This is a genomic window from Kitasatospora sp. NPDC002040 (assembly GCF_040296785.1).
Classification (GTDB): domain Bacteria; phylum Actinomycetota; class Actinomycetes; order Streptomycetales; family Streptomycetaceae; genus Kitasatospora.
Genome location: NZ_JBEOXV010000017.1, coordinates 1 through 55,355 on the forward strand (window position 1 = coordinate 1; position 55,355 = coordinate 55,355).

At 72.8% G+C, this 55,355-nt stretch carries 52 protein-coding genes and 1 pseudogene (1 of these 53 running past the window's edge); 28 read left to right on the top strand and 25 right to left on the bottom strand.

The features are described from left to right. Positions 1-110: 110 nt before the first annotated feature. The 5 genes from ABT118_RS27225 to ABT118_RS27245 all read right to left on the bottom strand — a co-directional run bounded on the left by ABT118_RS27225 (position 111) and on the right by ABT118_RS27245 (position 5,652). On the bottom strand, positions 111-1,364 hold the full coding sequence (locus ABT118_RS27225; RefSeq protein WP_350674420.1) for a DUF3103 family protein: 1,254 nt from the start codon (positions 1,362-1,364) through the stop codon (positions 111-113). A gap of 201 nt (positions 1,365-1,565) precedes the next feature. Next, positions 1,566-2,219: a response regulator transcription factor gene (locus tag ABT118_RS27230; protein ID WP_350674425.1), complete on the bottom strand. Its 654-nt coding sequence runs from the start codon at positions 2,217-2,219 to the stop codon at positions 1,566-1,568. 45 nt (positions 2,220-2,264) lie between these two features. Next, complete coding sequence (locus tag ABT118_RS27235; RefSeq protein ID WP_350674428.1) at positions 2,265-3,545, bottom strand: sensor histidine kinase; 1,281 nt, start codon at positions 3,543-3,545, stop codon at positions 2,265-2,267. 11 nt (positions 3,546-3,556) lie between these two features. Beyond that, entirely contained in the window at positions 3,557-4,855 is a 1,299-nt protein-coding gene (locus ABT118_RS27240; protein ID WP_350674431.1) for an FtsX-like permease family protein, read from the bottom strand. Next, a complete protein-coding gene (locus ABT118_RS27245) occupies positions 4,852-5,652 on the bottom strand; it encodes an ABC transporter ATP-binding protein (RefSeq protein ID WP_350674435.1) in 801 nt (266 codons plus the stop codon). Before ABT118_RS27245 ends, ABT118_RS27240 begins: the two co-directional genes overlap by 4 nt. 272 nt (positions 5,653-5,924) lie before the next feature. Between ABT118_RS27245 and sph the strand changes: the two genes are divergently transcribed. The 5 genes from sph (at position 5,925) to ABT118_RS27270 (ending at position 11,793) form a co-directional block, all read left to right on the top strand. Further along, positions 5,925-6,902 (top strand): sphingomyelin phosphodiesterase, encoded by a 978-nt coding sequence (gene sph, locus ABT118_RS27250; RefSeq protein ID WP_350674439.1) that lies wholly within the window; start codon positions 5,925-5,927, stop codon positions 6,900-6,902. A 130-nt stretch (positions 6,903-7,032) separates the two neighbouring features. Then, a complete protein-coding gene (locus ABT118_RS27255) occupies positions 7,033-7,740 on the top strand; it encodes a DUF4230 domain-containing protein (RefSeq protein WP_350674443.1) in 708 nt (235 codons plus the stop codon). Positions 7,741-7,896: 156 nt separating this feature from the next. Continuing rightward, positions 7,897-9,255 carry a hypothetical protein gene (locus ABT118_RS27260; protein WP_350674446.1) on the top strand — a complete coding sequence of 453 codons (1,359 nt, stop codon included), beginning with the start codon at positions 7,897-7,899 and terminating at the stop codon, positions 9,253-9,255. Positions 9,256-9,301: 46 nt separating this feature from the next. Beyond that, positions 9,302-10,537, top strand: coding sequence for an AAA family ATPase (locus ABT118_RS27265; protein WP_350674449.1), 1,236 nt, complete (start codon positions 9,302-9,304; stop codon positions 10,535-10,537). Then, a complete protein-coding gene (locus tag ABT118_RS27270) occupies positions 10,534-11,793 on the top strand; it encodes a vWA domain-containing protein (protein ID WP_350674452.1) in 1,260 nt (419 codons plus the stop codon). The genes ABT118_RS27265 and ABT118_RS27270 overlap by 4 nt, the downstream gene beginning before the upstream one ends. A gap of 82 nt (positions 11,794-11,875) precedes the next feature. Here the strand turns inward: ABT118_RS27270 and ABT118_RS27275 are convergent, their stop codons facing one another. The 3 genes from ABT118_RS27275 to ABT118_RS27285 are packed head-to-tail and all read right to left on the bottom strand — an operon-like array spanning position 11,876 to position 14,596. Further along, positions 11,876-13,102 (bottom strand): RCC1 domain-containing protein, encoded by a 1,227-nt coding sequence (locus tag ABT118_RS27275; RefSeq protein WP_350674454.1) that lies wholly within the window; start codon positions 13,100-13,102, stop codon positions 11,876-11,878. Positions 13,103-13,161: 59 nt separating this feature from the next. Next, positions 13,162-14,406 (bottom strand): RCC1 domain-containing protein, encoded by a 1,245-nt coding sequence (locus ABT118_RS27280; RefSeq protein ID WP_350674457.1) that lies wholly within the window; start codon positions 14,404-14,406, stop codon positions 13,162-13,164. Positions 14,407-14,428: 22 nt separating this feature from the next. After that, positions 14,429-14,596: a hypothetical protein gene (locus tag ABT118_RS27285; protein WP_350674459.1), complete on the bottom strand. Its 168-nt coding sequence runs from the start codon at positions 14,594-14,596 to the stop codon at positions 14,429-14,431. A gap of 284 nt (positions 14,597-14,880) precedes the next feature. On the opposite strand from ABT118_RS27285, the gene ABT118_RS27290 reads away from it, so the two are divergent. After that, positions 14,881-15,768 carry a hypothetical protein gene (locus tag ABT118_RS27290; protein WP_350674464.1) on the top strand — a complete coding sequence of 296 codons (888 nt, stop codon included), beginning with the start codon at positions 14,881-14,883 and terminating at the stop codon, positions 15,766-15,768. Then, positions 15,768-17,111 carry a hypothetical protein gene (locus tag ABT118_RS27295; RefSeq protein WP_350674468.1) on the top strand — a complete coding sequence of 448 codons (1,344 nt, stop codon included), beginning with the start codon at positions 15,768-15,770 and terminating at the stop codon, positions 17,109-17,111. The genes ABT118_RS27290 and ABT118_RS27295 overlap by 1 nt, the downstream gene beginning before the upstream one ends. 55 nt (positions 17,112-17,166) lie before the next feature. On the opposite strand, the gene ABT118_RS27300 is transcribed toward ABT118_RS27295, so the two are convergent. The 3 genes from ABT118_RS27300 to ABT118_RS27310 all read right to left on the bottom strand — a co-directional run bounded on the left by ABT118_RS27300 (position 17,167) and on the right by ABT118_RS27310 (position 20,730). After that, positions 17,167-18,090: a hypothetical protein gene (locus tag ABT118_RS27300; RefSeq protein ID WP_350674470.1), complete on the bottom strand. Its 924-nt coding sequence runs from the start codon at positions 18,088-18,090 to the stop codon at positions 17,167-17,169. Next, positions 18,087-19,052 (bottom strand): hypothetical protein, encoded by a 966-nt coding sequence (locus ABT118_RS27305; RefSeq protein ID WP_350674473.1) that lies wholly within the window; start codon positions 19,050-19,052, stop codon positions 18,087-18,089. Before ABT118_RS27305 ends, ABT118_RS27300 begins: the two co-directional genes overlap by 4 nt. A gap of 166 nt (positions 19,053-19,218) precedes the next feature. Next, positions 19,219-20,730, bottom strand: a complete 1,512-nt coding sequence (locus ABT118_RS27310; RefSeq protein WP_350674475.1) for a hypothetical protein — start codon at positions 20,728-20,730, stop codon at positions 19,219-19,221. Positions 20,731-20,879: 149 nt separating this feature from the next. Here ABT118_RS27310 and ABT118_RS27315 point away from each other — a divergent pair, with 149 nt between their 5' ends. From ABT118_RS27315 to ABT118_RS27325, 3 genes are all read left to right on the top strand, one after another. Beyond that, entirely contained in the window at positions 20,880-21,275 is a 396-nt protein-coding gene (locus tag ABT118_RS27315) for a hypothetical protein (RefSeq protein WP_350674478.1), read from the top strand. Positions 21,276-21,331: 56 nt separating this feature from the next. Beyond that, a complete protein-coding gene (locus ABT118_RS27320; RefSeq protein ID WP_350674481.1) occupies positions 21,332-21,724 on the top strand; it encodes a hypothetical protein in 393 nt (130 codons plus the stop codon). Between the two features lie 104 nt (positions 21,725-21,828). After that, on the top strand, positions 21,829-22,158 hold the full coding sequence (locus ABT118_RS27325; RefSeq protein WP_350674483.1) for a hypothetical protein: 330 nt from the start codon (positions 21,829-21,831) through the stop codon (positions 22,156-22,158). A 26-nt stretch (positions 22,159-22,184) separates the two neighbouring features. On the opposite strand, the gene ABT118_RS27330 is transcribed toward ABT118_RS27325, so the two are convergent. The 3 genes from ABT118_RS27330 to ABT118_RS27340 all read right to left on the bottom strand — a co-directional run bounded on the left by ABT118_RS27330 (position 22,185) and on the right by ABT118_RS27340 (position 24,153). Beyond that, positions 22,185-22,664 carry a MarR family winged helix-turn-helix transcriptional regulator gene (locus ABT118_RS27330; RefSeq protein WP_350674485.1) on the bottom strand — a complete coding sequence of 160 codons (480 nt, stop codon included), beginning with the start codon at positions 22,662-22,664 and terminating at the stop codon, positions 22,185-22,187. Between the two features lie 173 nt (positions 22,665-22,837). Continuing rightward, complete coding sequence (locus ABT118_RS27335) at positions 22,838-23,776, bottom strand: M48 family metalloprotease (protein WP_350674489.1); 939 nt, start codon at positions 23,774-23,776, stop codon at positions 22,838-22,840. Next, positions 23,773-24,153: a BlaI/MecI/CopY family transcriptional regulator gene (locus ABT118_RS27340; RefSeq protein WP_350674491.1), complete on the bottom strand. Its 381-nt coding sequence runs from the start codon at positions 24,151-24,153 to the stop codon at positions 23,773-23,775. Before ABT118_RS27340 ends, ABT118_RS27335 begins: the two co-directional genes overlap by 4 nt. A 138-nt stretch (positions 24,154-24,291) precedes the next feature. Here ABT118_RS27340 and ABT118_RS27345 point away from each other — a divergent pair, with 138 nt between their 5' ends. Further along, positions 24,292-24,942, top strand: a complete 651-nt coding sequence (locus ABT118_RS27345; RefSeq protein WP_350674495.1) for a phosphatase PAP2 family protein — start codon at positions 24,292-24,294, stop codon at positions 24,940-24,942. A gap of 6 nt (positions 24,943-24,948) precedes the next feature. Here ABT118_RS27345 and ABT118_RS27350 read toward each other — a convergent pair whose 3' ends face one another. The 5 genes from ABT118_RS27350 to ABT118_RS27370 form a co-directional block, all read right to left on the bottom strand. Then, positions 24,949-26,379 carry a nitrosuccinate lyase gene (locus tag ABT118_RS27350; RefSeq protein WP_350674498.1) on the bottom strand — a complete coding sequence of 477 codons (1,431 nt, stop codon included), beginning with the start codon at positions 26,377-26,379 and terminating at the stop codon, positions 24,949-24,951. Continuing rightward, a complete protein-coding gene (locus tag ABT118_RS27355) occupies positions 26,376-28,280 on the bottom strand; it encodes an FAD/NAD(P)-binding protein (RefSeq protein WP_350674501.1) in 1,905 nt (634 codons plus the stop codon). Before ABT118_RS27355 ends, ABT118_RS27350 begins: the two co-directional genes overlap by 4 nt. A gap of 782 nt (positions 28,281-29,062) precedes the next feature. Next, positions 29,063-29,440, bottom strand: coding sequence for an excalibur calcium-binding domain-containing protein (locus tag ABT118_RS27360; RefSeq protein WP_350674506.1), 378 nt, complete (start codon positions 29,438-29,440; stop codon positions 29,063-29,065). Between the two features lie 4 nt (positions 29,441-29,444). Then, entirely contained in the window at positions 29,445-31,025 is a 1,581-nt protein-coding gene (locus ABT118_RS27365) for a prepilin-type N-terminal cleavage/methylation domain-containing protein (protein WP_350674509.1), read from the bottom strand. Between the two features lie 62 nt (positions 31,026-31,087). Next, complete coding sequence (locus ABT118_RS27370; protein WP_350674512.1) at positions 31,088-31,702, bottom strand: hypothetical protein; 615 nt, start codon at positions 31,700-31,702, stop codon at positions 31,088-31,090. 321 nt (positions 31,703-32,023) lie between these two features. On the opposite strand from ABT118_RS27370, the gene ABT118_RS27375 reads away from it, so the two are divergent. Both ABT118_RS27375 and ABT118_RS27380 read left to right on the top strand, forming a co-directional pair. After that, positions 32,024-33,253, top strand: a complete 1,230-nt coding sequence (locus tag ABT118_RS27375; protein ID WP_350674515.1) for a type 2 periplasmic-binding domain-containing protein — start codon at positions 32,024-32,026, stop codon at positions 33,251-33,253. A 122-nt stretch (positions 33,254-33,375) separates the two neighbouring features. Continuing rightward, positions 33,376-35,358 carry an FG-GAP-like repeat-containing protein gene (locus ABT118_RS27380; protein ID WP_350674517.1) on the top strand — a complete coding sequence of 661 codons (1,983 nt, stop codon included), beginning with the start codon at positions 33,376-33,378 and terminating at the stop codon, positions 35,356-35,358. Positions 35,359-35,614: 256 nt separating this feature from the next. Here ABT118_RS27380 and ABT118_RS27385 read toward each other — a convergent pair whose 3' ends face one another. The 3 genes from ABT118_RS27385 to ABT118_RS27395 all read right to left on the bottom strand — a co-directional run bounded on the left by ABT118_RS27385 (position 35,615) and on the right by ABT118_RS27395 (position 37,618). Beyond that, positions 35,615-36,166, bottom strand: a complete 552-nt coding sequence (locus ABT118_RS27385) for a PadR family transcriptional regulator (protein ID WP_350674520.1) — start codon at positions 36,164-36,166, stop codon at positions 35,615-35,617. An 87-nt stretch (positions 36,167-36,253) separates the two neighbouring features. Beyond that, complete coding sequence (locus ABT118_RS27390) at positions 36,254-37,078, bottom strand: prepilin peptidase (RefSeq protein ID WP_350674523.1); 825 nt, start codon at positions 37,076-37,078, stop codon at positions 36,254-36,256. Positions 37,079-37,231: 153 nt separating this feature from the next. Next, positions 37,232-37,618 carry a competence type IV pilus major pilin ComGC gene (locus ABT118_RS27395; protein WP_350674526.1) on the bottom strand — a complete coding sequence of 129 codons (387 nt, stop codon included), beginning with the start codon at positions 37,616-37,618 and terminating at the stop codon, positions 37,232-37,234. A gap of 207 nt (positions 37,619-37,825) precedes the next feature. Between ABT118_RS27395 and ABT118_RS27400 the strand changes: the two genes are divergently transcribed. From ABT118_RS27400 to ABT118_RS27455, 12 genes are all read left to right on the top strand, one after another. Then, entirely contained in the window at positions 37,826-39,643 is a 1,818-nt protein-coding gene (locus tag ABT118_RS27400; RefSeq protein WP_350674531.1) for a GspE/PulE family protein, read from the top strand. A gap of 61 nt (positions 39,644-39,704) precedes the next feature. Continuing rightward, positions 39,705-40,916, top strand: coding sequence for a type II secretion system F family protein (locus ABT118_RS27405; protein WP_350674534.1), 1,212 nt, complete (start codon positions 39,705-39,707; stop codon positions 40,914-40,916). Next, positions 40,913-41,350 (top strand): type IV pilus modification PilV family protein, encoded by a 438-nt coding sequence (locus tag ABT118_RS27410; RefSeq protein ID WP_350674537.1) that lies wholly within the window; start codon positions 40,913-40,915, stop codon positions 41,348-41,350. The genes ABT118_RS27405 and ABT118_RS27410 overlap by 4 nt, the downstream gene beginning before the upstream one ends. Next, positions 41,347-41,871 (top strand): type II secretion system protein, encoded by a 525-nt coding sequence (locus ABT118_RS27415; protein WP_350674541.1) that lies wholly within the window; start codon positions 41,347-41,349, stop codon positions 41,869-41,871. The genes ABT118_RS27410 and ABT118_RS27415 overlap by 4 nt, the downstream gene beginning before the upstream one ends. Beyond that, complete coding sequence (locus tag ABT118_RS27420; RefSeq protein ID WP_350674545.1) at positions 41,868-45,659, top strand: hypothetical protein; 3,792 nt, start codon at positions 41,868-41,870, stop codon at positions 45,657-45,659. The genes ABT118_RS27415 and ABT118_RS27420 overlap by 4 nt, the downstream gene beginning before the upstream one ends. After that, the gene (locus tag ABT118_RS27425) at positions 45,656-46,753 is read left to right on the top strand and encodes a type IV pilus twitching motility protein PilT (RefSeq protein ID WP_350674549.1); all 1,098 of its coding nucleotides are present in this window, start codon (positions 45,656-45,658) and stop codon (positions 46,751-46,753) included. The genes ABT118_RS27420 and ABT118_RS27425 overlap by 4 nt, the downstream gene beginning before the upstream one ends. Positions 46,754-47,241: 488 nt before the next feature. After that, positions 47,242-47,658 (top strand): TOBE domain-containing protein, encoded by a 417-nt coding sequence (locus ABT118_RS27430; RefSeq protein WP_350674551.1) that lies wholly within the window; start codon positions 47,242-47,244, stop codon positions 47,656-47,658. Positions 47,659-47,870: 212 nt separating this feature from the next. Next, positions 47,871-48,098, top strand: coding sequence for a hypothetical protein (locus ABT118_RS27435; RefSeq protein ID WP_350674553.1), 228 nt, complete (start codon positions 47,871-47,873; stop codon positions 48,096-48,098). A 43-nt stretch (positions 48,099-48,141) separates the two neighbouring features. Further along, complete coding sequence (locus ABT118_RS27440; RefSeq protein ID WP_350674556.1) at positions 48,142-48,591, top strand: DUF6879 family protein; 450 nt, start codon at positions 48,142-48,144, stop codon at positions 48,589-48,591. An 11-nt stretch (positions 48,592-48,602) separates the two neighbouring features. Continuing rightward, positions 48,603-49,451 carry a helix-turn-helix domain-containing protein gene (locus ABT118_RS27445; RefSeq protein ID WP_350674559.1) on the top strand — a complete coding sequence of 283 codons (849 nt, stop codon included), beginning with the start codon at positions 48,603-48,605 and terminating at the stop codon, positions 49,449-49,451. Between the two features lie 92 nt (positions 49,452-49,543). After that, positions 49,544-49,750 (top strand): hypothetical protein, encoded by a 207-nt coding sequence (locus ABT118_RS27450; protein WP_350674562.1) that lies wholly within the window; start codon positions 49,544-49,546, stop codon positions 49,748-49,750. Further along, positions 49,747-49,962: a hypothetical protein gene (locus ABT118_RS27455; RefSeq protein WP_350674566.1), complete on the top strand. Its 216-nt coding sequence runs from the start codon at positions 49,747-49,749 to the stop codon at positions 49,960-49,962. The genes ABT118_RS27450 and ABT118_RS27455 overlap by 4 nt, the downstream gene beginning before the upstream one ends. 408 nt (positions 49,963-50,370) lie before the next feature. Here ABT118_RS27455 and ABT118_RS27460 read toward each other — a convergent pair whose 3' ends face one another. Both ABT118_RS27460 and ABT118_RS27465 read right to left on the bottom strand, forming a co-directional pair. After that, positions 50,371-50,913 (bottom strand): MOSC domain-containing protein, encoded by a 543-nt coding sequence (locus ABT118_RS27460; RefSeq protein ID WP_350674568.1) that lies wholly within the window; start codon positions 50,911-50,913, stop codon positions 50,371-50,373. A 160-nt stretch (positions 50,914-51,073) separates the two neighbouring features. Further along, positions 51,074-51,455, bottom strand: a pseudogene (locus ABT118_RS27465) (helix-turn-helix domain-containing protein); the annotation flags it as partial. Positions 51,456-52,035: 580 nt separating this feature from the next. Here ABT118_RS27465 and ABT118_RS27470 point away from each other — a divergent pair. Then, positions 52,036-53,124 carry a PP2C family protein-serine/threonine phosphatase gene (locus tag ABT118_RS27470; RefSeq protein WP_350674571.1) on the top strand — a complete coding sequence of 363 codons (1,089 nt, stop codon included), beginning with the start codon at positions 52,036-52,038 and terminating at the stop codon, positions 53,122-53,124. A 97-nt stretch (positions 53,125-53,221) separates the two neighbouring features. Continuing rightward, complete coding sequence (locus tag ABT118_RS27475) at positions 53,222-53,413, top strand: YegP family protein (RefSeq protein ID WP_350674572.1); 192 nt, start codon at positions 53,222-53,224, stop codon at positions 53,411-53,413. A gap of 103 nt (positions 53,414-53,516) precedes the next feature. On the opposite strand, the gene ABT118_RS27480 is transcribed toward ABT118_RS27475, so the two are convergent. Beyond that, complete coding sequence (locus ABT118_RS27480) at positions 53,517-54,587, bottom strand: S1 family peptidase (protein ID WP_350674575.1); 1,071 nt, start codon at positions 54,585-54,587, stop codon at positions 53,517-53,519. A gap of 206 nt (positions 54,588-54,793) precedes the next feature. Here ABT118_RS27480 and ABT118_RS27485 point away from each other — a divergent pair, with 206 nt between their 5' ends. Further along, positions 54,794-55,355, top strand: the 5' portion of a protein-coding gene (locus ABT118_RS27485; RefSeq protein WP_350674578.1) for an SCO2400 family protein. It continues 17 nt past the right edge of the window; only the first 562 of its 579 coding nucleotides appear in the window; the start codon lies at positions 54,794-54,796; its stop codon lies beyond the right edge, outside the window.

Consider the following 55,355-nt stretch of genomic DNA (forward strand, 5'->3'; position numbering starts at 1 on the left):
TGGGCGGCGGGGCTACTCGGGGGCCCCCCCCCGGGGGGGTCCCACCCCCCGGGGGGGGGCGCGCGGCGCGGCGCCGCGGGGGGGGGCGGCCGGGGCCGGTGCCGTCGGGGTCAGAACTGCTGGACGAAGTACGGCTCGACGGTCATCCAGCCGTTGCCGCGGGCCCCGTTGAGGCGGCCCGAGTTGCTGCGGGCGAGGGTGTACCAGGACTCCACGTAGTCCGGGTCGTCGGTCCACCAGGACTCCGGCAGGGCGGCCAGGACGGCGTTCACCAGCGGGATGTAGGCGCCCTGGTCGGCGACGGTGAGCAGGACGGCGGCGATCGCCTGGGCCAGCGCCAGGTAGTTGGTGTCGCCGTCGTCCTCCATCAGGACGACGTCCGCCAGGTTGTACTTGTAGTTCGACCAGTTCACCAGGATCTGGTTCGGGTAGTAGGTGGTGCCGTCGTACTGGAGGTACGGCATGGCGACCGAGTCGACCCGGACCTTGCCGTCCTGGCCGAAGCCGGTCACCAGGGCGAACATCTCGGCGGCGCCCTTGAACCAGGGCTCCTCGTCGTCGTTCACCCGGACCGAGGTGATCTTGGTGGCCCACCAGCCGCCCGCCGCCTGCCGGACCTTGCCGTCCTGGCCGAAGCCGGTCACCAGGGCGAACATCTCGGCGGCGCCCTTGAACCAGGGCTCCTCGTCGTCGTTCACCCGGACCGAGGTGATCTTGGTGGCCCACCAGCCGCCCGCCGCCTGCGCGGCGTCGGCCTGCCCGCGGGCGCGCAACTCCCGCTGCAGCAGCTCGATTCCGGCCTTCATGGTGGTGGCGGTGTCGAGGTCGACCAGGTAGACCGGCCGGGTGGGCAGGGTGCCGGTGCCGAGGGTGTGCACCCGGCCCGCGCTGTCGTAGGCGCGGACGGTCCTGGCGTGCTCGTCGGTGGCGGCGGTGGCCACCAGCGGTGCGGCACCGGCGTCCAGGGCGGTGCGCATCGACGGGTCGGCCAGCTGGACCCGCAGCAGCGGGCCCAGGTCCGGGCCCAGGCCCTTGGCGGTGGCGACGGCCCGGTCGGCCCGGGCCGCGGCCTCGGCCAGCCCCCGGGCGCCCGGGACGGCGGCGGCCAACGGGGCGAGCGCGGTGGGAGCGCGGTCGGCGGCGGTCGCGGCGCGCAGCCGCTCGCGCAGGGCGGGGTCGGCGAGGGCGGTCGCCAGGGTGCGGGCGGTCTCGTCCTCGATCGCCGACACCCGGCCGGCGGACGGGGACTGACCGGCCGTCACAGGGTGCGGAGCGGGTGCGGCCGTGGCCGCGCCGGTGCCGAGCGCGAGCAGGGGCAGGGCCACCAGCGCGACGACGGTGCGCCTCAGGCGGAAACGGGGCATGCGGGATCTCCAGACTCGTCGGGTGAGGTGTCGGAGCATCGGAGCACGGTGCGGTGGAGCAGGCGGTGCGGTGGGCAGGCGGTGCGGACGGAACGGCGTCGCGGCACTCGGCCGTCGGCGCCATGACAAGTGAAGGGCCTGACCGATCCCGGATCAACCCCCTTACGGCGAACGGCCGGTCCGGCCCGCGTGAACGCCGCGCTACCTCGGCTCCGCGCCCAGGTAGCGCAGCACGGCCAGCACCCGCCGGTGCTCGGTGTCGGTCCGGGGCAGGTCCAGCTTCGCGAAGATGCCCGCCACGTGCTTCTCCACCGCCCGCTGAGTGACCGTCAGCGCGGTCGCGACGGCGGCGTTGGTCAGCCCCTGGGCCATCAGCACCAGCACCACGCGCTCACGCGGGCTCAGCGCGTCGATGCCGCTGTCGCGCCGACGGACCGCCATCAGCTGCGAGACCACCTCCGGGTCGAGCGCGGTGCCGCCCGCCGCCACCCGGTGGATCGCGTCCACGAAGTCGTCCACGTCGGCGACCCGGTCCTTGAGCAGGTACCCGATCCCGGACGCCCCGGTGGCCAGCAGCCGCGCGGTGTAGCGGGTCTCGATGTACTGGGAGAACAGCAGCACGCCCAGCTCCGGGTACTCCAGCCGGAGCGCGATCGCCGCCCGCAGCCCCTCGTCGGTGTGGCCGGGCGGCATCCGGACGTCCGCCACCACCAGGTCCGGCCGGTGCTCGGCGACGGCGGCGTGCAGCGCCTCGGCGTCACCGACCGCCGCCACCACGTCGAAGCCGCGCTCACCGAGCAGTTGGACCATGCCGTGCCGGAGCACGGCCGCGTCCTCGGCCATCACGATGCGCAAGATCCCGGTCCTCCGGTGTCGTCGTCGGTGCCGCTCGGCACCGGCTCAGCTGGGCACCTCCACCGTAACGGTGGTCGGCCCGCCCGCCGGACTGTCCACCAGCAGCCGCCCGTCCACCGCCCGGACCCGCTCGGCCAGCCCCGACAGCCCGCTGCCGCCCTTCGCCGTCCCCGGCACCAGGACCGCGCCGCCCCGCCCCTCGTCCCGCACCACCAGGCGCAGCAGGCCGTCCCGGTGCGCGGCCGTCAGCTCGACCAGCCCGGCGCCCGAGTGCCGGGCGGCGTTGTTGAGCAGCTCCGAGGCGCAGAAGTACGCGATCGTCTCGACCTCCTCGGGGAGCCGCTCCGGCAGCTCGGTGCGCAGCCGCACCGGGAGGCCGGTGCGGGCGGCCAGGGTCTCCAGCGCGGCGTCCAGGCCGGTGTCCAGTACCGGCGGGTGGATGCCGCGGACCAGGTCGCGCAGGTCGGAGACGGCGGCCCTGGCGTTGCCGAGCGCCTGCTCGACCAGCTCCTGACCGCGCGCCAGGTCGGCCGCCGGGAGGGTGCCGTCGGGGTCGCGGCGGCCGAGCCGGCCACGGGCCGAGGCCAGCGCCATGGTGACGGCGATCAGCTGGGCCTGGGCGCCGTCGTGCAGGTCCCGTTCGATCCGACGGAGCGTCATCGCCGAGTCGTGCACGACCAGCGCCCGGCTCTGCTCCAGGTCCCTGACCCGCTCGGAGAGCCGGTCCGGCCCGAGCAGCATCCGGCCCAGCCACCGGGTCAGCGCCAGCAGCCGCCGGCCCGCCCACCCCGCGAGCGCGCAGACGCCGAGGCCGGCCAGCGCGACCAGCAGCGCCCTCGGCCCGGTGTCCAGCGCCCCGGTGCCGAGGCTCAGGCCGCGGTGCCCGTCGGCGCTGACGTACCGCCACCAGAGCGGGTAGAGCACGGCGGCGAGGCCGTACAGCCGCAGGCCGACCGCCACCAGCAGGACCAGCACGCCCAGCGGCGCGGCCAGCAGCCCGAACGCCAGCGTCCGCCAGCCCGCGCCGTCGGTCAGCGCGGCGCGGACCCCCGGCCCGGGGCGGGGCGGCGCCGGTACGTCCTCGCCGAGCAGGCTCCGCAGCAGCCGGCGGTGCACGGTGCCGATCCCGCGCGCGCCGGCCAGCACGGCGGCCAGCAGCGGCAGCCCGAGGTGGGTGACCGCCAGCACCAGGCCGAACGCGAGCAGCGGGTAGAGCAGCACCGCCCCCAGCACACCGGCGACCGGAGCGGTCAGCGCGTACGCCAGCTCGCGCAGGTCGGTCCTGGAGACCGGTACGCCGAGGGCGCGCAGCGTCCGCCGCAGCATCACATCACTCCTCAGGTGGACCCGCCGGGTGCCGGACGGACCGTCAGCAGGCGGGCCAGTGGGCCGACCGAGGACACTACAACGAGCGAGGTCACGGCCAGTGCCAGCCCGCCCCAGACCTCGGCGGGCAGCCGGGCCGGGCCGGGTGCGCCCAGCCGGACCAGCGGCGCCGTGGCCGCGGCGGCGACCGCCGCGCCGAGCCCGAAGGCGGTACCGGCGACCAGCGCCGACTCGTACAGCGCCATCCGCACCAGCTGGCTTGGACCGGCGCCGATCAGCCGGAGCAGGGCCACCTCGCGGCGGCGCTCCAGCATCAGCATCACCAGGGTGTCCGCCGCGACCAGGGCGGCGAACCCGCCGTAGAGCGCGGTCGCGAACAGGTCGATCCAGGGCGGGTCCTGACGTCCCACCAGGCTGCCCAGCTTGGCCAGCGCGAACGCGACCACCAGCGCGACCGGGGTGATCGCCGCCGACAGGCGGCGCGACCGGGCCCGGCTGTTCGCGACCGCGAGCTCGCCGGGCGCACCGAACCGCCGCAGCAGCAGCCCGGCCGGTACGGCGGCCAGCCGTCCGAGCACCGGGCCGGCCAGGCCGACCGCCACCAGGTACGCGAGCAGCAGCAGTGGGACGCGCTCGGCGACCCGGTCGGGTCCGCCCGCCGTGACCACCCGTTGCAGCGCCACCGCCCCGGCCAGCGCGGCCGCCGCGAGCACCACCCGCACCACGGTCACACCGCTGCCCGGTGCGGCCGACTCCCCGAGCGCGGCGGCCGGGCGGGCCCTGGCCGCCCGCTGGGCGGCGAGCAGGCCGCCGAGCAGGGAGCTGACGGTCAGGACGGCCGCGGCCACCAGGGCCGGCAGCGGACCGACGGTCAGGGTCAGGCCCGGCGGTACCAGCCCCTGATCCCGCATCGCCCCGAACCACCAGCGGACCAGCAGCAATCCGAGGCCGTAGCCGGTCGGCAGCGCGGGCAGCGCGGTGAGCAGCGTCTCGGCCGCGACCGCCCGGCGGAGCTGCCAGGGCCCGGCGCCGATCGCCCGCAGCAGCGCGGTCTCCCGCTGCCGCTGGGCCACCGCCAGGGCGGCGACCTGGGCGGTACTGAAGATCGACAGGTAGACGGTGACCAGGGTGAAGCCCACCCCGATCGTGGTCAGGTCCTCCCGCTGCGGCGAGGGCGGCGCACCCGAGGCGGTGATCAGGACCGCCACCGAGGCGGTGATCACCGTCGCGGCGAGCACCAGGGCGCAGAACACCCCGGTCGCACTGGCGGGGCGGGCGCGCAGCGAGGCGCGGGCGAGTCCGGTGGTCATGCCGCCACCTGCTGACGGTGCGTCGTGAGGGCACGCATCCGGGCGGCGATCCGCCGGGCCGCCTGCTCGTGGCTCTCGCCCGGGTCGGGGGCGAGCTCGGCGGTGATCAGACCCTGGTCGAGGACCAGCACCCGGTCGGCCCGGGCCGCTGCGGCCGCGTCGTGGGTGACCATGACCACGGTGGCCCCGAGCCGGTCGACCGAGTGCCGGAGCAGGTCGAGGATCTCCGCCGCCGTGCCGGCGTCCAGCGCGCCGGTGGGCTCGTCCGCGAAGACCACCTCGGGCTCGGTGATCAGCGCGCGGGCGATCGCGACCCGCTGCTGCTGGCCGCCGGAGAGCTGCCCCGGGCGCTGCCGGGCCCGGCCCGCGAGGCCGACCTCGGCCAGGGCGCGGGCCGCCCGGCCGCGGTCGGCCCGGCGGCCGTCCAGGCGCAGCGGCAGCAGTACGTTCTGTTCCACCGTCAGGGCGGGCAGCAGGTTGAACTGTTGGAAGACGAAGCCGATCCGGGCCCGCCGCAGCCGGGTCAGCCGCCGCTCCCGCATCCGGCCGAGCTCCTGCCCGCCCAGCCGGACCGATCCCCCGGTCGGGCGGTCGAGTCCGGCGGCGCACTGGAGCAGGGTGCTCTTGCCCGATCCCGACGGGCCCATCACGGCGGTGAAGCTCCCCCGGGGCAGCCGCAGGTCGACTCCGCGCAGCGCGTGCACCGCCGCGCTGCCGCGGCCGTGGCGGCGGGTCACCCCGCGCAGTTCCAGTGCGAACGGGGGTGCTGCGGAGCGGTCGTGCTCGGTGCCGGGCATCGGGGCCTCCCTCGGTGGCCGGCGGTCGCCGACGCTGCTCCGAACCTACGGAACCGCAGGTCGGGGGCGCACTGGGGCGGCCACCCGGGTCCGGGGTTCGGAAATTCCGAACCCCGGCGCCCTTCGTCCAGGTACGTACCTGACAGTAGGTCTAGTTCCAGCCGAGTTCATCAGATGCTCGCCCGACGTCTTGAAGGTCGTGAACAAGCGCGAGTTGACTGCACAACACCTCGTTGCCCGACGAGCCCGTCATCCCTCTCCACGGAGCCTCGATGCCCCACACGTCCCTCCGCCGCACGGCCGCCCTCGCCGCCGCCGCGCTGCTCGGCTCGCTCGCCGCCGCCCCCGCCGCGCACGCCGAGCAGGCCCCGGCCACCGTCGCGCCGCTCAAGGTGCTGACGTACAACACCTTCCTGATGAGCACCAGCCTCTACCCCAACTGGGGCCAGGACCACCGGGCCACCCAGATCGCGGCGGCGCCGTTCTTCCAGGGCAACGACGTGGTGGTGCTCCAGGAGGCGTTCGACAACGCCGCCTCCGACAAGCTGGTCTCGCTCGCCTCGGCGGCGTACCCGTACCACACCCCGGTGGTCGGCCGTTCGACCAGCGGCTGGGACGCCACCGGCGGCAGCTACAGCTCCACCACCCCCGAGGACGGCGGGGTGACGCTGCTCAGCAAGTGGCCGATCCTGCGCAAGGAGCAGTACGTCTTCAAGGACGCCTGCGGCGCCGACTGGTGGTCGAACAAGGGCTTCGTCTACGCGGTGCTGAACGTCAACGGCCAGCGCACCCACGTGCTCGGCACCCACCTGCAGTCCACCGACTCCGGCTGCTCCAGCGGCCAGCCGGCCACCGTGCGGGCCGCCCAGCTCAACACCATCCGCACCTTCGTCGACGGCAAGGGCATCCCGGCGAACGAGCCGGTGCTGCTGGCCGGGGACCTCAACGTCGACTCGCACGGCTCCGAGTACCCGTCGATGCTGACCAACGGCAACCTCGCCCCGGCCACCACCCGCTCGGGCTGGGCGAACTCCTTCGACGTCAAGGACAACTCGATCGCCTCGTACCGCTACCCGGGCGAGCCGAACGAGGACCTGGACTACGTGCTCTACCGGGCCGACCACGCCCGCCCGCAGAGCTACGGCAACCAGGTGCTGCGCTTCCACAGCACGCCCTGGTCGGTCAGCAGCTGGGGCAAGACGTACACCTACAACGACCTCTCCGACCACTACCCGGTGATCGCGGGCTGACCCGGCGGCCGGGCCACCCTCGTGCGGGGCGGCCCGGCCATCGCTCAACTCCACTGCGCTCAGCAGTCGTTGAGCGAGCGGAACTCCACCCGGTGGGCATGCCCCGACAGATGCCGGGTAGAGGAGGCCCATGGCAACGTTCGGACGTCTCCGCAAGCAGACCGGCACGCCCCGCGAAGACCGGGCCCCCGCCGCCCGGCCGCGCCGTGGCTTCCCCTGGTACCTGAGCCTGCCCGTGACGCTGGCCGCCATCGTCGCGGTCTTCCTGGCCGGCGCCCAGGCCGGGCTGTTCCCCAGCCTGCCCAATCCGTTCGCCCAACGGACCGTGGACCGCAGCCAGCCCGTCCTGCTGCAGTCCATCCAGCAGATGAAGCGCTTCACCGGCGCCCAGGGCAACTTCCAGGTGATCGTCGACCTCGACCACGAGGCCGCGTTCCTGCCCTCCCAGCTGCTCGGCCACCGCACCCTCTACGTCGCCGCCGGAACGGTCGACGCCTACGTCGACCTCAGCGGCCTCGACCCCTCCGCGATCACCGTCTCCGCGGACCGGCGCACCGTCGCGGTCACCATTCCGCACGCCCAACTCGCCCCGCCTTCCATCGACTTGAACCGGTCCTACGTCTACCTGCAGCAGCGCGGCCTGTTCGACCGGATCGGCGACTTCTTCGGCAGCAACCCCGGCAACCAGCAGCAGGTCGAGCAGCTGGCCGTGCAGAAGATCGGGCAGGCCGCCCAGGACACCGCCCTGGTCGCCAAGGCCGAGGACAGCACCCGGGACATGCTCAGCGGGCTGCTCCGCTCGACCGGCTTCGAGAACGTGACCGTCACCCTGGCCTGAACGCACCGGTGTTGGCGTCCGCCCCCGGTCGCCCGCCGCCGTGGTCGTCCGCCGCGAAAAGTGATGGCGCGACCGGGCGGCGGGCGGTACGCTCGCCGCGATGATCACCTACTCCGACACCGGATCGGGGGTCTCTGCCGCGCGAAGTGAGTGCTGATGCTCACTGGAACCGCGACCGAGGACTCCCGTCTCTCCCGCTGGCAGCGCGTGCGCAGGTTCGCCGTGCCGCCCTCCATGATCGAGACCGCCACCGCCCGCCGCCGCAGCGGCGACTGGGCCGGGGCGGCCGCCGCCACCCGCGTCGACGTCGATCTGGACCTCCGCTCCCTCGCCCGTACCCACGGCCGCGAGCTCACGGCCCGGATCCGGGCGGACCTACGCCACCTGGCACCCGACCTGCTGCGCTGGCACCTCCCGAGAATCGCCCCTGACGGCCTGTTGCGGCCCGGGCTCACGGTCGCCCTGGCCCGGTACGGGCGGGACGGCGAGGACCCGGTGCACCTGGTGGTCCGGACACCGCCCGCCCGGACGGACGCCGGCCAGCGGATCAGCCTCGCCCTGTGGGACGGCTCCACCACCGGCGCCTGGCAGCATCCCCATCCCCACCGGCGGTTCCGGCTCGACCTGCACCGCCATCTCTGGGACGCGCGCCGGACCGAGGAGCTGGGCATCCGGTCCGGAAGTGCCGAACAGCTGCTGCCCCCAGCGGAGTTGACCGGAGCACCGGACCTTCCCTGGGCCACCCACCGCTGGGCGGCCGAGGCACGGCTGCTGCTCCGGGCCGAAGGGCGGTCGCACGGCACCGTCACCGTTCGGCTCGGGGGCCGCCACCGGCTGGCCCTCGACCTGGACCCGGACCCGGACCGGCCGCCCGGGCTCCGGATCACGACCGGCCGCGGCGGCCCGGTCCCACCCGGACCGGCCCGACCCGAAGCGGTCCTGCCCGACGCGGCGACCTGGCTGCTGCCCGACCTGGAACTGCTCCGGGCCGGCCTGATCCGGCCCGAGGAGCTGCATCCGCTGGTCGCCGCCGCACTGGTGCCGGACCACCCGTCCGCCGACGCCGCCCCGACCGCCGACCCGTCGCTGCACCTGGTCGACTGCCGGGGCTCCCGGCACCGGATCGGCGTGGTCGACGGAGTACTCGCGGCGCTGGACCACGACCCGGCCGAGCTCCGCCGGGAGGAGCTGCTGGCCGCCCTGACCGGAACTCCCCTGCCCTGCCTGCAGGAGATCGATCTGGCGCACCGCCGACCCGACTGCCTGTCCGACGTCCGCGAACGCCTCGACCACGGCGACACCGCCGGTGCCCTGGCCGTGGTCGAGCGCCTGCTCGGCCCCGACGCGATGCTGCGCGGCGGCTCGCTGCGGGACGAGTTGGAGACGGCCGCGCAACGGCGGATCGAGTACGGGCTGTTCAGATCGGGCCTGCTCGGACCCGAACCCCGCCGCACCCACCGGGACCCCCGGCGCCACCGGCGCACCCTCATGCACCCGCGCCACGCCTCACGCTGACGCCCGCTCCGCCTTCACCCACCACGAACCCCACAGGTGATCACCCATGTCTTCGCACACCTTCTCCCAACTCGACCAACTCGACCAACTCGCCGTCGCCGGAGAGCTGTTGACCCTGCTCCGCGCCACCGGCACCGAACCGCGCCCCGACGTCCAGCTGGAGGCGCTGACCCTGGCCGTCGCCGCCGACCTGCCCGTCCTGCTCTGGGGCGAGCCGGGCATCGGCAAGACCGCGGCCCTGAACCAGCTCGCCGCCGCGCTGGACCTCCCGCTCACCACCGTGATCGCCAGCGTCCACGAACCGTCCGACTTCGCCGGGCTGCCCATCCTCGGCCCCGACCCCGCCGAGCAGGGCGTTCCGATGGCCCCGCCGGACTGGGCCGTCCGGCTGGTCCGGGCCGGCCGGGGGCTGCTCTTCCTGGACGAGCTCTCCACCGCGCCGCCGGCCGTCCAGGCCGCCCTGCTCCGCCTGGTGCTCGAACGGCGCATCGGCTCGCTCCAACTCCCGCCCGGGGTAAGGATCGTGGCCGCCGCCAACCCGCGCGCCTCGGCCGCCGACGGCTGGGAGCTGAGCCCGCCGCTGGCCAACCGCTTCGTCCACCTCCAGTGGACCCACGACCACGAGGTCGTGGTGCGCGGGCTCGGCGGCACCTGGCCCCGGGCCGAACTGCCCCGGCTCGACCCCGAACGACTGCCCGCCGCCGTGGAGTTCGCCCGCCGCGCGGTCTGCACCCTGCTCGCCGCCCGCCCCGCGCTGGTGCACCGGCTGCCCAGCGGCGAGACCCGCCGGGGCGGCCCCTGGCCCTCACCCCGGAGCTGGGAGATGACGCTCGCGCTGGTCGCGTTCGCCACCGCCGCCGGCTCCTCCCGGGAGGTGCTCTCGCTCCTGGTCCGGGGCACGGTCGGGGACGGCCCCGGGCTCGAACTGCTAGCGGGCCTGGACCGGATGGACCTCCCCGACCCCGAGACCCTGCTCGCCGACCCGGCCGCCGCCGTCCTGCCCGAACGCGGCGACCTGCGGCAGGCCGTCCTGGACGGCGTGGTGGCGGCCGTCCGCAAGCGCCCCGAGAAGGCGCGCTGGGACGCGGCGTGGACGCTGCTGGTCCGGGCGCTGGAGACCGGCGCCCCGGACCTGGTCGTCGTCCCCGCGACCACCCTCGCCTCGCTCCGCCGGCCGGACTGGGACGTACCCGCCACGATCGAGCACCTCGCGGGCGTGGTCACCCTGTCCCGGCGGGCCGACCAGGTGGCGGCCCTGGTCGCCGCGAAGGCGGGCCGATGAGCACACCTGCCGCGACCACCGCCCCCGCACCCCGGCCGCTCGACCGCGAGAAGCTCTTCGCCGCCCGCCTGCACGCCGCCCGGGTCCGCCCCTACCTCGCCACGGCGCTGTTCGCCCTGCACGTGGTGGAGTCCCGCCGGGTCCCGACCATGGCCGTCGACCGGCACTGGCGCTGCTACGCCTCACCCGCGTTCGTCGACCGCACCCCGGTGGAGGACCTGGCCGGCGTCTGGGTGCACGAGGTCTCGCACCTGCTCCGGGACCACCACGGGCGCAGCGACCGGGTCGCCCGCGAACGCGAACTCACCGGCACCGGCGACCGGTTGCGGATGAACATCGCCGCCGACTTCGAGATCAACGACGACGCGTTCGGGGACGGACTGGTCCGGCCCGCAGGCGCGATCGTGCCGGGTCTGCTGCAGCTCCCCGAGGGCCAGCTGATGGAGGACTACCTCCGCCTGTTCACCCTCGGCCCGCTGACCCAGGACCTGAGCTGGCTCGACTGCGGCAGCGGTGCCGACGGGCTCGACCGGGACTGGGAGCTCGGCCCGGACGGCGCGCACGGGCTCAGCGCGCAGGAGCGGGACGCGGTCCGGTTCCGGGTGGCCGACGGCATCACCGGCCGACCGGGCCTGGCCTCGCAGGGGTGGCAGCGCTGGGCCGAGCAGGTGTTCCACCCGCCGCAGCCCTGGCGGGAGCTGCTCGGCGCGGCGGTCCGGTCGGCCGCCTCCGGCGCGGGCGCGGGCGAGGACTACACGTACGGCCGCCCGGCCCGCCGCTCGGCCGGGGTGCCCGGCGCGATCCTGCCCAGTCTGCGCCGCAGGCCGCCCCGGGTCTGCGTGATCATCGACACCTCCGGCTCGGTCAGCGACACCGAACTGGGCAGCGCCCTGCACGAGGTGGCCGCGATCTCGCGCGCGGTCGGCGGCCGCCGCGACCTGGTCAGCGTGCTCCCCTGCGACGCCGCCGCCCATCTGGTGCACCCGCTCTGCAGCGCCGAAGGCATCCCCCTGATCGGCGGCGGCGGCACCGACCTGCGCACCGGCTTCGCCCGGGCCCTGCGGCAGAACCCGCGCCCGGACGTCATTGTGGCCCTGACCGACGGTCAGACGCCGTGGCCCGACGCCCGGCCCCCGTGCCGCACCGTGGTCGGCCTCTTCCCCCGCCCCCAGCCGGGCCGATCCTCCGACGAGGACGACCCCGAGTACGTCCCGGACCACCCGCCCGCCTGGGCCCGGGTCGTGGAGATCGGCTGACGGCCCGGTGCGCGTCGGTACGGACGGCCGGGCCCCGGCTCCGGCCCGGGCGGGCCGGAGCCGGGGCTCCGTGGGGCCGGGGTCAGTTGGCGAGGCTGAAGTCCCCGCCGACCGGGGCGGCGATCTTGTCGACGCCGGTCAGCGCGGTCAGGCTGGTGACCGGGGTGGAGCTGTCCGTGGTGGTGCCGTTGGCGAGCTGGCCGGACCCGTTGGCACCCCAGGACCGGACGGTGTTGTCGCCGAGCAGGGCGACGGTGTGCTCGCGGCCGCCGGCCACCAGCTGGACGCCCTTGATGCCCGGGACGGTGACGGGGGTGATGCGGTAGTCGGTGGTGCCGTCCCCGACCTGGCCCGAGGTGTTCTGGCCCCAGGACTTGAGCCTGTTGTCGCTGTCGGTCACGGCCAGGCTGTGGTTGCAGCCGGCCGCGATCTGGGAGACGCCGGCCAGCCAGATGCCCTGGGTGTCGACGGGCGCGTAGCGGTTGATGGTGCTGTTGTCGCCGAGCTGGCCGGTGGCGTTGTAGCCCCAGGCCTTCAGCGAGTTCCCGCTGGTGGGCTTGGTGCCCCCGCTCGGCGGGCCGACCAGGGCGAGGTTGTGGTTGCACCCGGCCGCGATCCGGGTGACCCCGGTCAGACCGGCGACCGGGGAGGGCACGTTGCGACTGGCCGAAGTGCCGTCGCCCAGCTGCCCGTTGATGTTGTAGCCCCAGGCCCAGACCGTACCGTCCTGGCGGAGCGCGAGGCTGTGGTTGAGCCCGCCTGCGATCGCGATCACCTTGTTCAGGCCCTCGACCCGGACGGGGACGCTGCTGTCCATGTTGGTGCCGTTGCCGAGCTGGCCGTAGTTGTTCCTGCCCCAGGAGACCACGGTCTGGTCGTCCAGCAGGGCCAGGCTGTGCGCACCGCCGGCCGCGATGTCGCTGGCATTGGTGAGGTTGACGACCTGTCCGGGCGCGTTGTGGCCGAAGACCGAGCCGTCGCCGAGCTGGCCGGACCCGTTGGCGCCCCAGGCCTGCACCGTTCGGTCCGTCAGCAGCGCCAGCCCGTGGCCGTTGGTGGGCCCGGCCCCACCGGCGGCGATCTTCACCACCTCGGCGCTGGTCAGCCCGAGCACGGTGGTGGCCGTGGTGCGGTAGTCGGTCCAGGTGCCGTCGCCGAGCTGGCCCGCGCGGTTGTTGCCCCAGGACTTGAGCCGCTTCTCCTGCGCGTGTGCGGTACCGACCGGCGTGGCGGCCACGCCGAGGGCGGTGAGCACGGCCACCGCGGTGGCGAGCACCGGGCGCAGGCCCGCGGTACGGGAGTTCGTCATGTGGTGCCTTCCTGCAAGGAATTGGAGGGTCGGCGGGCCGGATCGCGGCCCGCCGGGCGTCAGCGCGCCAGGCTGAAGTTGCCGTTGGAGGGCGCCGCGACCGTGGAGACGTTCCCGGACTTGGCGAGCACCTGGACCGGGTTGTTGCGCTGCAGCAGGGTGCCGTCACCGAGCTGGCCCTTGTCGTTCAGGCCCCAGGCCTGGACGGTGCCGTCGGCCAGCACGGCCAGGTTGTGCGAAGCGCCGGAGGCGATGCCGACCACGCCGGTCAGCCCGGGCAGCGGCACGCTGGTGGTGCGCTGGGTGACGGTGCCGTCGCCGACCTGGCCCTTGTCGTTGGCACCCCAGCCGCGCAGGGTGCGGTCCTGGAGCAGGGCGATGGTGTGTCCGGCCCCCGCCGAGAGCCCGGTGACGTTCTTCAGCTCCTGCACCGGCACCGGGTAGGGCTTGTTGACCGTGGTGTCGTCGCCCAGCTGTCCCTTGTCGTTCAGGCCCCAGGACATCACGGTGCCGTCCGCGATCACCGCGAGGGCGTGCGAGGCTCCGGCGGCGATGCCCTTGACGGTGGTCAGCTCCGGGATCGCCATGGCGGTGGTGCGGGTGGCCGGCGTCGCGGCGGGCGGGGCGGCGGTCGAGCTGGCGGGCTTGGCGGTGACGCCGAGCTGGCCCTTGTCGTTGGTGCCCCAGGTCTTCACCGTGCCGTCCTTCAGCAGGGCCATGCTGAAGGCGTCTCCGGCCGCGATCGCCTTGACGTCGTCCAGCCCGGCCACCGTCACCGGGAGCGAGGTCGCCGCCGCGTTGGTGGTGCCGTCGCCGAGCTGGCCCTTGTCGTTGGCGCCCCAGGCCCTGACCGTGCCGTCCTTGAGCAGGGCCAGCGCGTGCGAACCGCCCGCCGCGATCGCGTCCACCGCGCCCAGACCGGCCACCAGGCTCGGTACGGCGAAGTCGTCGGTGGCGCTGCTGGTGCCGTTGCCGAGCTGTCCCTTGTCGTTGCGGCCCCAGGCCTCGACGGTGCCGTTGGCGAGCAGGGCCAGCGCGAAGCCGGTCGTACCGCTTCCTCCGGCGACGACCGTGTTGAGCTCGGACCCGGACAGGCCGACCACGGAGACCGGGGTCTGCCGCTGGGTCTTGGTACCGTCGCCGAGCTGCCCGTTGGTGTTCAGGCCCCAGGCGCGTACCCGCAGGTCGTAGGCGGAGGCGGCGGAGGTGGGCAGTGCGACGGTGCCGAGGATGGCCAGGCCCGCCGCCAGGGGGGGGACGGCGGCGACGGGCAGGCGGCGGAGCTTGCGGTGCAGCAGGTGCATCTCTGTCCTCAGGTAGGGGCGTCTAGTACCGGACGGGCTCGCCCTGGGCGAAGCCGGGGTGCAGCGGCACGGAGTGGACGGGCGGGGCGACGGCGGCCGGTCGGTGCCGGGCCGCGGTGGTCTGGGTGGCGCCGAGTGCGGTCAGGGCAGCAAGGAGCAGCCCCGCGCAGAGGCGGGAGAGCGATGGCATGGAGTCCTTCGGGAACCGGGCCGCACGACGCGGGCCGCGCGGCGAAGCCTGGACCTGGAAGTCGGCTCGGGCGGATCCATGCCCTACCGGCGTCAGGGCCGTGCGTTTTCGAACGAATATCCACACCGTTGGCTCAGCCGGATCGTTCGTATTCGCCCTGTCGGCCCGTCAGCAGTTGCAGATAGTGACCACCCCCAGAAGCATGCGGTGAAGGCTGACTTCGCATCAGTTCACCCCTGCACAAGTGCCTTGAATATGCGCCGACTTCACTGGGAGCGTCCGTGTTGCGCACACCGCGAGCCAGAATCCTGGCCATTACCCTCAGTAGCGCCATCGCCCTGGTGGCCCCGACCTCGGCGGGGGCGGAGGACACCCAGCCGGCCGTGGTGGTGAACGGGACGTTCTCCTCGCCGACGGTCCCGAGCGACAAGCAGTTCGAGTCCGGGATCGACGGCTGGACCGGAAGCGGCCGCATCTCCGCCACCCGTGCGGCCCATCGCCTCGGTATCCAGGCCGCCTACATCGGCTCCAACTCCCTCAGCACTCGGCTGCGGGGCGTCCGGACCGGGGCCACGGTGACTCTCAGCTGGGACGACAGCCCCGACACCTGTGTGAAACAGGGCGTCGCCAACCGGACCTACGCCATCTCGGTGGCGGGCCCGGCCAACTCGCCCGGTGCCTTCACCACCAACCCCTCGGCCGGCCGGACCGACTGGTTCATCGGCCGGACCTACTCCTTCACCGCCGCCGAGGACGCCCCGCAGATCACGTTCAGCTCGACCGCCACCGAGACCGCCGGCTGCCCTGCACTCATCGCCAACGTCGCGGCCCAGCAGACCGCCCCACCACCGGCGCCGCCGAAACAGAACGACCCCTGCGCCGGAGAGGCCGCCGACAGCCCCGCCTGCAAGGACGTCGCCGCCGACAAGGAGAAGATCGACAAGTGCCCGCCCACCGACCGGGACTGCCTGGCGGGAGTGGCCGGCGACGGCAAGGCGGAGAAGGACGGCATCGCCAAGGAGACCCAGGCCGTCGACGACTTCGGCAAGATCCCCCGCGAGCAGGACCCGAACACGGCCGCCGCCGAACTCTGCGCCCTGCCCAACGCGTTGACCTCGGACCTCAAGCCCGGCGACGCCGTGGTCCCGCCGAGCGAGTGGTGGTTCTGCTGATGCGACGCCACCTGCTCCGGGCCGGCCTGGCAGTCGGCCTGGCACTGAGCCTTGCCCCGTCCGCCCACGCCGCCGACACCGTCGACACCCCGGTGCCCAACGGCACCTTCGCCCAGCCGGTCGCCCCCGACAACGGAACCGCCGCCGGGCACGCCGAGTGGGCGCCGGACAACAACACCGGCGCCGTCTTCGGCCGGAACCTCGCCCAGCACCCGCTCGGTTACCAGGCCGCCACGCTCAACTGGAACGGTGCGGCCCTCTCGCTGCGCACCCGCCTCTGGGGCGTGAAGGCCGGCTCCGCCGTCACCCTCACCTGGGACGACAGCCCGGGTGTGCACCGGCAGTGCACGGCGGCGCAGGTGAAGGACGGCCAGACCTACAACGTCTCGCTGATCACCACCGGCCCCGCACCCGACCCGGTGGTCACCACCAAGGGCACCGACACCGTCGGCACCGCCAACTGGGCCACCGGCCGGGTCTTCGAGTTCACCGCCACCGAGGACAACCCGATGGTCTCCTTCGACTCCCAGGAGCGCCGCGACTCGCTCTCCTGCGGTCCGCTGATCACCAACGTGACGGCGAAGCAGACGCCCGCACCGGTCGACCAGAAGATCCGCAAGGAGCAGCTGCCGGGCCCCAAGGCCTACCGGGGCAACGACCCGCTGGAGCCCGGCGTGGCGGTGGACGACTGCGAGGGATCCGCCACCAACTGCAGCTTCACCGTGGACAGTCGGTACTCCTACCGGTACTACGGCCAGACCAGGATCGTCGGCGAGGTGTACGTCAACTGCAGCCGCAACGCGGTGGTGGACGACCGGAGCATCGAGGTCACCGAGCCTTCGTACGACAGTCTCACCCAGTACTACGCGCTCAAGGGTGCCCCGCTGGTCCCCAGCCGCTCGGACCTCTCGCAGAGCCGCCCCAACCTGGCTGCCCAGGCCGCCGCCGGGTACGCGGCCGGCGGCGGCAACGCGGCGGCCGTCGCCACCAGCAACCCGCTCACCTGGAACCGGACCAGCACCAAGGCGCTCAACCCCACCATCCAGCCGGGCGAGGTGAGTTGGATCGAGGTGCAGCCCGCCCGCGAGCGCGTGGTCGGCAGCTTCACCAACCCCCGCAACAAGTACCGTCTCGACGCCGTCCTCGACGTCCCGGCGGTCGCCCTCCCGGACCGCTACTTCCAGCGCACCGGCCCGCTCACCGAGACCGAGCTCCAACGCTGCGGCACCGCCCGGCCGACGGCGGGCACCCCCGACAACGGCGCGAACCCGGACCGGCGCCTGATCACGGTGGACGCCCCGCCCGCCGGGGTGCGGACCAGAACGGTACCGCTCACCCCGTAACCGCCGACCGCACGGCAACGGCCCCCGCCTTCGAGGCGGGGGCCGTCCGGGCCGTCTACTGCCGGGCCCAACTCCCTTCCGGCGCAAGCCGGTACCGCTCGACCGGTCCGGCCGGGGCAGCTCCGGGCGCCACCTCCAGCAGGCCGTCCGGCAGCGACCGGCCGGGCGGGCGCAGGGACAGGCAGCGGTCCGTCGCGCTGAAGGTCTGTGCCACCACCGAGCTGACGTTGACGGTCGAGGGGCTGTCCACCACGACGTTCTTGATCAGCTTTCCGGTGCCGTCCACCCCCAGCACGCCCACGGTACGGGTCATCGCGTTCAGCACCCCGAACTGCAGCTCGTCGCCCTGGCGCACGGTGAACCTCACCGTGGTGGTCTCGGTGCTGGTCCGCTTCCACTCGTGCGAGAAACTGGCCCGGTAGGCCAGGGCGAAGGTCGCCTTGGCGCTGAGCTTCAGCTGGGCGGCACCCGTCACCGAGCCGGCCACGGTCACCGAACCGCCGTTGGCGATGTCCGCGTTGGGGCCCTTGTCGCTCGGCGCGGTGATGTCGGTGTGGGTGCCGGTGGTGGTGTTGCTGATCCCGGCGCTGCCGGAGACGTCCGTGGTGTTGTCGATCGTGCCCTCCAGTGTGGCGCTGCCGGAGATCTCACCCGCGATGTTGTCGGTGGTGCTCGACTCCAGTGCCACCGTGCGCTCGACCGTGATCGGCCGGTTGGTGCAGTTGACCGCCGCGTTGCCGAGCGAGACCACGGCGGTGGTGAACTCCCGGGACAGGCCCGGCAGCACGCGGAAGCTGCACCCGTACTCCTGTCCGCAGCCCCGGGCCAGCGCGGGGGCATCCGCGAGCGGGGTGTCCCCGTCGAAGGCCTGCGCGGCGGCAGCGGTGTCCTCCACGGGGGCCTCCTCGGCTGCGGCGGGACCGGCACAGAGCGCCAGCGCGGTCAGCGCGGCGGCGGGCAGCACCGCCCGGCGCCTCACATCCGCTCCCAAGTGCCCGACGCGGTGAGGACGTACACCGCGTCCGGCGCCCGGCCGGAGCGCTCGGGAGCGAGCTCGACCGGGCCGTCGCCGAGCGCGCGGCCCGGCGGGCGCAGCGAGAGGCACCTGTCCCGGGCGGCGAAGGTCTGCGCGACGATCGAGCTGGCCGTCACGCTGGAAGGGCTGTCCACCGTCACGTTCTTGATCAGCTTGCCGGTGTCGTTCACCTTCAACTCGCCGGCGGTGCGCGACATCGCGTTCACCAGGCCGAACTGGATCTCGTCACCGGCACTGACGGTGAAGGTCACCTTGGTCGACTCGGTGCTCTGCGCCTGCCAGCTGCGCGCGAACGAGGCCTTGAAGGCCAGTTCGAAGGTGGCTTTGGCCCCGAGGTGCAGCGCGTTGGAGCCCGCCACCGTCACCGGGGCCGTGAGGGCGTTCGATGCCAGGTCCTGCGTGGTCGGGCCCTTGTCCTTGTTCGGCCCGTACTGGGTCACGCTGTTGGTCATACCCGGTGTCAGGGTGCCCGTGGCCGAGGCGGTCACCGTGGTGTCCACCCCGCCCTCGATGGCCGCGCGCCCGGAGATCTCGCCGCCGATGTTGTCGGTGCTGCTGGTCACGAAGGTGACGGTGCGGTCGATCACCATGTCGCCGTCGGTGCAGTTGATCGCCGCGTTGCCCACCGAGAGCACGCCGCTGCTGAACTCACGCGGTGCCCGGTCGTACATCCGGAAGCTGCAGGCCCCGGCCGTGGCGCACTGGCTGGTGACCTCCCTGGTGGAGGCCAGCGGCTGCTCCCCGTCGAGGGCCTGCGCCACCGGAGGCGGCGGCACCGGGGTGCCGTCGGCAGCGTTGCCCGGGGTGGCGAGCGGGGCCAGCAGGGCTATCGCGGTTCCGGGGGCCAGCAAGGCGTACCGGGCAGCGGTACGCCGCCATCGCGGCGGGCAGGCGTGAACGACCACGGGTGTTCTCCTCGTGCGTCAGGTGCGGTCCTCCCATCCTCGGGGAGCGACGCATCGCAGGCGAACGGTCGGCTGCTGACGGTCCGCCATTCGGCGAGCCCCGCCTGCCACGACCGTCCGCCGACGCAGCGAGAGAAGGAGCAACAGCCTCACCCTGCCGGAGGCATCACGGCCCTGACGGCCCGTCCGCCGGTCGGCGGGCACGGCGGCGGAGCGTGACGACGGCCGCCACGCCGATCACCGCTGCTGCGGCGGCGGCCCCGAGCGCCGGACCGGTCCGACTGCGGTGGCCCGCCGATCCGGCCGAGGGGGTGCTGCCACCGGCGGTGACCGGCGGCACCGCTGCGGACCCGCCGGTGTTCGCGAGCGCCACCGTCACGATGTCGTTGGCCGGGGTGTCGTCCGCAAGCCGGTCCATGGCGATCTGCGCGAGCCCGCCCACGGCGGCGGCCGTGAGCTGCACGGGGAAGTCGAAGGTCTTCTCGTCGCCGGTCCGGGCCAGCGAGGTGCTGCAGCGGAAAGGCCACCCCAGTGCCGACGGGTCAGCCGTACACGCGGTACCCGGGACTGTGGTGGCACCCTCGGGCAGCGCCAGCAGGACGTCGACCGGTCCGGGCTCGTCCAGGCCGTCGTTCCGTACCCCGATCGTCAGGGTGCCGCTCAGGCCGTCGCCGGTCGGAGCCCACCGGCCGAAGGTCGCGATGTCGTTGGGGTACGAGGTGCGGGACGGCGGCCCGGGGCTGAAGGAGGCCGAGTTGGTGTAGTTCCCGCCTGCATTCATGAGGTTCGCGGCACCCGAGGTGGTGACCGGGCCCTCGGGCTTGCCGAAGGTCAGCCGTCGGCCCGAGCCGGGTTCGAGGTGCTGGTTCTGCTTGCGCCGGCTCTCCTCCTGCCAGTCCGCGTTCGCGTTGACGTAGAACCGCACCACCCCCTTGGCCATCGGCAGGATGAGCGGCAGTCGGTCCAGCGTGACGGTCTCACCGGGGGCGACCGGGCTGTCGATGGTGCAGACCGCCGTCGGTCTGTCGGTCTGGTATCCGCAGTTGGCGAACCGCTCCGCGAACTCCTCGCTGGTGTCTCCGGCGATGGTCAGGATGACCCGGTCGGCGGGCAGCGAGCCGCGGTTGACGATCTTCACCACCGGGCTCACCGCGTTCCCCGGCTGCTCGACGGTCTGGGTCGTGATCGGTTCGAACTCCAGCGACGGTCCGCCGATCACGACGGTGACGTCCGTGTCGAGCCGCTTGCCCGTCTCGGGTTGCGTCGCCGTGATGTGCAGAACCCCGGTGTCACCCAGCTTGCTGCCGCTCGCCGCCACCAGATGGGGGTCGCCGTTGGTGAACTCGCCGTGGAAGGCGCGCGTCTCGCAGACGTACACCGTCCCGTCATGGGAGCACCGCGGCTGCACGGTCAGGTCCGCGATCCCGGTCAGGTCACGGGTGTCGTAGCTGATCGGAAACGGCTGGTCGGGCGGTCCGTCGAGGCCGGGCAGTCCGTCGATCAGGAACTGCACTCTGGTCGGTGGTCCGCCCGCCGCCGGGTAGACCGACAGGGCCTGTGGCCCGTCGTACGCCAGGGGCGCATCGGCCGCCGAAGCTGGCCGGGCGCCGCCCGCCAGCACGAGGCCGATGGTGGCGGCGACGATCCCGAGGGATCGGGCCGGGTGTCCGAGTGCCATGGCTCCCCCTGGAGTCGCCCGTCTGTACTTCTCACCCTAGAGGTGCTCGCGGCTCACCGACGGGTCGATCGACCTATGAGGTCATAGGTACTCGATCGGCAACCCCTCTGCTAGAAATTCGTCACATCAATTCACGGAGGGAAAAAACCTTGAGGATTCGCAGCGCAGCCGCAGTGACAATGGCCGGCGCATTCGCCGCCATCGGGCTTCTGGCGCCGCCCGCCACGGCCGGCGGAAACGACAACGCGGGCGCCTGGGTCACCGGCGGAACGGTCCACAACTACTGCGCCGTGGGCGACTTCTGCCTCTACACCGGGATGCTCTACTCCGGGCGCGTGTTCGGACTGCCGAACTGCACCGACTACGCCATGCACGAGTGGAACGGCATCGGTTCCTGGAAGAACAACCAGACCCCCGACAGCTACAACACCGATGCCGAATTCAAGGACGCCCGCGGGGTTGTCATCGGGCACGCGTGGCTCCAGTACGGGGCCGAGCCCGCCGTCAACCTCACTCCCGCGTACTACGTGCGCCCCTGCGGCTGAGGGCCGTCAACCCAGATCAGCCGCACTCCCTGCACCGACCCACAGAGGACAAGATCTTGAAGATTCGCAGAACAGCCGCAGTCGCACTGGCCGGCGCATTCGCCGCCATCGGCCTCCTGGCCCAGCCCGCCATGGCCGGCACCTCCGACAACACGGGCGCCTGGGTCACCGGCGGAACGGTCCACAACTACTGTGCCGTGGGCGACTTCTGTATCTACACCGGCCCGTCCTACTCCGGGCGCGTGTTCGGACTGCCGAACTGCACCAGCTACGCCCTGCACGAGTGGAACGGTGTCGGCTCCTGGCGGAACAACCAGACCCCTGCCAACTACAGCACCGACGCAATGTTCAAGGCCCACGACGGGGACACCATCGGGATCACCTCGGGGATTCCGGCCATGGACAGCATGACCTTCCGGCCGGTGTACTTCATCGTTCCCTGCCACTGATGGATTTCGTTCGAGACTCCCGAGGAGTGGACATGGCGCGTTCGGCAGGAACTGACGGTGGCAGGTCGATCGGAACGAGGCTCGCCGCAGTGGCGGCCGCCGGGATGATGACCCTGGCAACCGGTGTGTTGACGGCAGGCCCGGCCCAGGCGACGGACAGCTACCAGGGCTGCCCGGCCGGGGCGGCCTGCATCTACGCACAGGACAAGGGGTGGAACGGGGGCCACCCGGACCTGATCTTCTGGGAGGGGGCCTACAACCTCAGCTACCAGGAGGGGAACCACATCGTCTTCAACAACCAGACCGACCAGTGGAAGGTCGAACTCCGCGAGGGGTGGAACGGCACCGGGACCGTACGGGTCTACGTGCAGCCGGGCGAGCACGAGGTGGAGAACCTGTCGCCCATCAACTCGGTCGTCCTCAGGCCGGCGTAGTCGCGGGGGCGGCGGCGGCCGGCCCGTCACGGTGCCGGCGGGATCCAGCCGCTGCGGGTGGCGGCGGCGCAGACCCGCCGCAGCAGGTAGTGCAGCTGGGTCCGCTCGCCCCTGGTCAGGGACGCCAGCAGGAGCTCCTGCACCGGCAGGACGTCGTCCTGCACCGCCTGTGCCTCCGCCAGCGCGTCCTCCCCCGCCGGGGTGAGAGCGACCACCTCGTGCCGGCCGCCGATGTTGACCACCATGGCCTGCACCAGACCCAGCACCAGGAGCTCGTCGACCACCCGCAGGGCCTCGGCCTCCGGCAGCTCGACCTGCGCGGCGAGATCGCTTCGGGCGTGCGGCCCCAGTGCGGCCAGCGCCTCCAGCACCGCCTGGTGGACCGGGCCGACCCCGTGCTGCTCCAGCCGCTCGGCCATCATCGCGTCCACCGCCCGGCCGGCCGCCGCCAGCAGGTGCACGGTCTGCTCGGAGGTCGCCGAGGACCCGCTTCTCCGGTTGTACACATCGCTTCCAATCAACGGGAGGGGAACAGCACCCCCCGGCCCGCGCCGCACCGGCCGCCGAGACGGCCCCGTGCTCTCGCGGTGCTCCGCGCCTGCCGGCGCGCGAAGTCAGCCCAGGCTCACCTTACGGGTGGTCCGGTGATCGGTCTACACCGGTGTCGTCGCCCGGGTGCTCAGCGGGCCAGCACCGCTGCGGCGGCGGACTCCACGTACTCGTGCAGCCCGTACGCCAGCGCCGGAGCCAGCAGTGCGGGCACCGACACGCCGGCCGCCCAGCCGGTGGCCGCCGCCCGGGCCCGGCGGGCCCGTGGCCGGACCGGTACCGGTCGCAGCAGCGCCCCGACCCGGCGGGGCACCGGGCCCGTGCCCACCGCGAGCAGCGGACCTCGGGCCGGGCGGGCGGCAGCGCCCGCGAGGGCGGCCCGGGCGATCGCGGTGGCGGCCAGGCGGCGGTCACCCACGGCGGCCGCGGCGGCTTCGTCGGCCCACCGCTCCAGGTGGAAGTCCAGGGCCGGGCGGAGCGTCCGCAGCGCGGGGTGGATCGCGGCGGCCAGCTGGACGGCCAGCGAGAACAGGTGGTGACGGCCGGTCAGGTGGGCCCGCTCGTGCGCGAGCAGCACCTCGCGCTCGGCCGGGCCGAGAGAACCGAGCATGCCCGCCGTCACGACCACCCGGCCGCCCCGGCCGCGCCGCCCCGGCAGGGCGAACGCCTCCGGCTCCGGCTCGGGGAGCACCAGCAGGTCGCCGTCGGCCACCGCGTCACCGACCGAGGCCCAGCCACGGGCGAGCAGCGAACGGTGCCGGTGCAGGCGCCGGGCCAGCAGGACGGCTTGGAGCCCCAGTACCGCCCCGGCGGCAGCCGAGACCGGTACGGCGGCGGGCCACCGCTCCACCACCCGCGCCGGTGGGAGGTGTTCGAGCAGGGCCAGGAACGGCACGTGGAACAGGCCCACCAGCGCCGCCACCGTGCCGCCCGCGAGCAGGACGGCCGCGCCGGCCAGGGCCGCGCACGCCTCGCGCGGCGGGAGTGGCGCGGCCAGCCTGCGGGCGGCCGCCACCGCGCCCCAGGGGAGCAGCAGCGCCAGCACGACCACGGCCAGGGCCAAACTCACGCGCCGTCCCCGGACTCCAGCAGCAGCCGCCGCAGCACGTCCTCGTCGCCCTCGGAGAGCGAGGACACGAAGCGCTTCAGCACCAGGTCGCGCTGCGGTTCGCGCTCCAGTTCGCGCCGCATCCGGCCGGCCGCGAGACCGGCCGCGTCGTCGGCGGCGGCGTAGGCGTAGCCCCGGCCCGAGCGGGCCCGCACCAGCGTCCCCTTCTCGTGCAGCCGGGCCAGGATGGTGGCCACCGTCGTCCTGGCCAGCCCCCGGCCGACCGCCGCGTTCACCTGATGCGGCGTCAGCGGCCCGTCCGCCGCCCACAGCACCGCCAGCACCTCCGCCACCAGCTCGCCGTTCGGACGCCTGACGTCCCGGCCGTCCTCCACCATCACGCATCCACCCCGTTATTAGGCTTGCCTTGCCTTCACTGTACGGGGGTCGGTCGCAGCAGCCCACCCACCCACACTGTCTACACTGTTGTAGACACCATGGGGCGCGGCGGTCGCTCCGACGACGAGAGGCGCTCCGTGAGACTCCTACGAGCCCGCCCGCCGGTGCTCGTCGCGGGTGTCGCACTGACGCTGTTCGGCGTGCTCGCCGTCCTGCTGGCCCGGCACGGCTGGCGTCCGTACCCGGCGGAGGCGGCCCTGCACGCCTGGGTCCTGGACCTCCGGCCGGGCCTGGCCGTGCGGATCGCCGGAGCGGTGACCGATCTGGGCACAGGTGTCCCGCCCTACGCCGCGGCCGTCACGGCCGGCCTCCTGCTGGCGCGCGACCCCGCCCCGGTAGGGCGGCGGCTCGCCCGGGCCTGCGCGCCCGTGCTGGTGCTGGCGCTCGGCCAGCTGCTGCGCCGGGCCCTGGTGGAGGCCTTCGCCAGGCCGCGCCCGCCGATGTCCGACTGGGTCCGGGCCTCGCCCGGCGGGTACGCCTTTCCGTCCGGGCACGCCTTCACCGCCGCACTCGCGGCCGCCCTGCTCGGCTGGGCGGTCGTGCAGACCGTACGGCGCCGACGGGCGACGGCCGCCGCCCTCGCCCTGATGGCGCTGGCAGCGGCCGTCGGCCTCACCCGGATCTACTTCGGCGTGCACTGGCCCCTCGACGTGGCGGGCGGCTGGCTGCTCGCCATCGGCTGGTTCGCCCTCGCCGTCCCCTTCCTGCGCCGGGTGCGGCAGCACTGACCTGGGTCAGCCGGTGGCCGCGGGGCCGGTGCGCAGGGCCCGGTCGACCAGGGGTTCGGCCATCCCGAGGTACCCCTCCGGGCGGCACAGCCCGGTCAGCTCGGCGGCGGTGAAGACGCCTTCCAGCTCGGGGAGTTCGGCCAGCGCCTCGGCGAGGTTGCGTCCCGTGGTGGCGGCGGTGGCCGCCGCCCGGGTGGACAGCGCGCGGGCGGCCGCCCGGCCGAACCGGGGGGTGAGCACGGCCGAGATCCGCTCGGAGACGACCTGACTACCGGTCAGGGCGAGGTTGGCGGCCATCCGTTCGGGCCGTACCTGCAAACCGTCGGCGAGCTCCACCGCCGTGTGCGCGGCGCCACCGGTCAGCCTGAGCGCCTCCCGCAGCAGGCTCCACTCGGCGTGCCAGACCCCGCCCGAGCGTTCGTCCTCGCTGATCAGGCACTGGGTCAGGCCGGCCGCGATGACCGGGACCTGGAGCGCGGCGCTGCGGATCAGGGTCGAGAGCACCGGGTTCTGCTTGTGCGGCATGGCGGAGGACGCGCCGCGGCCGGTGACCGGCTGCTCGAACACCTCGCCGACCTCGGTCCGGGTGAGGGTCTGCACGTCCACCGCGATTTTGCCGAGCGCGCCGGCCGTGAACGCGAGCGCGGCGGCCAGATCGGCGATCGGCGTCCGCAGCGCGTGCCAGGGCAGGACCGGCGTGGCCAGTCCGGTCTCGGCGGTGAAGGCGGCCAGCAGGCTGTCCAGGTAGCCGCCCGGATCGACCTCGGTGGCGGGGTCGGCGGCGCGGGCGTACTCGAGGTACCCGGCCAGGGTGCCGGCCGCGCCGCCCAGCGAGACCGGCAGGCCGGACTCCTCGACCAGCGCCAGCCTGCGGTCCGCGTCCAGCACCAACTGCCGCCAGCCGGCCGCCTTCAGGCCGAAGGTGGTCGGTACGGCCTGGAGCGCCAGGGTCCGTCCGGCCATCGGCGTGGACCGGTGGGTGGCGGCCAGCTGCCCGAGCACCTCGGCCACCCGGTGCAGGTCCGCCCGGATGATCCGCAGGGCCCGGGCCGAGACCAGCATCGCCCCGGTGTCCAGGATGTCCTGGCTGGTCGAGCCGGAGTGGACGTACTCCGCCGCCTCCGGGTGCTGCGCGGCCACCACCGCGGTCAGGGCCCGGACCAGGCCGACCACGGGGTTGGCGGTCTCCCGGGAGGCCAGTGCCAGCGCGCGGACGTCGAAGTTCGAGACCCGGGCGGCGGCCGTGATGGCCTCGGCCGCCCATTTCGGTACGACCCCCAGTCCCGCCTGGGCCCGGGCCAGCGCGGCTTCGGCGTCCAGCATCGCCTGCAGCCAGGCCCGGTCCCCGACCGCCGCCTCGACCGGGGTGCCGGCCCGGACCGGGGAGAGCAGTCCGGTGTCCGCCTCGGCTTCGGGCGGCAAGGTCTCGGGTGTCACGCGTCGGCTCCCATCATGTCGACTGCCTCGTGCTCCACGGGTCGGAGCGACAGTATGGCGCGGGCGATCGCGTCGGAGTCGCCCAGGGTCACCGAGTCGACCCCGGGCCGGATGCCGGCCGCGGTCACCCAGTGCACGCCCTCGGTGGGGACACCGAAGGCGAACCGTCTGGGGTGCGCCCGCCCTTCGGCGTCGACCACGCGGTACGGGCGGTCGGTCACGTGCACGCCCCCGGTCTCGTGGCCGCCGGCGCCCGGTATCCGGTAGGGCGCGACCTGACCGGTGCTCAGCAACTGCCGCAACAGCGGGTCGGCGGTGCGCCGGAGGTCGGGCTCGGGCAGCCGGGCCTCGATCAGCACCGTGGCCAGGACCGGCGGGCCGGGCACCCGCTCGGAGCGGGCGAGAAAGGTGCTCCGGTCGGCGTCGATGCCGATCGTGGTTGCGGGGCCGGTGAGTTCGAGGACGCCCGCCTCGATCAGTGCGGCCATCTGCTCGATCCGGTCGGCGGGCGGGCCGATCGAGAGGAAGGTGTTGAGCGGCGTGTACCAGCGCTCCAGGTCCTCGCGGTGGGAGGCACCACTCAGTCCGCCGTGGTCGACCGCGAGCCGGATCTCGTTCCGCAGGTCGCGCAGCACGTCCAGGGCCGCCTTCAGCGGGCCGTGGAGGTTGCCGGCCCGGGCCGCCCGGACGTCCTCGGCCAGGTAGTCCAGCAGCCAGGACCGGAACTGCGACCGGTCGCCGAACTCCCGGTCCGCGTAAGGCCGGTCCAGCCGGTCCCAGTCCCAGTGGTGGGCCGGGTCGATGCCGTACGCGTGCAGCAGTTCGGCCCGCCGCCCGGCACTGTCCGCCGCCAGGTAGAGCTCGGTGAACGGCGCCCGGTCGGCCGGGCGGTCATGGGAGTCGAGCAGTGCGCCGTAGTACACGCTCTCCACCTCCCGGGCGATCAGCGGCCAGAGCTCGGCGCGGAAGTCCAGCGGAGTGTCCCGCCGTCGCAGCCGGGTGACCAGGTCGGTCGTGATCAGCCGCGGGAAGTAGCGGCCGTGGGCACCCTTCTGGTTCTCCCCGCGCGCCTGGTGCGGCAGTCCGCGTCGCGAACTCGCGTACAGCACGGGCTCGTTGCCGGAGGCGTGGTAGACCAGTCGGCCGCCTTCGCGGGTGAAGGAACCGCCCCGGCCCTGCGTCAGCAGCGCCAGGTAGTCGAAGAAGTTCAGTCCGAGGCCGCGCAGCAGGACGTGCTCGCCCGGCCCGATGCCGCCCAGGTCGGCGTCGGCCGGGTTGCAAGGCGGCAGGTAGCGCAGGCCCAGTTCGGCCGCCTCCTCGGCCAGTTGCCGCTCCTCCGGCGCGAGTACGGTCGGCAGGTGCCCCTGGGCCAGCACCACGACGTCGAGTCCGTCGATCGTGCTCCCGTCGGCCAGCATGATCTGCTGTACCGGGTCCCCCGTGAGGGCCACCGCCCGGCCGGGGTGGACCTGGATCGTGACGTGGTCCGGTGCCTGCTCCGACACGCGCCGGAACATGGCCCGCAGGTACGCGCCGTAGAACGCCCGGGTGGGATAGGAGTCCGGCTGCGGGTCCGCCACCCCGGTGAGCGCCGCTGCCTCGGCTCCGGGTCGGGAACGCGCCCACTCGTACAGGCTCGGTCCGGGCTCGATCGGCCCGTCGATCCGCACGCTGGCGTCCGTGAAGACGGTCACCTGGGAGGACACCGTGTTCATCAACAGGTGCGGCGACTGGTCGGTGCGCCAGACCCCGCCCGCCCCGGGCGGGTTCGGGTCGACCAGATGGACCGTCAGGGGGTACGGGCGGGGGTCGGCCCGCTCGTTGGCACAGAGCCGTTCCAGTACGGTCAGACCGCGAGGGCCTGCGCCGATCAGTGCGATGTTCATCCGGGTCTCGGTCATGAGCGGAACCAGTCCGCTCGGACCGACCGGGGCCGACCGGCCTCAATGTCGTGTTCCGGACAGACAATTGGGCGCTCTTCACCCCTTGGGAATCCCCCTGCGGAGACGAAATCCCCCTCGGCCGGGATGTTGCTGTGCAGCCGCCGGAAAACCGGCCGCCGTCGGCGGACGTCCGACTCCGCCGGAGTCGGGTAAGTGGTCCCCACCATGCCCCCTCGTACCTAGCATCAGTTGCGGAAAACCTGCAACGCGGGTCTGGAGTGAGGGGGCTCTCGACCACGGCAAACTTCAATGATCATCATGGTGCCCAGGGTCCGCCGTCGGAGTCAATCCCTGATTCACCATCCGATTTGTCGCACAAGGCACCCGCAGGGAAGGCAGCCCCCGGTGTAACTTCCGACAGGGTAACGGTAGTTGCAGCAGATGTGGAGACTCTGTGAACCGACGAAAATGGTGCGCACCCGGCGCACATCCAGGTGAGGTTCGTCGCCTTCCGAACAGTCCCGCACAGCGGCTCAACCACTGCCGAGGTGATTCGGCCCGTCAGGCGATCCCGAACAGGACCGTGTCGTTCCTGCCGCCATCGGCAACGTCGGAGCAATGGCGAGCAGGAGCGGGGCGTGCGGACATCGGATGCCTTTCCGAGCGGACAGCGAAGGCCGTTCTTTCGCTCCGGTCATCGTTCGTGTTCGGCACGTACGCCGTCCATCGTGGAGTACCACGGGATTTCGCCTGACGGTGCACCATCTCCGCCCCGCGCCCCGGCCCCTAAGCGCTCGGCACTACCGGGCCGATGGCGACTTGAGCGGCTCGGCGACCGGTGCGCCGTCCACGTCGGTCATGAAGTCGCGGTGGACCGCCTTCCTGTCCTTGGGACCGGGGAGGTCCGGGCAGGCGATGCCGTCGCCGTCCCGGTCGAGTGCGTTCGGGTCGAGCGCGTCCGCCCGCAGCACGGCCTGCGCGTCGGCCTGGGAGGTGAAGGCACCGCAGTCGACCACATGCCCCTGCCGGACGTACGGCGCGACGTCGAACGGGTGCTCCGGGGGGCCGTCTCCGCCGCCGCACGCGGTCAGTGCGATCGCCGCGATCACACCGACGACAGCGGCGGCGGCGGTACGGCGAACCGGACCATTACTGGTGTTGCGCGTCTGCTCCGACATTGTCCTAGGCCGGTCCCGTCCGGAAGACCGAGAGGGTTCCGGCCCCCGGATCGACCGCGTACAGCTTCGCCGTGGTGTTGTTCACGGCCAGCGCGCCGAACTGGCTGGACAAGCCGAGCGGAGCCTGCGTCAGGAGCGTGCCGCCGTCGACCACTCCGACCCCGCCCTGCTTGCCGCCGACGCTCAGCTGGGCGACGAAGACCCGGTTGAAGTTCTTCAGCACGGCGGCCCGGTGCGCCTGGTTCCCGAGGGCGGTCGTCACTCCGCAGACCGGCGCCTGTCCGGTGACGGTGGTGCCGGTGATCCGGTCGACCCGGCCCCCTGCGGTACCGCAGTTCGTCCCGCCGTCGAGGTGGACGTAGACCGCCCCCGCCACCGGGTTGTAGACCGCGGTCATGGGCGTGTAGGGCGTTCCCACCAGGTCGTCGACGGTGGTCGAACTGCCGTCGACGGGGTTGATGACGATCGTCGTCGCGACGGGCTTCCACGCGCCCGAGGGATTCGCCGGGTTCGGGACGCACCGCTTGGCGAGCAGGTAGACCAGGTTCCGGCCGGGATCGACGGCGATGGTGCCACGGGCGCTGTTGGCCAGCAGGACGACCCCGGTGCCGGGGCCGCAGGTCCCCTTGGTCGGGAACCGCGCCAGGACGGTGGCGGCATGGGTCTGCGCGTTGATGCTGAAGACGCCGAGGCCGGCCGCCTCGCTGTCACCGGTGCCGAGGTTCCCCTTCGTCAGGTACACGGCGTGGTGCACGGGGTCGAAGGAGAACTCCGTGCCCGTGCCCACGGGCACGACTCCGGCAACGGGCAGCGGGATCGGTGTCGCTGACGTGCCGCCGGCCGCGATGTAGGCCACCGCCGAGGAGCCGGCCACACCGCCGACGACGTAGACGTCGCCGTTCTCGGGCGAGACGGCGAGCCCGGAGACGGTCGTGCTGAATCCGCTGACGCGGGTCACCCGGTTGGCGTCGGCGGTGTCGATGACCGCGACGCCGCCCGTCCCCCCGACGTAGACCTGGCCCGTTCCGGGGTTGACCGCGATCCGGGTCGGACTCGACACGGTGCCGGCCAGGTCGATCGGAGCGCCGATCTGCGTGTTGGTCCGGCCGTCGACCACGGTCACGCTGTTGCTGCCGGTGGCCGCGACGTACACTCGGTCGGCCTTCTCGTCGACGGCGATGTCGGCCGGATTCTGACCCACCGGTACGGCGTCCGCGTCGCGCTGCGTCGCGGTGGTGGTGTCGTACAGCACGAACGACGACCGCTCGCCCCGACCGCACTTGTTCTCCGTACCGACCGTCAGCATGGTGTAGGCCGGTTCACCGGTCAGCAGCCCGGCGGTCCTCAGGTCGTCGACCGTCCCGTACCGGCCGTACTTCGCGCAGTAGGACTCCTCCGCCGTGCGCAGCGTGGCCGCGTCCGCGGCGGCCGCGCTCTTGCGGCCCTTGTCGCCGATCCCCCGGACCGAGAACACCACGATGGCGGCCAGCACGCCGAGGATCACGATGACCACGAGCAACTCGACGAGGGTGAAGCCGTCCTGGCGTCTGGCGCGCAGCGAGGACAGGCGGTGGTCCGGTGTCATGGCAGTCGGGGTTTCCTTCGATCGATGGTTCACGTTCGGCGCGGGTGCGAGGCCTCGCCGCGTCACGGGGTCGCCCGCCGCACGGGCTTGACGTCCTTCGGGGCCGGCAGGTCCGGGCAGGCGACGCCGTTCCGGTCGCTGTCGAGGCGGTTCGGGTCGGCCGGACCGAACCGCAGGACGGCCTGCGCGTCGGCCTGGCTGGCGAAGTCCTGGCAGTCGTAGGCGTCGGTCCCGAAGCGCAGGAAGTACCGTGCGTCGAAGGGCCGTTCGGCCTGCGGGCAGCGTGCGCTCCGGGGGTCGCCGGGGTCGCACGTCCCCGGCTCGACGGTGCGGATGACCGGTCTGGTGTCGCGTGGTGCCGGCAGCCCGCGACAGGCGACGCCGCCACCCTCGTCGTCGAGGTGGTTCGGGTCCTCCGGGTTGGCCCGCAGCACCGCCTGGGCGTCCGCCTGACTGGCGAAGTTGACGCACTCGAAGGCGTCGCCGTGGGTGGCGTACTCCTTCGGCTCGAACTCCTTGCCGTGCGGGCAGAGCGCGCTGCGCTGGGTGCCCGGCGTGCACCATGCGGGGTCGGACCGCTGGGCCTCGGCGGCCGCGTCCGACCCGTCGCGGACGAGAGCCACGACGGCCAGCGCCACCACGGCCGCCCCGAGCACCAGCGCGCTCCACCTGGCCACGCGCGAACCCGACAGTCTGCTCAACAGTGCCATCTCACGCCTCTGCCCATCGTGCCGCCAGCCCCTTCCGTGCGCATGGCAACGGACCGACGACCGTCGGCCGCCGGCCCCGCTGCAGGCTGGATACGTGCATTAGATCCACCGCCGACAGGGTTGTCAACCATTGACTACTGGGCCCCGGAGTGGCCACCATCTAGGCATGTGCGGCGCTGTCGTGCCAGGAAGGCTCGCAGATGCCAGGGCAGTTCGGATGTGGCCCGATCCCATCCGCAGAGCGCCCGTCCGACGGCCGCCGCCACCCGAATCGACGAGGAGCAACAGATGCAACCCAGGTCGAGGCGCAGTTGGAGCGCCCCGAACACCGCCCGCACCGCGCTGCGCCGGATCCGGACCGCGTTCGCAGTGGGGGCCCTCGCGACGGCGCTGATCGCCGTCGCGTCACCGGCAGCACTGGCCAGCACGAACGCGCAGGTCGGCGTCGCCAACAACATGTACCCCGCACTGCGGGAGATGAAGGGGACGATCGAGTCGCTCGAGTCGTTCACCGCCTTCAGCGCGAACGCCGCGTCCCAGGTCGGCGGGTTCTGGAACAAGCCGGCCATCGACACGTCGACGATGCGCGGGATCACCTCGGGCAGCCTGCGCCAGCAGCTCAAGAGCGCGGGCCCGTACACCACCTGCAATCCGTCGGTGTCGAACAACTGCGTCGACGGTCCGCTGCACATCGACGCGTTCCTGTCCGCGGACGCGACCAACGTGGACGCGGTGATCCCGGTCTCGGACGGGGGCACCTGTACCGCGAGCGGGAGCGTCGAGTGCAACGGCCTGGTGTCGAGCAGGCACGCCGTGGCCATCGGGCACCTGGCGATCTACAGCTGCAGCGGCAGCTGGGCCGGCTCGACCAAGGGTGACGACCCGTCGAACGCCGGGAGCCCGCCGCTGGCGTTCGGCGCGGACGCCAACGGCAGTGGCAACGGCAAGGCGCAGTCGCCCCGGTGCGACGCGGCGGCGGTCACCGGCGGTGCCCCCACCACGATGTCGGGGGTGGTGAGCTGGCTCGGCACGAGCGGGCACCGGATCGCGGTCGCCGACCCGGCCTCCGCGCCGTTCGGTGCGGCGTCCAAGCAGGCACTGATCCAGAACGGGTTCTCCTGGGTCGCCAGCGGCGTGGGCCAGAACGTGTTCACCGGGAACGCGTGCGACAGTGCGGGCACGGCGTGCAAGGTCCGCCTGGAGTCCGGGATCAGCCAGGTGCGTGGCGCGGTCACGGCGAACGCCGGTGGCAACACCCAGCTCGGCCTGGTCGCCAAGTCCAACATCATGCACGTGAGTTGGAGCTCCAGCTCGCTGAGCGGAACCACCGGCAACGACCCCAACACCTGGACCGACGTCGATTCGAGCGCGTACTCCGGCTACGGGGAGATCGAGCAGTACGGCGTCGCCCTGAGCGGCGGCAACACCGGCGCGGCAGCAGCCTGGGACGACCTGTTCAACAACAAGTGGGACAGCAGCAACCCGATCCAGTCGACGCTCGCCGCCTACGGCTACTAGGACCTGAGCGATCCGGACCGCCGACCCGCGTCGGCGGTCCTCCACCCTCCGCACGCCGGCGGTCGCACCGCCGACGTGTGTCACCAACTCGCGTTCCCCAGGCCCTGGGAGGGGCCTCATCCATGGGCAGATCAGCACGTCGGTACCTCATGCCGGACGGCCGCTCGCTCGCGCTCACGCGCGGTCGGTCCCGCCGGGTCCCGGCCCTCGCCCTCGCGCTGGCGACCGTCGTCCTGGCCGGCAGCCCGGCCTCGGCGGTCGGCGCCGAACCCACCGCCTTCGCCACGGCGGTGAACCTCGACGACAACGGCCGCGGCAGCTCCGCCGTGGCGATCGGCGACCTCAACAACGACGGGAAGCCCGACCTGGTGACGGCGATCCGGGCCGAGGGCCTGGGCGTCTTCCTCGGCTCGGGCTCCGGCGGCTTCGGCACGGTGACCAAGTACGCGGCGCCGCGCACCGTTTCGAGCGTCTTCCTCGGCTCCGCGACCGTCCGCGACGTCAACGTCGACGGCCACCAGGACGTGATCAGCCACGACTCGCGCGGCAACGTCGCCCTGGTGTGGCTCGGCAACGGCGACGGCACCCTCTCCGCCGGGACGAAGGTGCAGCTCAACCCGGTACCCGGGTGCGACACCACCGGCGACAACCCGTGCATCGCGCGCTTCCCGACCGACGTCGCCGTGGGCGACTTCAACGGGGACGGCAAGCCGGACCTCGCCACGTCCAACGCGAACACCAACAACGCCTCGGTGGTGCTCGGCAACGGCGACGGCACCTTCGGCACCGCAACCCAACTCGCCCTGGGCGCCGCCCCGCAGGACATCGCCGCGGCGGACCTCGACGGCGACGGCCACCCGGACCTGGTCACCGCCAACTCCTCGACCGGCGCGCTCTCCGTGCTCCTGGGCGACGGCACCGGGGGCTTCGGCACGCCGTCGAGCGTCCCGGCCGGTGTGACGCTGCCGTCCAGGGTCAGGCTCGCCGACGTCAACGCGGACGGCGACGCGGACGCGATCGTCCTGGCCACCGGCTCGCCGGGGCGCGCAGCCGTGCTGCTCGGCGACGGCGCCGGCGGCTTCGGCACCGCGAACGTCCTGTCGGCCGGGACGAACCTCAGCTCCGTGTCGGTGGCCGACCTGAACGGCGACGGCCGCACCGACCTGGTCGTCTCCAGCGCCGACTCGAACGAGGTCGTGGTGCTGGAGGGTGACGGCACCGGCGCCTTCGGCAGCCCGATCGCCTTCGGCCTCAACGGCGGTCGCAACCCGCAGGCCACCGCGGTGGCCGACCTCAACGGCGACGGACGCCTCGATGTCGCCACGGCCAACAGCAACGGCTCGGCCACGTACGTCAACGACGCGTCGGTGCTGCTCAACACGACGAACCGGCCGCCCACGGCCGCGAACGACTCCTACGGCCAGGTCGGGGCGGACACCCCGCTCGTCGTCGGTGCTCCTGGTGTGCTCGGCAACGACGCCGATCCCGACGGCAACCCGCTGACCGCGTCGGTGGTCACCGGACCGGCGCACGGCACCCTCGCGCTCAACCCTGACGGCTCGTTCAGCTACCAGCCCGGCAGCGCGTACGTCGGCAGCGACAGCTTCAGCTACAAGGCGACCGACGCCACGAACGAATCCAATGTCGCGACCGTGACGATCACCGTCACGGCCGGCTGCCGCGGGCTCGCCGCCACGATCACCGGCAACGGGGGCGTGACCGGCACCAGCGGCGCCGACGTGATCGTGACCGGCAACGGGAACGACAGCGTCAGCGGGAACGGCGGCAACGACACGATCTGCACCTTCGGCGGCAATGACGCCGTGTCGGCCGGCACCGGTGCCGACTACGTCGATGCCGGTGACGGCAACGACGCTGTCAGCGGTGGCGACGGCAACGACATCCTCCAGGGCGGCGCCGGCGACGACGCGCTCTCGGGTGGCAACGGCGGCGACACCGTGGTCGGCGGCGCCGGCGGCGACACCCTCGCGGGCGGCAGCGGTGCGGACGTCTGCGCCGGCGACGCCAACGGCGGTCCGGTGCTCCCCGGCACGGATGCGATCTCGGTCGGCGGCTCCTGCGAGACCGTCCTCGAGGTGCCGTAACCGACGGCCGGTTCCGGCCGGAGGCCGGAACGAGATGAGGGCTCGGCGATCGCGGTGACGCGATCGCCGAGCCCTGCTCGTCGGTGCACCCCCGCCGTCGAGCGGTCCGTGCGGCTGCCGGCGCTGCGGCCGGTCGCACGGGTGGGGGTGCCGGGGTCTCGTCCGCCGTGGTCGTTCCGGCTGCTGCCGGTCGGATTGCACGTCCCGCGCGGGGCGGTGACGTGGTTGCCGAGGAAGGACGACCACGGGCGTGACGTCAGCCGGTCTTGGCCGCCACCTGCCCTGCGCCGACGTCGACGGCGTCGAGGAACCGGCGGGCGGCGCGGACGTGTTCCAGCCGCCAGGCGTAGATCGCCCGGGACAGGTGGTCGCCGGCGGCGTCCTCCTTCGCGCGCAGCGACTCCTCGATCTCGTCGATGACGACCCGTTGACGCTCGATCAGGCGGGCCGGGCTGGTGTCCCGGCGCTGGAGCAGCAACAGCTTGCAGGTGAGGTCGGCCCGGACGTCGAACAGCTCGGTCACGGGTTCGCTGAGCCACCGGGTGACCGTCGTCTTGGCCGAGCGGGTGGCGGCGTAGACCATGCGCTGCGGGCCGCGGTTGCCCTCCTCGGCGCCGACCGGCGTGATCAGTTCGCGCTCGACCAGCCGCGTGATCGACCGGTAGACCATCGGGCGGGAGACGTACCAGAACTCGCCGATGTCCGCGTTCTCCGCGGTGAGGGTGGCGATGGCGAAGCCGTGGCTCGGCCCTTCGGCCATGAGCGCGAGCACGATCCACTCGGCCAGTGGGAGATCAAGTTCCTTCATGGTAACAAGGGTAGGGATCGCCACCGTGCCGACCCATACCCCTGGCCGGAACCGGTGCGAACAGGCGTCGGCGGCCGACCCCGGCGGTCATGGCCCGCCGGTGACCGGGGCAAAGGGCGCACCCGTCGCGTACGGGTCGCCCAGGCTCTCGTACCAGTGGACGACGGGAGCGCCGGCCAGGATCGCGGCGATGGCACCGGCGACCAGGAACACCCCGAACGGGAGCCTGGTTCGGCGGGTGGCCCGGCCCGAGGCGATGAGTGCGGTGCCCACCAGCAATCCGACGGTGCTGCCGGCCAGGACGGCCAGCACGAGGTGCGAGGGACCGAGCCAGCCCAGCCCGGTGCCGAGCAGGCCGGCCAGGCGCACGTCGCCGAATCCGAGCCAGGCCGGGCGCACCCAGTACAGGGTGAAGAAGACGGCGAACGCCCCGGCGCCGCAGGCCGCGGTCACGCCGAGGCGCTGCCACTGGCCGGTGGCCGCCGCGGCCGCGAGCAGGCAGGCGGCGGTGAGGCCGAGCGTGGGGTAGATCAGCCGCCGGGGCAGCAGGAAGTGCTCGGCGTCGCACGCGGCCAGGGCCAGCAGCCCTGCGGTGAAGACCAGTTGGGCCGGCAGCACCTCCGACCGGCCGAACCGCAGCGCCTCGGCCGCGAACAGGATCGCGGTGAGCGCCTCGAGCAGCGGGTAGCGCACCGGGATCGGCACCCGGCAGGAGCGGCAGCGCCGGCCCAGCAGGAGCCAGGACACGACGGGGATGTTGTCCCGGGCCGCGATCGGCACGGCGCAGTGCGGGCAGGCGGAGCGGGGCCGCAGCACCGAGCGCCCGGCCAGCACCCGGGAGACCGCGACGTTGAGGAAGGACCCCACCGCGAGTCCCAGCAGACCGATGATCACGACGAGTGCGGGTGGCATGGGCGCAGTGCTGCCGTTCCGTGCGGGCCGGTCGACACCGGCGGCGGGTCGGGCCGCCAACGACGGTTGGCCAGGCGGCGATCGGGCTGCCACCTGGCCAGTTCGACGTCCGGCGACCACAGGTGGGTCACGTCCGGGGAGGACTCCCCGGGATCAGCTGCAGGGGTTCGTCGGGCTGCCGGCGGCCGGGGTCACCGGCGTGATGGCGTACGTGTTGCTGTTGGGGGTCGGAGCGGCGTCGTACCAGGTGGAGGGGGAGGACAGGAACCCGCCGCTCACCAGCTCGGCCATGGTGGCGTACCCGCCGCGGCCGCTGGCCAGGTACGCCTCCTCCGCGGTCTGGATGGTGGCCTTGTCGGTCTTGCAGGCGGCGCTCTGGCCCTTGTCGTTGATGCCGCGGACGGAGAAGACGACGATGGCGGACAGCACGCCGAGGATCACGATGACCACGAGAAGCTCGATCAGGGTGAAGCCGGCTTCCGCCGTCTCGTTCCGGGTGCGGGCGCGTCGGCGCAGCGCGCCTTGCAGGTTGGTGAACATCTTTCCCCATCTACCTACGGCGACCGGCGCCGGTGGGGCGCCGGGCGATAGTAACTGCCTGAGTAATCAGCCGTAGACTACGTAGCCAGGGATAGGCCCGCAAGGGTTTGCATCTGCGAGTTCCCGCTCCGGTGACAGGCTCGCAGATCCGAGGGCCTGATGTAGTATCCCGCTGACTAATCAGCAGCTGACATGGGGGTGGGTTCGTTGGCGGGTCGTCGGCTTCTCAGGCGCCGCGCGGAGACGACGGACGGCGCGGGCGAGCAGGGCTTCCCGCTCGACGGAGCACCGAGCCCGGCACCGGAACCGGCAGCCGAACCGGTCCGCGCGGCGACGCCGGCCCCGGAGCGGACGGGGGCGCGGATCGGGGAGCTGCTGGTGCAGCGCGGGCTGCTCACCCCCGCGCAGACGGACGAGGCGCTGCTGCAGCAGGCGGCATCGGGCAAGCGGCTCGGCGCCCTGCTGGTGGAGCTCGGCATGGTCGACGAGCGGTCGCTGATCGAGGCACTGTCGGTCCAACTCGGCTTCCCGGTGGTCGATCTGCGCCAGAGCCGCCCCGACCCCGAGGCGGTCGCCCGGGTGCCCGAGGCGCTGGCCCGCTCGCTCGGCGTGGTCGCCGTGCAGCAGACCGGGGACACCCTGCTGATCGCGGCCGGCGACCCGGCCGACCCGCGGGTGCTCGACCAGGTCGGCCGGGCCGTCGCACCGGACCAGGTCCGGTTGGCGATCGCGGCCCCCGCGGACATCCGGCGCTCGATCGACAGCGCCTACCGGGCCCTGACCGGCGTCAGCAGCCTGGTCGAGGCCTTCGAGGCGACCGAGACCGGCCGCAGCGCCAACTCCGGTGCCAGGGCGGTGAGCGAGGACGCACCGGTGGTGCACCTGGTCAACCTGATGCTGACCCAGGGCCTGCGCGACCGGGCATCGGACATCCACGTCGAGCCGCACGCCGACCGGGTCCGGGTCAGGTACCGCATCGACGGCGCGCTGCACGACGTGCTCAGCCTGCCGGAGAGCATGGGCCCGTCGCTGGTCAGCCGGATCAAGATCATGGCCAACATGAACATCGTCGACCGGCGGCGTCCGCAGGACGGGCAGATCACCACCGGGATCGACGGCAGGTCGGTCGACATCCGCGTCGCGACCAGCCCCACCATCTGGGGCGAGAAGGCCGTACTGCGGCTGCTGGACAGCAACCGCACCCTGCTGCGGCTGGGCGAACTCGGCATGCCCGCCGCCACCTACGAACGGTTCGCCGCCCTGCTGCGCTCCCCGTACGGCATGGTCGCCTGCGCCGGGCCCACCGGCAGCGGGAAGACCACCACCCTGTACGCCACCCTCGGCGAGCTGAACCAGAGCGAGCGCAACATCACCACCATCGAGGACCCGGTGGAGTACGTCGTCCCGTCGGTCAACCAGATCCAGATCAACGACCAGGCGGGCATCACCTTCGCGACCGGGCTGCGCTCGATCCTGCGGCAGGACCCGGACGTGATCCTGGTCGGCGAGATCCGGGACGCCGAGACGGCGCGGATCGCGGTCGAGTCCGCGCTCACCGGCCACTTCGTCCTGTCGTCGATCCACGCCGCCGACGCCTGCTCCGCGCTGCACCGGTTCGCCGACATGGGCATCGAGCCGTTCCTGATCACCTCCACCGTCGCCGGCGTGGTCAGTCAGCGACTGGTGCGGCGGATTTGCGACCAGTGCCGCGAGCCGTACCGGCCGGGCGTGGACGAACTCGCCTTCTTCGTCCAGGCCGGCGGGTCCGCCGACGCCGAATTCTGGCAGGGCCGGGGCTGCAACTTCTGCTCCCGGACCGGCTACCAGGAGCGGATCGGCGTCTTCGAACTGCTGGTGATGAGCGACGCGGTGAAGCGGCTGCTGGTCGAGCACGCGCCGATCCACAGCCTGCGCCGGGCCGCCCGCGAGCAGCACATGGACAGCCTGCTGGACGGCGGCGTCCGGCTGGTCGAGCAGGGCGTCACCACCATCGCCGAGATCATGTCCAGCGTGTACGTGGCCTGACCCCTGACGACCCGTCACCGACAGCGCGAACCCCTCCCCCGGACCACAGGAGTGCATCGGCATGGCCACCTTCAAGTACGTCGCGCTCGGCCCGGACGGGAGGCGGGCCACCGGTGAGCTCAAGGGCTCCAGCGTCGACGGCGTGACCGACAGCCTGACCCGGCAGGGCTACGACGTGCAGTCGGTCAAGGCCGTCGGCCGCAGCCTGCTGCAGCTCGAACTCACCGCGGAGAAGGTCGACCTGGTCGAACTGAGCAACTTCTCCCGCCAGATGGCCGCCTTCATCAGGGCCGGCGTGCCCATCCTGGACGCGCTGGAGATCATCCGGGCCGAGACCAGGGACCGGAAGCTGGGCCGGGTGATCGCCGACGTGATGGACTCGCTGCGGTTCGGCGAAGGCTTCGCCACCGCGATGTCCGCCCACCGCCGGGCACTTCCGGCGTTCTACGTCTCCGTCCTCCGCTCGGCCGAGGCGACCGGCGAACTCGACCTGGTGATGGCCCAGTTGGGCCGCTACATCGAGCGCGACGTGGAGGCCAGGCGCAGTGTCCGGTCCGCCCTGACCTATCCGGCCCTGGTGATGGGTCTGGCCGTCGCGGTCATCCTGGTCCTGGTCGTCTTCGTGCTGCCGCGCTTCAAAGCGTTCTTCGAGTCCTTCCACGCGGAACTGCCGCTGCCGACCCGGATCCTGCTGGGCTTCACCGACTTCGTCGCGGCCTGGTACCCGGCCCTCCTGATCGGGTTCGCCGTGCTCACCGCGGCCCTGCTGGCCGGCCTGCGGACCGAGCGGGGACGGGCGCTGCGCGACCGGTTCCTGCTGGCGGTGCCGGTGCTCGGCGACGTGGTCCGCTTCATGGTCATCGAACGGTTCTGCCGCATCCTGACCTCGATGATCAAGGCCGGCGTGCCCGTACCGGAGGCGCTCGGCCTGGCCGGCGCGGGCGCCAACAACCTGGTCTACGAACGGTCCATCGGGACGGCCCGGACGGAGATGCTCGAAGGCGGCGGCATCTCCCGGCCGATCGCCCGCACCGGGCTGTTCCCCGGGGCGGTCACCCAGATGATGCGGGTCGGGGAGGAGACCGGGACGCTCGACGACCAGCTCGAGAACGTGTCGGACTTCTACGAGAAGGAGCTCCAGCACAAGCTCAAGCGGCTGACCAGCCTGTTCGAGCCCACCGTGGTCATCCTGGTCGGGGTGGTGGTGGGCTTCGTGGCCGTCGCCCTGCTCTCCGCGATCTACGGCGTGTACAGCCAGGTCGGCGTCCAGTGACCGGCCCGGCCCGCCGCCCGCAGCCCCGTCGTGGCGAGGAGGGCGAGACGCTGATCGAGGCCCTGGTCGCCGTGGCGCTGATCGGCATCGCCTTCGTCGCCGTCCTCGCGGGCATCGGCACCGCGATCATCAGCTCGGCCCGGCAGCAGCAGGTGACCGGCGCCGACTCGGTCGTGCGCAGCGCCGCCGAGAAGGTCATCGGCGACCCGTACGCGCCCTGCGCCGGGAGCTACCGGACGCCGACGCCGCCGGCCGGGTTCACCGTGACCGTCGAGGTCGAGTACTGGGACGGGACGGGCGCGTTCGCCCGGCGCTGCCCGGCCGCCGACACCGGGGTGCAGAAGGTGACGCTCACCGTGCACCCGACCGGCCCGCACCCCGTCCGGGACACCACCCTCGAAGTGATCAAAAGGGAGTCGGTGCTGCCGTCATGACGATCCGTCAGCCCAACGGGCGCCCGGAGTCGGGGTTCACCCTGACCGAGTTGCTGGTCACGATCGTCATCGTGGGCATCATCGCGGTCCTGCTGCCGAACGCGCTCCTCCTCGGCCTCCGGTTCACCGCAGGCACCGAGACCCGGATCGCCGCCACCAGCGCGACGGGCACGCTGAACCGCTACTTCTACGGCGACGTGCAGAGCTCGGACAGCGTCACGACCGCCCCCGGGTGCGGCGCCACCGACGCGATCGTCCACCTGAGCCGGACCGGCACCGACGTCGTCTACACCTACGACCCGCCGACCGGCGCCCTCAACCGGACCACCTGCACCGACGGACGGGTCGTCACCACCCTGCTGGGCCGGTTCGACCGCGCCGCACCGACCCGTCCGGTGACGCTGATCTGCGGTGCCGAGACCTCGTGCACCTCGCCCATGGAGGTAACACTCACCGTGCGGAGCGATCCCGCCACTCCCCCGACGACCCTCACGGCCGTCCGACGATCGAGCGCGTCATGACCGGCCGCCCGCGCCGCTTTCGCGGGGACGAACAGGGCGCGACCCTGGTCCTCGCGCTGGCCTTCGTCGTCGTCTTCAGCCTGATCGCCGTGTCGGTCCTCGCCTTCGCCGGCACCTCGCTGAAGGCCGCAGGCGTGTACGCCGACCAGGGCAGGCGGGCCTACAGCGCGGACGGCGCCACCCAGCTCGCGATCGCCGACTTCTCGCGCGGCAACCCGTGCACCGACTACACCGCTCCGCCGCTCAACGGCCGGCAACTGGTGGTCCACTGCGATCCCCTCAACGCGTCCCCCGCCTCGACCCGCCCGACCCAGCCCCAGGACGCGCTGCGCAGCCTGGGCCGGGCAACCGGCGACGGCATCCACGTGACCGCGCCCGGCCTGCGCGTGCAGGGAGGCGTGTTCTCCAACTCCGACATCACCACCGGCACCGGCGCCTCGATGACGGTGACGGGCGACGTGTCCGCCGTCGGAGCCTGCTCCGACGCCGTGTCACGGACTCAACTGCCGCCGTCCCAGCCGCCGTACGCGCACGGCTGCGCCAACGACACCCCGCCGGCTCCCGCCGACCCGGTGCTGGGCGCGGACCCGGACTACACCCCGCCCGCCACGGCCGTCCCGGTCCGGCGGACGGTGCCCGCGTGCCCCGCTCCCAGCGCCGGTCCCGGTTCCTGGCTGGTGCGCCTGCTGCCCGGCTCCTACGACGACGCCCGCGCCCTCACCCGTCTCACCGGCGGCGACTGCCCGAACGTCGTCGTGTGGCTGCAACCGGGGCTCTACTACTTCGACTTCGACTTCACCGGCGGCCCTGCGGTCTGGACCGTCGGCGACCCCACCGTCAGCGTGGTCGGCGGCACCCCGGCGGGCTGGGACCCCGGCGCCGCCGCCCGCCCGGCCGTCCCCGACCCGGGCGGCTGCGACCGGACCCGGCGCGAAGGCGTCGAGGTGGTGCTGGGCGGCGGCAGCCGGTTCCAGGTCGACCGCGGACAGGTCGAACTGTGCGCACCGGTGGCCCCGGACGCGCAGCAGGTGGCGGTGTACGGAGTCCAGCCGCCGAGGCCGTCCCACCTGCTGACGGCGACGGCGGTGGTCGCCGACACCGGCTTCGCCAACCCGGCCCAGGCCCTGACCTCCGGCGAACGGCCGACCCTGCCCGGGTGTCCGCACCCGTCGGGCGCCCCGGGCACCTCGGGCTGCACGGCCGACGCCGTCCTCGGACCGACGGACCGTCGATCGGCCTCGCTCCAGCTCGCCGGGTTCACCCCGCAGGTGCCGCCCGGCTCGGTGGTCACGAGCGCGACGCTGCACGTCAGGCACCAGGACGACGGTGACCTGACCGCCCCCGGTGCGGTGGCGGTCACCACCGCCGTCGGCCGGGACACCTGCCGCACCGACAGCCTGCCCCGGCACCCGGAGCTCGCCACCGATCCGCCGCTCGACCTGCTGGGCGCGTGCGGACTCACCGACCCGACCCGGCTCGCCGGTCTGACGGTGACCTACACCGCCGCCCTCGATCCCGACGGCAGCGCCGGGACGGAACGCCTGGACGGCATCTGGCTGGAGGTCGCCTACCGCACGCCGACCACGTCCAAGCCGACCTCGGTGGCCGCGTCGACCGGGTTCGCCGACCCCGGCAGTGCCCTGGAGATCGGCGAGCAGCCGACCCCGGCGGTGGCCCGCGCCGAGCCGGGTCCGGCGGCCCCGTCCGCGTCGATCACCCTGGCCGGGTTCGGCCTGCCGCCGCTGCCGCCCGGGTCGCGGGTCGACTCCGCCGTCCTGCGGGTGGCCCACCAGGAGACCGGCACCGCGGCGGCGCCCCGGATCACCGTCAACCCGGCCGGAGGCGGCGGCAGTTGCACCGGCCTGCCGCTCACCCGGCGGACCGACCTGGGCGACGACCGGATCGACCTGAAGGCCTGCGGCATCACCGACGCCGACCGGCTGACCGGCCTGACCGCGACCTACACCGCCGCCCTCGGCGCGGGCGGTACCGGCACCGCCGACCGGCTCGACGGCATCTGGCTGGAGGTGGTCCACACCCCGCCGCCCCCCAGGCCGGCGACGCGCGCGGCGTCGACGACGTTCCTTCCCCCGGGCGATGCCAAGGTGGTCGACGGCACCGGCACGGCCCGGGCCGTACTCGGTTCGGCCGCGCCGACCGCCGCCATCGACCTCGGCGGCTTCGACACCGGCGCGGTGGCGCCCGGCTCGGTCCTGGACCGAGTCGTGCTGCAGGTCGCGCACCGCGACGATCCCGGAGCCGCCGGAGGGCCGCCGCCGACCGTCGTCCTGACCGTCTCCGGCACCGGCACCGCCTGCGACACCCAGCACGCCCTGACCACCCGTCAAGGAGCGCTCGGGGTCGACCCGGTCGACCTCGCCGCCTGCGGGCTGACCGACCCGACCCGGCTGGCCGGCCTGGCCGTGACCTACTCCGCCACCCTCGGCCCGGGCAGTACCGGCGCCACCGACCAGCTCGACGGGATCGCCCTGGACCTGGCCTGGCGGCCCCCTGTCACGGTCCGGCCCACCACCGCCTCGCCCTCCCCCGCAGCGGCGTTCGCCGACCCCCGGAACGCGCTGGCGATCGACGCCGCCGTCTCGACCGCGACGCTCGCCGCGGGCACCCCGTCGGCATCGGTCCGGCTCGGCGGGTTCGCGCTGCCGCCGCTGCCCGCCGGGGCGGCGATCGACAAGGTGCTGCTGCGCGTCTCCCACCAGGAGGACTCGTCCACCCCGGCTCCGCCGACCGTCGGGCTGACCGTCTCCGGCACCGGTACTGCCTGCGACGCCCAGCACGCCCTGACCACCCGTCAAGGAGCGCTCGGGGTAGACCTGGTCGACCTCACCGCTTGCGGAGTGGCCAAGGACGGCCGGCTGTCCGAGCTCACGGTCGACTATGCGGCAGGGCTGGGCACCGACAGTACCGGCGCCACCGCCCGGCTCGACGGCGTCGAGCTCGACCTGGTGTTCCGGGCCCCGTCCATCCGGGCCCTGTCCGGCTGCCTCACCACGGGCAGCGGCTGCGCGGTGCTGAAGTCGACCGCCGACGCCGACACGGCCGCCGACCGCAGCCGCCTGGTGATCAACGGCACCGTCTACACGCCGACCGGCGCCGTCGACCTGGCGATGCGTCAGGTCGGCTCGCAGGTGGTCACCCGCGGCATCATCGCCCGCACCGTCACCCTGGGCATCAGCCCGGCCGCCGGATACCTCCGCCCGGTGATCGGCATCCCGCCGGAGCCGGTGCAGTTCACCACCTATCCGGCCGTGAGCGCGAAACCGGCGTCGGTCTCCGCGGCCACCGGATTCACGGCCCCGGCGCCCGGCGCACCCGTCGACGTCGCGGACGCCACCGTCCCCGGCGGCGGACGGGCCTCCCTCACCCTCGGCGGTTTCACCCCGCCGGCACCGGCCGGCACCGGGCCGCTCGACCACGTCGCGCTGCAGGTGACGCACCGGGAGAGCGGCGACGTGGCGGCGGTGGGGATCTCGGTGGACTTCACCGGCAGCACCTGCACCGGCGCCGCCAACGCACTGGCCGTGCCGGTCCGTTCGGGTTCGGACGGACCGGTGACCGACCGGATCGACCTGGCGCCGTGCGGCCTGACCGACAGCTCCCAACTGGCCGGGCTGACCATCAGTTACTCCGTCACCGCCGGGAGCGGCGGCGGGACCGGACACCTCGGCGGCACCCGGATCGACCTGCTGTCCGGTCCGCTCCTCCAGGCCGCCGTGTCCTTCGACGGGCACGCCGGCACCGTCAAGCAGTGGAGAGTCCTGACATGAGCGAGCACACCGCCCCGGGTCCGGGTTCCGCGGTCATCGACCACCTGCTCGGCGAGCTGTGGGCGCGGGGCGGCAGCGACCTGCTGCTCACCGCCGGAGCGGCGCCGTTCCTCCGGGTCGACGGCGCCCTGCGACCGGTCGAGGGGGCCCCGCTGACCGAGCCCGAGGTCGACCGCCTGGTGACCGGGGTCCTGGGCGGGGAGCTCACGGACCGGTTCCGCCGGGAGCGGCAGGTCGACTTCGCGTTCAGCTGGGGGGAGCGGGCCCGGTTGCGCGGCAACGCCTTCGTGCAGCGCGGCAGTTCGGCGCTGGCGCTGCGGATGATCCCGTTCGAGGTGCCGTCGCCGGAGCAGCTCGGGCTCCCCCCGGTGGTCACCGGGTGGGCGGACCTGCCGCGCGGGTTCGTGCTGGTCACCGGACCGACCGGGTCGGGGAAGTCGACCAGCCTGGCGGCGCTGCTGGACCACGTCAACACGTACCGGTCGGCGCACGTCCTCACCATCGAGGACCCGATCGAGTTCCTGCACCCGCACAAGCGCTCGGCGGTCAGCCAGCGCGAGGTCGGCACCGACACCGACTCGTTCGCCGCCGCGCTGCGCTCGGCCCTGCGCGAGGATCCCGACGTCCTGTTCCTCGGCGAGATGCGCGACCCGGAGAGCATCGCCGCCGCCCTGACCATCGCCGAGACCGGGCACCTGGTGCTCGCCACCCTGCACACCAACGACACGGCGCAGACGCTGGACCGGATCGTCGACGTGTTCCCGGCCGAGCAACAGCCGCAGATCCGGCTGCAGTTGGCGCACATCCTGGTCGGCATCCTGAACCAGGCGCTGGTCCCCCGGATCGGCGGCGGCCGGGCGGCCGCCTTCGAGGTGCTGGTGGGCACGCCGGCGATCCGCAACCTGATCCGCGAGGGCAAGACCCGCCAGCTCCGCAACGTGATCTCGACCGGCCACCGGGACGGCATGCACACCCTGGAGGCGGGCCTCAACTCCCTCGTCGCGAGCGGCACCGTCGCCTACGAGGAGGCCGTACGGCACTCGTCCCACCCGGAGGAGATCCAGCGGCCGCACGCCCCGGCCGGCCGCGTCTGACCGTTCCGCTCACCCGTCCGGGCGCCTGCATTTCCACTTCCAGCCCCATTTCCTCCACCGCCTCGCGGGTCGGCCCGGGTTTCCACCCCTGGCCGCCACGTCGCCAATCCTGACCGCCGTGATGATGCCAGGAAAGAAATTCCGGACCGAACTGCGCCCGGCAGCGGGCCGTGTCCGGGCTGACACCGAGCACGCATACGACCTGACCCACGGCGCAGCACCGCATCTGCGAAAAGTAGGCATTTTCAATTCCGCGCATCGTCTTATCGGATGACCACGCAGCACCGTTTGTCGGAAGGCCCAAAACGAGGGGACCACGGCTTCCCATTCTTATGAGGTTCGACCGAACGAGAAATGCGATGCCCCGGCCCTGCTTTCCCTCGCGGATGCGAGGCGCCCGCTGCGGCGGCGTTTTCACCCGGCTAGCGTGGCCGGTGGCGGCCCGAAAGCCGCGGATTCCACCACCGACCCGAGTGAGGCGTAACTCCATGAGCCTGAGCATCCGCAACCAGATCCCCGGCACCGTCACCTCCGTCACGGCCGGCGAGGCCATGTCCACGGTGAAGGTCCGGCTGACGGGCGGTCAGGACATCACCGCCGCGATCACCACCGACGCGGTCAAGGACCTCGGCATCGCCGAGGGCACCTCGGTGAAGGCCCTCGTGAAGTCGACCGAGGTCTCCCTCGCCACCGCCCCCGTCGAGGGCATCTCGATCCGCAACCAGATCCCCGGCACCGTCACCGACGTCGCCACCGGCGGCGCCATGGGCTCCGTCAAGGTCGACGTCCAGGGCGGCGAGCTGACCGCCGCCATCACCAAGGACGCCGTCGAGGCCCTCGGCCTCGCCGCCGGCTCCGCCGTGGTCGCGCTGATCAAGTCGACCGAGATCTCGCTCTCGCTCTGACCCGACCCCGCCCACGCCCGAGGGCTCCGCACCGCGACGGTGCGGAGCCCTCGGGCATCGATCAGGCGAGGTCGAGCAGCTGCTCGACGAGCTGATCCCGAAGCTCGGCGCTGCCTGAGCCGCGCAAGTCTGCGCAAGTTCATGGCACCCCCGGCACGAGCTGCTGCAAGCTCTGTCACAACGATCGACGCTCACGTGACGGAGGATCAACGATGGCTCTGCACAAGCTCGGTAAGGACCCCGAGTCCCCCAACGGGGGCTCGCCGACCCTGTACTACGACGACCGGACCGACAACTACGTCATCCAGGGCTGGAAGATGCTGGACCAGGACAGGTTGGCCCAGATGGACATCCCCGGGCATGAGACTGTGATCGAATTTCCTCGACGCATGATGCAGTTCTTCCCGGAGGTCAACGGTGTCAGCGGACCCGACGTTTGAGGACCTGTTCCGGTCCGCCCAGCGGTCAGCCGTCCACTTGGAGATGCGCGACGGCTACATGCTCGACGACCCGGCCTACCAGGCGTGGCAGGCCGGCTCCGAGGGGCTGATCGACGACAGCGCCTACCAAGGGTGGCGCGACCTCGTGAAGGAGGCCACCGGTCGCGGTGTCGCCGTCCGCCGAGCACGGATCGTGTCCGAGCCACTCAGCGACTACACCCGCTTCGAGTACGACATTACCGCGGAGCACAACGCTGCTGCCGGCGAGGAAGTCCGCTGGCTGCCCCGCCGCGAGGCAACCGGACTGAGCCTGCCGGGCAACGACTTCTGGCTGTTCGACGACACCGTCCTCCTCGTCAACCACTTCAGCGGCAACGGCGACTGGACCGGCACCGAAACAGTCACCTCGGCCCAGGCCGCCGCCCTGTGCAGGCAGGCTTTCGAGGCCGTATGGGCGCTGGCCACACCGCACTCGGAGTACCGGCCCACCTGACCTGACGAACGATGACCACTACGCCTCACTCCAACGTCCAGGAAGCACGGCGGGCACTTGGCCGGCGCCTCCGCGAGATCCGGCAGGACGCCGGCATCACCGCGCGGGCGCTGGCCAAGGCCGCAGGCTGGCACGAGTCGAAGTGCTCCCGGATCGAGAACGGCCGCACCCCGCCGTCATCGGAGGACATCCGGGCGTACACCCTGCTCTGCGCCGCCGAACGCCAGACGGACGACCTCATCGCCACCGCCCGCGACATCCGGAGAACCTACGTCGAGTGGCGGCGCCTTGAACGGTCCGGACTGAAGCACGCTCAGGAATCTGTCGTGCCCGTCTGGGACCGCACCCGCCGGTTCCGCTTCTACTCGTCGTGGCTGATCCCCGGCCCGCTGCAGACCCGCGCCTACATCAGGGCGTTGTTGACCGCGATCCGGGACCGCCGCGGCCTCGTCGACGACCTCGACGAGGCGGTCGAGGTTCGCCTCGGCAAGCAGCAGGTCATCCACAGCGACCGCACCTTCTCGATCCTCCTCGAAGAGAGCGTCCTGCGGACCCGCATCGGCACAGCGGAGACGATGGCAGGCCAACTCGGGCACCTGATCGCGGTGTCGACGCTGCCCGCCGTGAGCCTCGGCGTGATCCCGCTGGCGGCGGACCGGTCGCAGTTGTGGCCGACCGAAGGGTTCTTCATGTTCGACGACGACTTGGTGAACGTCGAGTTGGTGTCGGCGCATTTGACGATCACGCAGCCGCACGAAGTCGGCATGTACGCCCGGACGTTCGCCGATCTCGCGACCATGGCCGTGTACGGCAGCGACGCCAGATCGCTGATCACGGCCGCCATTGATGCCGTCGGGTGAACCCGTGCAAGTCGGTGCAAGTCCGTGGCTGGCTGGACACCGCCGTCTCTACCGTCATCCGTACTGCCACTGTGGATGACGGGAGTTGGCGGATGAGCACGAGAACGGCACCGCAGAGCGCGTTGCGGCGGGAGCTGCTCGAGGGCGGCGGGCACAGGCTGGTCGAGGTGTGGTCCATCGTTGACGGCATGGCGTCCGTGTCGGACTTCGCGGTGTTCCCGCCGCCGCCGGACAAGCGCCGGCTGGTGCCCGTTGACCGGCTCGTTGAGTGGAAGCCGCAGCCGTGGGGCGGACGATGACCGCCACCCTCCACCACTGGGTACCCCGCAAGGGTGAAGTGGTCACCTACCGCAAGAACGGCCTCGAGGTCGAGATCATGCACGTCGCGAGCTACGCCATCATCATCCGGCCGGTACGCGGCGGGCTGGAGAAGGAAGTCCAGCCGGCCGATCTGATCCCGCCGGACGACGCCCCCGGCGGCTTCCAGAACTGGCAGGCTGGCAGAGGCTGACAGCCAGACCAACAACAGGGCCCCGCAACGGACTTCACCGGTGCCGGGCCCTTTCGCATTCCCAGCAAGAGAACACCTGGCTGACGTCGGTAGCACCATCGCCTACTCGGCCAGCGGCCATCTCGCGACCCAACGGGCTGACCCGCGATGGAGTGCAGGTCGTGCCGACCTGGAGGGTCGGCTGCTGGGTGATTCAGCAGGCGGTGCTGCGGACGTGCACCAGTTCGGTACTGGATCTGCGGCGTGTGGCCCGCTGGGCGGCGCGGTCGGAAACCAGGCCCGCAATGGCTTGGTGAACTTGACCGTATTCCTCGCGACGGCCGGTATGTCGCTGCAGCGGTCGCCATTGGTCGTTGGCTACAAGAACCCGCGCGGCGATCGACACGTCACGGCCTGCCGGGCAGCGGTTCAGACCCGGTCGAGGGGCCGATGCGGCTCGTCCGGGAGCTCCACTGTGATCGTGTCGCCGGGACGCACCACGCCACCCACCTGGACTATGCCCATGATTCCGGCCTTGCGCACGATGGTCCCGGCCTCGTCCCGGCCGACTACCTTCTTCAGCAGTCCGTCCTGGAAGTTGTCGATCTGCAGGCAGGGGTTGCGCAGGCCGGTGACCTCCACGATCGCCTCGTCGCCGACACGCAGCAGTGTCCCGGCGGGCAGACCGAGCAGGTCGATGCCGCTGGTGGTGATGTTCTCGCCGAGATCGCCGGACGCTACGTCGAACCCCTCTGCGCCGACTTCGGTGAAGAGTTCCTCGTGGATGAGATGAACCTGGCGCAGGTTCGGCTGGGAGGGGTCCTGCGCGACACGCGAGCGGTGCTTGACCGTGACGCCGGCGTGTACGTCCCCCTCCACACCGAGCCCGGCGAGCAACGTGATGCTGGCCCGGTTGGGCTTGGTGAACGAATACTCACCGTTGCTGCTGACTGCCGTTACTGCCCCGTCCATCCCGCGGACTCCCTGCTCGATAGCGATGATTCGCCAGGAGCCTAGCCTGCGGCTCTGAGGGCACAGCACCCCGCAAGCAATCGCGGGTCAGGCCGTAAGCGCTGTGCCGTGATTGATCTCCGAGGGGCGGGTCAGGGCTGGCCGAGCACAGGATGTCAGGCTTGGCACCGGGCTCCTCCCAGGCCTTGCAGTCGTTGCGGTTACCCGAGAGAGGCCTGCCGATCGCGACAACCAGGCGGGTGTGGGCATCGATGACGATCAGAACCGTGTCCTTGCGGAACCAACCGCCGCCTCGGTTTGAGCGCAAGGAGCGGGGCGACGTGGTCGATGATCCGGCCTGCCGCCGACTTGGACACCCCGAACAGCGGCGCGAGCTGCCGCAACGTCAGATTGGTTCGCCAGTAGGGCTCCCGGTCCGCCAGGGGCAGGCCCTACGGCCATCCGGGCCGCACAGTGTCGGCGCCCTCGCGGCGCAGCGCGGTCAGCAGTTTGCTGAAGTCGTGCGGGCCCAGCCCGGTGAACGGGGCTGTCCATGACGGTATCCGGCAGTCTCGGGGACCGACCTGGCCTCAGAACTCGAACCACAGGTCGATGTTCGGGTGGACTCGTTCGCGCAGACAGCTTGAGTGCGAGTAGGCATGCTGCCGCACGGCACCGCCTCGCACCGGGTCAACCGCGCCGAGCCCGGCTCGGTCGCCGCCCCGTCCTGGTCAAGATCGATGACCTGATGGCAGAAGCAGCAGGTGGGGTTCGGGTTCAACAATGCCCTCCCAAGTCGCCGAGCCGACAGCGCCGGCCACGCCGTCCCGCAGACCCTACGTCGAACAAGGATGCCGACAACGGGACAGCCCTCAGGGGGCTGCCTACGCCGGCTGCGTCAAGATCCACCCACCTGGAGTCGTGTCCGTCTCCGAGGGTCCCGGGCGTCCGCCGCGACGCGAACGGGTTGCGCTGGGCCGTGCCAGGCGTAGCTCCGGTGCGGACCGGAAACGGTCTGCGGGTGACAGCTTCGGATTCCTCCGCCTCTGACGTCCGGTGAAGGGCCGCGCACGGGGGAGGTCCGGACCGCCGACGGGGTACCTGCCCGGCGAGACCCGCGAGTCGGGCGCGTGGGCCCGGACCATGCGGCTCGCACTCCCCGTCGCCGTGCTGGTGCTGGTCACCGCCGTCGACCTGGTGACGGGTCGGGCCACCATCTTCTACCCCTTCCTGGTGCTGGCCCCCGCCCTCGCCGCCGTCCGGGCCCGCCCACTGGAGGTGGTCGCGGTCGGGGCGGTCGCCCTGCCGGTGCGCTACCTGCTCGGGGCCTACGACTCGGTGCCCGACCCGACGGACAGCTTCTTCCAGGTCAACACCGTCGTCTTCGTCCTCGCCATCGCCATCAGCACCGGGGTGGCCCGCACCCGCCAGCGTCGTGAGGGGCACCTGCGCGCGCTCACCCGGGTCGCGGTGGCGGCCCAGCAGGCCATCCTGCTGCCCGCACCCGAACGCCTGGGCGGCGTGCTGACGGCGGTGCGCTACTTCGCCCTCGACGACCACGCCGATGTCGGCGGCGACCTCTACTCCGCCGTCGAGACGCCGTTCGGGGTCCGGGTGCTGATCGGCGACGTCCAGGGCAAGGGCATGGGCGCGGTACGGACAGCAGCCGTCGCCCTGGGAGCGTTCCGCCAGGCCGCCCGGTCCGTGCCCGACCTCGCGGACGTGGGCCGCCGGATCGAAACCGCCGTGCTGGTCGACGGCGACCCCGACCGTTTCGTCACCGCCCTGTTCGTCGAGGTCGGCACCGACCACCTCACCTTCGCCCACCACGGCCACGAGCCGCCCGTCCTGCTGCGCTCCGATGCGACCGTGGTCGAGATCGAACCACCCGACCCGGGGCTGCCGCTCGGCCTGACCGAGTGGGCGGGCGGCGAGCGTCCGTCGACCTGGCAGGTGCCCTTCGGCCAGGGCGACGTCCTGCTCCTGACCACGGACGGCGTCACCGACAACCGCGACGAACACGGCCGGCCCTACCCGCTGCTGGACCGCCTCCCCCTCCTGCTCCCCCGCCGGGCCGACCCGGGCAGCCCCACCGACACCGTCACCCTGCTCGCGGACGACCTCCGCCACCACGTCCGGCGCGGGCACTTCACGGACGACGCCCTGCTGCTCACCCTCGCCCGCGACCCGGGCGCCCGGGCGCGCCGGGGGCCGCCCCCGGCAGGCATCTGACGGACCGCCACCCGATCGGCGCGCCTCCGGATGCGACCCGCCCGGGCCTCGTCCTACGGTGCCGTGGGGGGCGGACCTACGAGAGGTGAGCAGTCCCATGGCAGGAAAGTTCGAGCTCTACACCGACACGTCGGGCGTGCACCGGTTCCGGCTCAAGGCCTCCAACGGCACGGTGGTCATCACCAGTGACCCGCACGAGACCAAGGAGCAGTGCATGAAGAGCATCGATTCGATCAGGAAGCTCGCGCCGTACGCGCAGGTGCAGGAGTCCGCACCGGCGCCGGCCTAGCCGCCCTGACATCCCGGAGGGCCGACCCCGAGCGAGGCGGGGCCGGCCCTCCGGCATGCGGACAGGACGAACGGACGAGCAGGACGAACGAGCGGACGAGCCGTCAGTAGACGCTGACCCCGTACGCGCTGAGGGCCTCGACCACCGGCTGGAAGAAGGTGGTGCCGCCGCTGGAGCAGTTGCCGCTGCCGCCCGAGGTCAGGCCGTGCGCGGTGTTGCCGGAGAAGAGCGCGCCGCCGCTGTCGCCCGGCTCGGCGCAGACCGTGGTGCGGATCAGGCCGCGGACGCTGCCCTCGGCGTAGTTGACGGTGGCGTTCAGGGCGGTGACCTGGCCGCTGTGCACCTTGGTGGTGCTGCCGCTGCGGTAGACGGTGCTCCCGACCGCCGGGGTGCTCGCCGAGGTGATCCGGCGGGTGGTCCCGTTGTACAGGTCCACCGAGGACGGCGGGGTGGAGCCGTCGGTGTACCGGACGATGGCGAAGTCGTCGCCGGGGAAGCGGGAGTTGACCGTGTTGCCGAGCTTGGTGGCCTGGCTCTGGTTGGCGTACCAGGAGGCCACGCCGTTGCCGCAGTGACCGGCCGTCAGGAACGAGTACGTGCTGCCGCTGCGCACGTTGAAGCCGAGCGAGCAGCGGTAGCCGCCGCCGTAGATCGCGTCGCCGCCGGCCAGCTTGGTACTGAACTTCCCGGGCACCTGCTCCACCCGGACGGCCTGGCCCAGTCGCCCGGCCGCGGCGGTGACCTGGGTCAGCGCGGCGCCCCGGACGCTCTCGTCCACCGAGAGCAGCACCTGGTTGCCGACCGGGTCGACCGACCAGGCGGTGCCGGGGACGGCGGCCGAACGGTCCAGCTCGGCGGTCGCGGCGGCCAGCTGCGCGCCGCTGCGGGCCACCAGCCTGGCCACCGCTCCGGCCGCCGTGACCTGCTGCGCGGCGGACCGGTCCGTGACGGTGACGACCAGTCGGCCGCTCCCGTCCAGGTAGGAGCCCGCGCTGCGCTCCTCGCCCAGGGACTGCTGGAGCGCGCCGGCCACGGCGGCGGCCTGCTCGCCGACCGGGGCCGAGGCCGGCGCCGGGGCCGGGCGGGCGACGGCGGCGGACGGGAGGGCGAATGCGCTGCCGGTGGCGAGCAGCGCGGCGGCGGCGAGCAGGGCCGCGGAACGGCGGTTCCTCATGGGGGTGTCTCCCTGATGGGGGCGGGGACTTGCTGCTGAGCACCACCTTCCGGCCGCACCATGGGCACGTCAACCGGAGCGGTCCTGCCAACCGTTTCGTCAACTCCCGCTCCCGTCACGGGACTTGCCGATGATCACCGGATCTCTCCGAAAGCCACACCCCTCACCCCTGTCCGCCGTTCGAGTGCCGTGCCTAGGGTCCAGCAATGGACTACTGCGCCCCGTGCCGCCGACACCTCAACGGCGCCCTGTCCTGCCCCGGCTGCGGCGCACCGGCCTCGGCCACCGCTCCCGCCCCTGCCGCCGACTCCCCCGCCCGTACGGACGCCGGACCGCGCGTGGTGCCGCATGCCTCCCGGCGCCGCCGCCGAAGCCGACGGGGCCCCGTCCTCGCGGCCACCGCGCTCGCCCTGGCCGTCGGCGGCGCCGGGGTGCTCGCGCTGCTCCCCGGCCCCTCCTCCCCGGCGCCCGCGCCCCGTCCGGACCGGCCCTCGACCGCCGCCCCCTCCCCCGGCCCCGCCGGGCCCGCTCCCACCCTCGCCCCGGCCACCCAGGGCACCCGCCCCAGCCCGTCCGCCACCGCCCACCCGAGCAGCGCCCGGCCCTCCGCCACACCCTCCGGCAGCAGCGCCCCCGCAACCCCGGTCGCCGCCACCCCGCCCGCAGGCCCGTCCACCGTCGCCCCGGTCCCGACCGGCTCCCCGGCCGCGCCCGGTTCGGCCACGCCGACGCCCCGCCCCTCCGGCTCCCCCACCTGCAACCGCTTCC

What these genes read in the sequence shown, in the direction of transcription:
- ABT118_RS27225 (WP_350674420.1), bottom strand. Translation starts at nt 1,364, where the DNA reads ATGCCCCGTTTCCGCCTGAGGCGCACCGTCGTCGCGCTGGTGGCCCTG.
- ABT118_RS27235 (WP_350674428.1), bottom strand. Translation starts at nt 3,545, where the DNA reads ATGCTGCGGCGGACGCTGCGCGCCCTCGGCGTACCGGTCTCCAGGACC.
- ABT118_RS27240 (WP_350674431.1), bottom strand. Translation starts at nt 4,855, where the DNA reads ATGACCACCGGACTCGCCCGCGCCTCGCTGCGCGCCCGCCCCGCCAGT.
- ABT118_RS27245 (WP_350674435.1), bottom strand. Translation starts at nt 5,652, where the DNA reads ATGCCCGGCACCGAGCACGACCGCTCCGCAGCACCCCCGTTCGCACTG.
- sph (WP_350674439.1), top strand. Translation starts at nt 5,925, where the DNA reads ATGCCCCACACGTCCCTCCGCCGCACGGCCGCCCTCGCCGCCGCCGCG.
- ABT118_RS27255 (WP_350674443.1), top strand. Translation starts at nt 7,033, where the DNA reads ATGGCAACGTTCGGACGTCTCCGCAAGCAGACCGGCACGCCCCGCGAA.
- ABT118_RS27260 (WP_350674446.1), top strand. Translation starts at nt 7,897, where the DNA reads ATGCTCACTGGAACCGCGACCGAGGACTCCCGTCTCTCCCGCTGGCAG.
- ABT118_RS27265 (WP_350674449.1), top strand. Translation starts at nt 9,302, where the DNA reads ATGTCTTCGCACACCTTCTCCCAACTCGACCAACTCGACCAACTCGCC.
- ABT118_RS27270 (WP_350674452.1), top strand. Translation starts at nt 10,534, where the DNA reads ATGAGCACACCTGCCGCGACCACCGCCCCCGCACCCCGGCCGCTCGAC.
- ABT118_RS27275 (WP_350674454.1), bottom strand. Translation starts at nt 13,102, where the DNA reads ATGACGAACTCCCGTACCGCGGGCCTGCGCCCGGTGCTCGCCACCGCG.
- ABT118_RS27280 (WP_350674457.1), bottom strand. Translation starts at nt 14,406, where the DNA reads ATGCACCTGCTGCACCGCAAGCTCCGCCGCCTGCCCGTCGCCGCCGTC.
- ABT118_RS27285 (WP_350674459.1), bottom strand. Translation starts at nt 14,596, where the DNA reads ATGCCATCGCTCTCCCGCCTCTGCGCGGGGCTGCTCCTTGCTGCCCTG.
- ABT118_RS27295 (WP_350674468.1), top strand. Translation starts at nt 15,768, where the DNA reads ATGCGACGCCACCTGCTCCGGGCCGGCCTGGCAGTCGGCCTGGCACTG.
- ABT118_RS27310 (WP_350674475.1), bottom strand. Translation starts at nt 20,730, where the DNA reads ATGGCACTCGGACACCCGGCCCGATCCCTCGGGATCGTCGCCGCCACC.
- ABT118_RS27325 (WP_350674483.1), top strand. Translation starts at nt 21,829, where the DNA reads ATGATGACCCTGGCAACCGGTGTGTTGACGGCAGGCCCGGCCCAGGCG.
- ABT118_RS27340 (WP_350674491.1), bottom strand. Translation starts at nt 24,153, where the DNA reads ATGGTGGAGGACGGCCGGGACGTCAGGCGTCCGAACGGCGAGCTGGTG.
- ABT118_RS27355 (WP_350674501.1), bottom strand. Translation starts at nt 28,280, where the DNA reads ATGACCGAGACCCGGATGAACATCGCACTGATCGGCGCAGGCCCTCGC.
- ABT118_RS27360 (WP_350674506.1), bottom strand. Translation starts at nt 29,440, where the DNA reads ATGTCGGAGCAGACGCGCAACACCAGTAATGGTCCGGTTCGCCGTACC.
- ABT118_RS27365 (WP_350674509.1), bottom strand. Translation starts at nt 31,025, where the DNA reads ATGACACCGGACCACCGCCTGTCCTCGCTGCGCGCCAGACGCCAGGAC.
- ABT118_RS27375 (WP_350674515.1), top strand. Translation starts at nt 32,024, where the DNA reads ATGCAACCCAGGTCGAGGCGCAGTTGGAGCGCCCCGAACACCGCCCGC.
- ABT118_RS27380 (WP_350674517.1), top strand. Translation starts at nt 33,376, where the DNA reads ATGGGCAGATCAGCACGTCGGTACCTCATGCCGGACGGCCGCTCGCTC.
- ABT118_RS27385 (WP_350674520.1), bottom strand. Translation starts at nt 36,166, where the DNA reads ATGAAGGAACTTGATCTCCCACTGGCCGAGTGGATCGTGCTCGCGCTC.
- ABT118_RS27390 (WP_350674523.1), bottom strand. Translation starts at nt 37,078, where the DNA reads ATGCCACCCGCACTCGTCGTGATCATCGGTCTGCTGGGACTCGCGGTG.
- ABT118_RS27395 (WP_350674526.1), bottom strand. Translation starts at nt 37,618, where the DNA reads ATGTTCACCAACCTGCAAGGCGCGCTGCGCCGACGCGCCCGCACCCGG.
- ABT118_RS27405 (WP_350674534.1), top strand. Translation starts at nt 39,705, where the DNA reads ATGGCCACCTTCAAGTACGTCGCGCTCGGCCCGGACGGGAGGCGGGCC.
- ABT118_RS27415 (WP_350674541.1), top strand. Translation starts at nt 41,347, where the DNA reads ATGACGATCCGTCAGCCCAACGGGCGCCCGGAGTCGGGGTTCACCCTG.
- ABT118_RS27420 (WP_350674545.1), top strand. Translation starts at nt 41,868, where the DNA reads ATGACCGGCCGCCCGCGCCGCTTTCGCGGGGACGAACAGGGCGCGACC.
- ABT118_RS27425 (WP_350674549.1), top strand. Translation starts at nt 45,656, where the DNA reads ATGAGCGAGCACACCGCCCCGGGTCCGGGTTCCGCGGTCATCGACCAC.
- ABT118_RS27430 (WP_350674551.1), top strand. Translation starts at nt 47,242, where the DNA reads ATGAGCCTGAGCATCCGCAACCAGATCCCCGGCACCGTCACCTCCGTC.
- ABT118_RS27435 (WP_350674553.1), top strand. Translation starts at nt 47,871, where the DNA reads ATGGCTCTGCACAAGCTCGGTAAGGACCCCGAGTCCCCCAACGGGGGC.
- ABT118_RS27440 (WP_350674556.1), top strand. Translation starts at nt 48,142, where the DNA reads ATGCGCGACGGCTACATGCTCGACGACCCGGCCTACCAGGCGTGGCAG.
- ABT118_RS27445 (WP_350674559.1), top strand. Translation starts at nt 48,603, where the DNA reads ATGACCACTACGCCTCACTCCAACGTCCAGGAAGCACGGCGGGCACTT.
- ABT118_RS27450 (WP_350674562.1), top strand. Translation starts at nt 49,544, where the DNA reads ATGAGCACGAGAACGGCACCGCAGAGCGCGTTGCGGCGGGAGCTGCTC.
- ABT118_RS27455 (WP_350674566.1), top strand. Translation starts at nt 49,747, where the DNA reads ATGACCGCCACCCTCCACCACTGGGTACCCCGCAAGGGTGAAGTGGTC.
- ABT118_RS27460 (WP_350674568.1), bottom strand. Translation starts at nt 50,913, where the DNA reads ATGGACGGGGCAGTAACGGCAGTCAGCAGCAACGGTGAGTATTCGTTC.
- ABT118_RS27470 (WP_350674571.1), top strand. Translation starts at nt 52,036, where the DNA reads ATGCGGCTCGCACTCCCCGTCGCCGTGCTGGTGCTGGTCACCGCCGTC.
- ABT118_RS27475 (WP_350674572.1), top strand. Translation starts at nt 53,222, where the DNA reads ATGGCAGGAAAGTTCGAGCTCTACACCGACACGTCGGGCGTGCACCGG.
- ABT118_RS27480 (WP_350674575.1), bottom strand. Translation starts at nt 54,587, where the DNA reads ATGAGGAACCGCCGTTCCGCGGCCCTGCTCGCCGCCGCCGCGCTGCTC.